This is a genomic window from Microbacterium awajiense, assembly GCF_039536545.1.
Classification (GTDB): domain Bacteria; phylum Actinomycetota; class Actinomycetes; order Actinomycetales; family Microbacteriaceae; genus Microbacterium; species Microbacterium awajiense.
On sequence record NZ_BAAAYU010000001.1, the window covers coordinates 1,056,338 to 1,104,186 of the forward strand.

General features: G+C 70.4%; 51 protein-coding genes, 2 tRNA genes and 1 pseudogene (1 of these 54 cut by a window edge). 29 read left to right on the forward strand and 25 right to left on the reverse strand.

Annotated features, from left to right (window positions below):
• Nucleotides 1-412 carry the start of a urocanate hydratase gene (hutU, locus tag ABD663_RS05275; protein WP_344736832.1) on the reverse strand. The gene continues 1,244 nt to the left of window position 1, outside the view, so the window shows 412 of its 1,656 coding nt (coding positions 1-412); its start codon is at nucleotides 410-412; the stop codon falls past the left edge of the window.
• A gap of 60 nt (nucleotides 413-472) precedes the next feature.
• Nucleotides 473-2,071: a histidine ammonia-lyase gene (hutH, locus tag ABD663_RS05280; RefSeq protein ID WP_344736833.1), complete on the reverse strand. Its 1,599-nt coding sequence runs from the start codon at nucleotides 2,069-2,071 to the stop codon at nucleotides 473-475.
• A 61-nt stretch (nucleotides 2,072-2,132) separates the two neighbouring features.
• Here hutH and ABD663_RS05285 point away from each other — a divergent pair, with 61 nt between their 5' ends.
• On the forward strand, nucleotides 2,133-2,918 hold the full coding sequence (locus ABD663_RS05285; protein WP_344736834.1) for an IclR family transcriptional regulator: 786 nt from the start codon (nucleotides 2,133-2,135) through the stop codon (nucleotides 2,916-2,918).
• Between the two features lies 1 nt (nucleotide 2,919).
• Here the strand turns inward: ABD663_RS05285 and ABD663_RS05290 are convergent, their stop codons facing one another.
• Nucleotides 2,920-3,396 carry a YbaK/EbsC family protein gene (locus ABD663_RS05290; protein ID WP_344736836.1) on the reverse strand — a complete coding sequence of 159 codons (477 nt, stop codon included), beginning with the start codon at nucleotides 3,394-3,396 and terminating at the stop codon, nucleotides 2,920-2,922.
• A gap of 197 nt (nucleotides 3,397-3,593) precedes the next feature.
• On the opposite strand from ABD663_RS05290, the pseudogene ABD663_RS05295 reads away from it, so the two are divergent.
• A pseudogene (locus ABD663_RS05295) lies at nucleotides 3,594-4,118 on the forward strand (DUF222 domain-containing protein); the annotation flags it as partial.
• A gap of 317 nt (nucleotides 4,119-4,435) precedes the next feature.
• Here ABD663_RS05295 and ABD663_RS05300 read toward each other — a convergent pair.
• Nucleotides 4,436-5,239 carry a methyltransferase domain-containing protein gene (locus ABD663_RS05300; protein WP_344736838.1) on the reverse strand — a complete coding sequence of 268 codons (804 nt, stop codon included), beginning with the start codon at nucleotides 5,237-5,239 and terminating at the stop codon, nucleotides 4,436-4,438.
• A gap of 54 nt (nucleotides 5,240-5,293) precedes the next feature.
• Here ABD663_RS05300 and ABD663_RS05305 point away from each other — a divergent pair, with 54 nt between their 5' ends.
• Both ABD663_RS05305 and ABD663_RS05310 read left to right on the forward strand, forming a co-directional pair.
• On the forward strand, nucleotides 5,294-7,198 hold the full coding sequence (locus ABD663_RS05305) for a heavy metal translocating P-type ATPase (protein WP_344736839.1): 1,905 nt from the start codon (nucleotides 5,294-5,296) through the stop codon (nucleotides 7,196-7,198).
• A gap of 126 nt (nucleotides 7,199-7,324) precedes the next feature.
• Nucleotides 7,325-8,401: a Glu/Leu/Phe/Val dehydrogenase family protein gene (locus ABD663_RS05310; protein ID WP_344736840.1), complete on the forward strand. Its 1,077-nt coding sequence runs from the start codon at nucleotides 7,325-7,327 to the stop codon at nucleotides 8,399-8,401.
• Between the two features lie 83 nt (nucleotides 8,402-8,484).
• Here the strand turns inward: ABD663_RS05310 and hemL are convergent, their stop codons facing one another.
• The 8 genes from hemL to hemE are packed head-to-tail and all read right to left on the reverse strand — an operon-like array spanning nucleotide 8,485 to nucleotide 16,600.
• Entirely contained in the window at nucleotides 8,485-9,810 is a 1,326-nt protein-coding gene (hemL, locus tag ABD663_RS05315; RefSeq protein WP_344736841.1) for a glutamate-1-semialdehyde 2,1-aminomutase, read from the reverse strand.
• Entirely contained in the window at nucleotides 9,807-10,802 is a 996-nt protein-coding gene (hemB, locus tag ABD663_RS05320) for a porphobilinogen synthase (protein ID WP_344736842.1), read from the reverse strand. The genes hemL and hemB overlap by 4 nt, the downstream gene beginning before the upstream one ends.
• Complete coding sequence (locus ABD663_RS05325) at nucleotides 10,799-11,542, reverse strand: uroporphyrinogen-III synthase (protein ID WP_344736843.1); 744 nt, start codon at nucleotides 11,540-11,542, stop codon at nucleotides 10,799-10,801. The genes hemB and ABD663_RS05325 overlap by 4 nt, the downstream gene beginning before the upstream one ends.
• Complete coding sequence (hemC, locus tag ABD663_RS05330; protein WP_344736845.1) at nucleotides 11,539-12,447, reverse strand: hydroxymethylbilane synthase; 909 nt, start codon at nucleotides 12,445-12,447, stop codon at nucleotides 11,539-11,541. Before hemC ends, ABD663_RS05325 begins: the two co-directional genes overlap by 4 nt.
• Nucleotides 12,444-13,517 (reverse strand): ferrochelatase, encoded by a 1,074-nt coding sequence (locus tag ABD663_RS05335; protein ID WP_344736846.1) that lies wholly within the window; start codon nucleotides 13,515-13,517, stop codon nucleotides 12,444-12,446. The genes hemC and ABD663_RS05335 overlap by 4 nt, the downstream gene beginning before the upstream one ends.
• A complete protein-coding gene (gene hemQ / locus ABD663_RS05340) occupies nucleotides 13,514-14,182 on the reverse strand; it encodes a hydrogen peroxide-dependent heme synthase (RefSeq protein ID WP_344736847.1) in 669 nt (222 codons plus the stop codon). The genes ABD663_RS05335 and hemQ overlap by 4 nt, the downstream gene beginning before the upstream one ends.
• Before the next feature lie 32 nt (nucleotides 14,183-14,214).
• Nucleotides 14,215-15,459 (reverse strand): protoporphyrinogen/coproporphyrinogen oxidase, encoded by a 1,245-nt coding sequence (locus ABD663_RS05345; RefSeq protein WP_344736848.1) that lies wholly within the window; start codon nucleotides 15,457-15,459, stop codon nucleotides 14,215-14,217.
• Complete coding sequence (gene hemE, locus ABD663_RS05350) at nucleotides 15,446-16,600, reverse strand: uroporphyrinogen decarboxylase (protein ID WP_425561757.1); 1,155 nt, start codon at nucleotides 16,598-16,600, stop codon at nucleotides 15,446-15,448. Before hemE ends, ABD663_RS05345 begins: the two co-directional genes overlap by 14 nt.
• Here hemE and ABD663_RS05355 point away from each other — a divergent pair.
• Nucleotides 16,542-17,783 (forward strand): glutamyl-tRNA reductase, encoded by a 1,242-nt coding sequence (locus ABD663_RS05355; protein WP_344736851.1) that lies wholly within the window; start codon nucleotides 16,542-16,544, stop codon nucleotides 17,781-17,783. The two genes, hemE and ABD663_RS05355, sit on opposite strands and share 59 nt — an antisense overlap.
• Nucleotides 17,784-17,839: 56 nt before the next feature.
• Here ABD663_RS05355 and ABD663_RS05360 read toward each other — a convergent pair.
• From ABD663_RS05360 to galU, 4 genes are all read right to left on the reverse strand, one after another.
• Nucleotides 17,840-17,912: transfer RNA gene (locus ABD663_RS05360), tRNA-Ala, on the reverse strand.
• A gap of 64 nt (nucleotides 17,913-17,976) precedes the next feature.
• A complete protein-coding gene (locus ABD663_RS05365) occupies nucleotides 17,977-18,855 on the reverse strand; it encodes a large exoprotein (RefSeq protein ID WP_344736852.1) in 879 nt (292 codons plus the stop codon).
• A gap of 88 nt (nucleotides 18,856-18,943) precedes the next feature.
• The gene (locus ABD663_RS05370) at nucleotides 18,944-19,570 is read right to left on the reverse strand and encodes a GNAT family N-acetyltransferase (RefSeq protein WP_344736853.1); all 627 of its coding nucleotides are present in this window, start codon (nucleotides 19,568-19,570) and stop codon (nucleotides 18,944-18,946) included.
• A 23-nt stretch (nucleotides 19,571-19,593) separates the two neighbouring features.
• The gene (gene galU / locus ABD663_RS05375; protein WP_344736854.1) at nucleotides 19,594-20,481 is read right to left on the reverse strand and encodes a UTP--glucose-1-phosphate uridylyltransferase GalU; all 888 of its coding nucleotides are present in this window, start codon (nucleotides 20,479-20,481) and stop codon (nucleotides 19,594-19,596) included.
• A gap of 71 nt (nucleotides 20,482-20,552) precedes the next feature.
• Between galU and ABD663_RS05380 the strand changes: the two genes are divergently transcribed.
• From ABD663_RS05380 to mscL, 3 genes are read left to right on the forward strand one after another with little or no spacing between them, the layout of a single operon-like run.
• Nucleotides 20,553-21,149: a 5-formyltetrahydrofolate cyclo-ligase gene (locus ABD663_RS05380; protein ID WP_344736856.1), complete on the forward strand. Its 597-nt coding sequence runs from the start codon at nucleotides 20,553-20,555 to the stop codon at nucleotides 21,147-21,149.
• Between the two features lie 21 nt (nucleotides 21,150-21,170).
• Entirely contained in the window at nucleotides 21,171-21,500 is a 330-nt protein-coding gene (locus ABD663_RS05385) for an FmdB family zinc ribbon protein (protein ID WP_344736857.1), read from the forward strand.
• 37 nt (nucleotides 21,501-21,537) lie between these two features.
• Entirely contained in the window at nucleotides 21,538-21,957 is a 420-nt protein-coding gene (gene mscL, locus ABD663_RS05390) for a large conductance mechanosensitive channel protein MscL (protein ID WP_344736859.1), read from the forward strand.
• Between the two features lie 15 nt (nucleotides 21,958-21,972).
• Here the strand turns inward: mscL and ABD663_RS05395 are convergent, their stop codons facing one another.
• Both ABD663_RS05395 and ABD663_RS05400 read right to left on the reverse strand, forming a co-directional pair.
• Nucleotides 21,973-22,143, reverse strand: coding sequence for a hypothetical protein (locus tag ABD663_RS05395; RefSeq protein ID WP_344736860.1), 171 nt, complete (start codon nucleotides 22,141-22,143; stop codon nucleotides 21,973-21,975).
• On the reverse strand, nucleotides 22,130-25,837 hold the full coding sequence (locus tag ABD663_RS05400; protein WP_344736945.1) for an AAA family ATPase: 3,708 nt from the start codon (nucleotides 25,835-25,837) through the stop codon (nucleotides 22,130-22,132). The genes ABD663_RS05395 and ABD663_RS05400 overlap by 14 nt, the downstream gene beginning before the upstream one ends.
• A 211-nt stretch (nucleotides 25,838-26,048) precedes the next feature.
• On the opposite strand from ABD663_RS05400, the gene ABD663_RS05405 reads away from it, so the two are divergent.
• The 12 genes from ABD663_RS05405 (at nucleotide 26,049) to ABD663_RS05460 (ending at nucleotide 34,889) form a co-directional block, all read left to right on the forward strand.
• On the forward strand, nucleotides 26,049-26,576 hold the full coding sequence (locus ABD663_RS05405) for a methylated-DNA--[protein]-cysteine S-methyltransferase (RefSeq protein ID WP_344736861.1): 528 nt from the start codon (nucleotides 26,049-26,051) through the stop codon (nucleotides 26,574-26,576).
• 113 nt (nucleotides 26,577-26,689) lie between these two features.
• Nucleotides 26,690-27,532: a helix-turn-helix transcriptional regulator gene (locus ABD663_RS05410; RefSeq protein WP_344736862.1), complete on the forward strand. Its 843-nt coding sequence runs from the start codon at nucleotides 26,690-26,692 to the stop codon at nucleotides 27,530-27,532.
• 71 nt (nucleotides 27,533-27,603) lie between these two features.
• Nucleotides 27,604-28,539, forward strand: coding sequence for a phosphodiester glycosidase family protein (locus ABD663_RS05415; RefSeq protein ID WP_344736863.1), 936 nt, complete (start codon nucleotides 27,604-27,606; stop codon nucleotides 28,537-28,539).
• Between the two features lie 4 nt (nucleotides 28,540-28,543).
• Nucleotides 28,544-29,665 (forward strand): GtrA family protein, encoded by a 1,122-nt coding sequence (locus ABD663_RS05420; protein ID WP_344736864.1) that lies wholly within the window; start codon nucleotides 28,544-28,546, stop codon nucleotides 29,663-29,665.
• Nucleotides 29,662-30,306 (forward strand): DUF4956 domain-containing protein, encoded by a 645-nt coding sequence (locus ABD663_RS05425; RefSeq protein ID WP_344736866.1) that lies wholly within the window; start codon nucleotides 29,662-29,664, stop codon nucleotides 30,304-30,306. The genes ABD663_RS05420 and ABD663_RS05425 overlap by 4 nt, the downstream gene beginning before the upstream one ends.
• Nucleotides 30,303-31,112: a polyphosphate polymerase domain-containing protein gene (locus ABD663_RS05430; protein ID WP_344736868.1), complete on the forward strand. Its 810-nt coding sequence runs from the start codon at nucleotides 30,303-30,305 to the stop codon at nucleotides 31,110-31,112. Before ABD663_RS05425 ends, ABD663_RS05430 begins: the two co-directional genes overlap by 4 nt.
• Nucleotides 31,094-32,797 (forward strand): carbohydrate-binding domain-containing protein, encoded by a 1,704-nt coding sequence (locus ABD663_RS05435; RefSeq protein WP_344736869.1) that lies wholly within the window; start codon nucleotides 31,094-31,096, stop codon nucleotides 32,795-32,797. Before ABD663_RS05430 ends, ABD663_RS05435 begins: the two co-directional genes overlap by 19 nt.
• Before the next feature lie 86 nt (nucleotides 32,798-32,883).
• Nucleotides 32,884-33,234, forward strand: a complete 351-nt coding sequence (locus tag ABD663_RS05440) for a histone-like nucleoid-structuring protein Lsr2 (protein WP_344736870.1) — start codon at nucleotides 32,884-32,886, stop codon at nucleotides 33,232-33,234.
• Nucleotides 33,235-33,370: 136 nt separating this feature from the next.
• Nucleotides 33,371-33,655, forward strand: a complete 285-nt coding sequence (locus tag ABD663_RS05445; protein WP_344736872.1) for a Fe-S cluster assembly protein HesB — start codon at nucleotides 33,371-33,373, stop codon at nucleotides 33,653-33,655.
• Between the two features lie 90 nt (nucleotides 33,656-33,745).
• Nucleotides 33,746-33,817, forward strand: a tRNA-Arg gene (locus ABD663_RS05450).
• Nucleotides 33,818-33,888: 71 nt separating this feature from the next.
• The gene (locus ABD663_RS05455) at nucleotides 33,889-34,206 is read left to right on the forward strand and encodes an ArsR/SmtB family transcription factor (RefSeq protein WP_344736873.1); all 318 of its coding nucleotides are present in this window, start codon (nucleotides 33,889-33,891) and stop codon (nucleotides 34,204-34,206) included.
• A complete protein-coding gene (locus tag ABD663_RS05460) occupies nucleotides 34,203-34,889 on the forward strand; it encodes a cation diffusion facilitator family transporter (RefSeq protein ID WP_344736874.1) in 687 nt (228 codons plus the stop codon). Before ABD663_RS05455 ends, ABD663_RS05460 begins: the two co-directional genes overlap by 4 nt.
• 16 nt (nucleotides 34,890-34,905) lie before the next feature.
• Here ABD663_RS05460 and ABD663_RS05465 read toward each other — a convergent pair whose 3' ends face one another.
• Both ABD663_RS05465 and ABD663_RS05470 read right to left on the reverse strand, forming a co-directional pair.
• Nucleotides 34,906-35,985, reverse strand: a complete 1,080-nt coding sequence (locus tag ABD663_RS05465) for a fatty acid desaturase family protein (protein ID WP_344736875.1) — start codon at nucleotides 35,983-35,985, stop codon at nucleotides 34,906-34,908.
• Nucleotides 35,986-36,184: 199 nt separating this feature from the next.
• On the reverse strand, nucleotides 36,185-36,388 hold the full coding sequence (locus ABD663_RS05470) for a cold-shock protein (RefSeq protein ID WP_344736946.1): 204 nt from the start codon (nucleotides 36,386-36,388) through the stop codon (nucleotides 36,185-36,187).
• A 754-nt stretch (nucleotides 36,389-37,142) separates the two neighbouring features.
• On the opposite strand from ABD663_RS05470, the gene ABD663_RS05475 reads away from it, so the two are divergent.
• Both ABD663_RS05475 and ABD663_RS05480 read left to right on the forward strand, forming a co-directional pair.
• Nucleotides 37,143-40,634, forward strand: a complete 3,492-nt coding sequence (locus ABD663_RS05475) for an Ig-like domain-containing protein (protein ID WP_344736876.1) — start codon at nucleotides 37,143-37,145, stop codon at nucleotides 40,632-40,634.
• 160 nt (nucleotides 40,635-40,794) lie between these two features.
• Nucleotides 40,795-41,706 (forward strand): hypothetical protein, encoded by a 912-nt coding sequence (locus ABD663_RS05480; RefSeq protein ID WP_344736877.1) that lies wholly within the window; start codon nucleotides 40,795-40,797, stop codon nucleotides 41,704-41,706.
• A gap of 56 nt (nucleotides 41,707-41,762) precedes the next feature.
• Here ABD663_RS05480 and ABD663_RS05485 read toward each other — a convergent pair whose 3' ends face one another.
• On the reverse strand, nucleotides 41,763-42,167 hold the full coding sequence (locus tag ABD663_RS05485) for a nuclear transport factor 2 family protein (protein WP_344736878.1): 405 nt from the start codon (nucleotides 42,165-42,167) through the stop codon (nucleotides 41,763-41,765).
• Nucleotides 42,168-42,189: 22 nt separating this feature from the next.
• Here ABD663_RS05485 and ABD663_RS05490 point away from each other — a divergent pair, with 22 nt between their 5' ends.
• The 5 genes from ABD663_RS05490 to ABD663_RS05510 all read left to right on the forward strand — a co-directional run bounded on the left by ABD663_RS05490 (nucleotide 42,190) and on the right by ABD663_RS05510 (nucleotide 44,296).
• Nucleotides 42,190-42,678, forward strand: a complete 489-nt coding sequence (locus ABD663_RS05490) for a MarR family winged helix-turn-helix transcriptional regulator (RefSeq protein WP_344736879.1) — start codon at nucleotides 42,190-42,192, stop codon at nucleotides 42,676-42,678.
• 128 nt (nucleotides 42,679-42,806) lie between these two features.
• On the forward strand, nucleotides 42,807-43,367 hold the full coding sequence (locus ABD663_RS05495) for a GNAT family N-acetyltransferase (protein ID WP_344736880.1): 561 nt from the start codon (nucleotides 42,807-42,809) through the stop codon (nucleotides 43,365-43,367).
• Nucleotides 43,368-43,419: 52 nt separating this feature from the next.
• Entirely contained in the window at nucleotides 43,420-43,722 is a 303-nt protein-coding gene (locus ABD663_RS05500; RefSeq protein WP_344736881.1) for a putative quinol monooxygenase, read from the forward strand.
• Nucleotides 43,723-43,966: 244 nt separating this feature from the next.
• Nucleotides 43,967-44,149, forward strand: a complete 183-nt coding sequence (locus tag ABD663_RS05505; protein ID WP_344736882.1) for a hypothetical protein — start codon at nucleotides 43,967-43,969, stop codon at nucleotides 44,147-44,149.
• A 9-nt stretch (nucleotides 44,150-44,158) separates the two neighbouring features.
• On the forward strand, nucleotides 44,159-44,296 hold the full coding sequence (locus ABD663_RS05510) for a hypothetical protein (RefSeq protein ID WP_344736883.1): 138 nt from the start codon (nucleotides 44,159-44,161) through the stop codon (nucleotides 44,294-44,296).
• A gap of 17 nt (nucleotides 44,297-44,313) precedes the next feature.
• Here the strand turns inward: ABD663_RS05510 and ABD663_RS05515 are convergent, their stop codons facing one another.
• From ABD663_RS05515 to ABD663_RS05525, 3 genes are all read right to left on the reverse strand, one after another.
• On the reverse strand, nucleotides 44,314-44,583 hold the full coding sequence (locus ABD663_RS05515; RefSeq protein ID WP_344736884.1) for a hypothetical protein: 270 nt from the start codon (nucleotides 44,581-44,583) through the stop codon (nucleotides 44,314-44,316).
• A complete protein-coding gene (locus ABD663_RS05520) occupies nucleotides 44,580-44,987 on the reverse strand; it encodes a DUF2255 family protein (RefSeq protein WP_344736885.1) in 408 nt (135 codons plus the stop codon). Before ABD663_RS05520 ends, ABD663_RS05515 begins: the two co-directional genes overlap by 4 nt.
• Nucleotides 44,988-45,052: 65 nt before the next feature.
• Nucleotides 45,053-45,223 (reverse strand): single stranded DNA-binding domain-containing protein, encoded by a 171-nt coding sequence (locus ABD663_RS05525; RefSeq protein WP_344736886.1) that lies wholly within the window; start codon nucleotides 45,221-45,223, stop codon nucleotides 45,053-45,055.
• 989 nt (nucleotides 45,224-46,212) lie between these two features.
• Between ABD663_RS05525 and ABD663_RS05530 the strand changes: the two genes are divergently transcribed.
• Nucleotides 46,213-46,569: a hypothetical protein gene (locus ABD663_RS05530; protein WP_344736887.1), complete on the forward strand. Its 357-nt coding sequence runs from the start codon at nucleotides 46,213-46,215 to the stop codon at nucleotides 46,567-46,569.
• A 132-nt stretch (nucleotides 46,570-46,701) separates the two neighbouring features.
• Here ABD663_RS05530 and ABD663_RS05535 read toward each other — a convergent pair whose 3' ends face one another.
• Nucleotides 46,702-46,929 (reverse strand): DUF2283 domain-containing protein, encoded by a 228-nt coding sequence (locus tag ABD663_RS05535; RefSeq protein ID WP_344736888.1) that lies wholly within the window; start codon nucleotides 46,927-46,929, stop codon nucleotides 46,702-46,704.
• Between the two features lie 192 nt (nucleotides 46,930-47,121).
• On the opposite strand from ABD663_RS05535, the gene ABD663_RS05540 reads away from it, so the two are divergent.
• Nucleotides 47,122-47,754 (forward strand): DNA alkylation repair protein, encoded by a 633-nt coding sequence (locus tag ABD663_RS05540; RefSeq protein WP_344736889.1) that lies wholly within the window; start codon nucleotides 47,122-47,124, stop codon nucleotides 47,752-47,754.
• Nucleotides 47,755-47,849: the final 95 nt, after the last annotated feature.

Genomic DNA, 47,849 nt, shown 5'->3' on the forward strand with positions numbered 1-47,849 from the left:
CGATGTAGATCCACGAGCCCGCGGTCATCTGCCCGTACATGGTGAGACCGAGGTCTTCGAGCCGGCGGAACTCGGGCCACGTCGCCCAGTCTCCGACCAGGTGCGAGTTCGCGATGAGCACCCGCGGCGCCCACTCATGGGTGCGGAAGACGCCGACCGGCTTGCCGGACTGCACCAGCAGGGTCTCGTCGGGCTCCAGTTCGTCGAGGGTGCGCACGATGGCGTCGTACGCCTCCCAGCTGCGCGCGGCCTTGCCGGTGCCGCCGTAGACGACGAGGTCTTCCGGGTGCTCCGCCACCTCGGGGTCGAGGTTGTTCATCAGCATCCGCTTGGCCGCTTCGGCGCCCCAGCTCTTCGCGGTGCGCTCGGCACCGCGCGCGGCGCGGACCGTGCGGGTCTCGGTCGTGGTCATGGTGTGCTCCTTTGCCGCTGCGCCGGCGCCTGCGGTCAGGGTGATCCGGCGGTGACGGGATCAATCGGGGGTGTTGTGTCCTGCCGCGACAGGATCTGCCGATCCGGACGAGCGGGGTGGAAGGGATGCCGCGGCCACGACCGCGCCCGAGAGCACGAGCGCGGTGACCGCCTCGATCTCGGGGCTGAGGTAGCGGTCGGGGCCGGGGCCGTCGACGGCGGCGCGCACGACGTCGCGGACGGCGGAGGTGCGCGGGCCCGGCTGCAGCGGCGCGCGCAGGTCGAGGGCGCGCGCGGCGGTGAGCACCTCGATGGCGAGCACGCGGGCCAGCCCGTCGATGCCGCGGCGCAGCTTGCGGGCGGCCGCCCAGCCCATCGAGACGTGGTCCTCCTGCATGGCCGACGACGGGATCGAGTCGACGGATGCCGGTACCGCGAGGCGCTTGAGCTCGGAGACGATGCCGGCGGCTGCGTACTGGGCGATCATGTGGCCCGAGTCCACCCCCGCCTCGTGCGCGAGGAACGGCGGCAGCCCGTGACTGCGGGCGACGTCGAGCGCACGATCGGTGCGCCGCTCCGAGATCGAGGCGACGTCGGCGACCGCGATGGCGAGGAAGTCGAGCACGTAGGCGACCGGCGCCCCGTGGAAGTTGCCGTTCGACTCGACGCGGCCGTCCGGGGTGATCACGGGGTTGTCGACGGCCGAGGCGAGCTCGCGCGACGCGATGAGGGCGGCGTGGTCGGCGGTGTCGCGCGCTGCCCCGTGCACCTGGGGGCTGCAGCGCAGCGAGTAGGCATCCTGCACGCGGGTGCACTCCGGGCCCTTGTGCGAGGCGACGATCGGCGAGTCCGCGAGCAGGGTGCGCAGGTGCGCGGCCGACGCGGCCTGGCCCAGCTGCGGGCGCAGCGCCATGAGGTCGGCGGCGAACACGGCATCGGTGCCGAGCTGACTCTCGACCGACATGGCGGCGGCGACATCGGCGACGTCGAGCAGGTTCGACAGGTCGTGCAGGGCGAGCAGCAGCATCCCGAGCATGCCGTCGGTGCCGTTGATCAGGGCCAGCCCCTCCTTCTCGCGCAGTTCGAGGGGGGTGATGCCCGCCTCGGCGAGGGCGACGGATGCCGCGGCGGCGCGGCCGTCGGCGAGATGCACGCGGCCTTCGCCCATCGCCGCGAGCGCGACGTGCGACAGCGGGGCGAGGTCGCCCGAGCAGCCGAGCGAGCCGTACTCGCGCACGACCGGAGTGATGCCGGCGTTGAGCATCGCGGCATAGGTCTCGACGACCACCGGTCGCACGCCGGTGCGCCCCGTCGCCAGCGTCTGCAGACGCAGGAGCTGCAGCGCGCGCACCACTTCACGCTCGACCTCGGGCCCGGTGCCGGCTGCGTGCGAGCGGATGAGGCTCGCCTGCAGCTGGGCGCGGCGTTCGGACGCGATGAAGGTGGTCGCGAGCGCACCGAAGCCGGTCGAGATGCCGTAGTGCGGCTCGGGGTCGTCGGCGAGTCCCTCGATGAAGGCACGGGATGCTGCGACGCGGTCCATCGCGGCGGGATCGAGTTCGACCCGCGCCCCGTGGCGCGCGACGGCGACGACCTGCGCGGGGGTGAGGGGCGCCGCGCCGAGGGTGACGGCGGCGACGGAGGTGGTGACGGTGGTCATGCTCCGATTCCACACCCCTCCCCTCGCCCGCGACAGGGGTTCGTGACATCCTGTGTCTGGTATGCCAGACGAAGCCGCTCCCCGCCCGCAGGTGCCCGCCGCCGACCAGACGCTGCGGATGCTGGCGTTCCTCGCGCGCCAACGGGGGCCCGTCGCCGCCCGCACCCTCGCCGATCAACTCGACATTCCGCGCTCGAGCGTCTACCACCTGCTCGCGGCCCTCGAGCAGCACGGGTTCGTCGTGCACCTGCCGGGCGACCGACGCTGGGGACTGGGCGCGGCCGCGTTCGAACTGGCGGGCGGCTATGCCCGCCAGCAGCCGCTGGCACGGCTGGGTCGCGCCCGTGTCGCCGCCCTGGCCGACGACGCCGGCGAGAGCGCGCACCTCGCCGTGATGACCGGTCGCGACGTGCTGTACATCGTCGAGGAGCGCGCGCCGCGCCGCCCGGCGCTGGTGACCGACGTCGGCGTGCGCCTGCCCGCGCACTTGACCGCGACGGGGCGCGCGATGCTCGCGGCCCTCCCCCGCGAGCAGGTGCGGGCGCTGTACCCGGATGCCTCGGCCTTCGCCGATCGCACCGGCCGCGGTCCGCGGCGCCCCGGTGAACTGCGCGCGGTGCTGCGCGACACTCGCACACGGGGATACGCGACCGAAGACGGCGAGGTGACGCTGGGCTTGCGCTCGGTCGGCGTGGCGGTGCGCGACCACGCCGGCTGGCCGGCTGCGGCGATCGCGCTCACGTGGCCGACCGATCAGCCCCGCGACGATGACGAGCTCGCAGCGCGTGCGGCCGACGCGGCAGCCGAGCTCGAACGGCGGCTCTACGGCAGCCGGCGCCCGTCGTAGGTCAGTCGACCTTGGCGACGGTTCCGGCCGTGAGCGCGACGAGCTGGTCGTACGTCAGGGGGAACACCGTGTGCGGGGTGCCCCCTGCGGCCCAGATCTCGTCGTACTGCGCGAGTTCCTCGTCCACGATGGTGGTCAGCGGCGACGGGTGGCCGGTCGGCGCCACGCCTCCGATCGCCTGGCCCGTCGCCTCGCGCACCTGCTCGGGCGTCGCGCGGGCGATCTTCGTGCGTCCGAGTCGCGAGGCCAGCGCGGCGGTGTCGACGCGGTGGGAGCCGCTGGTCATCACCAGGAGCGGCTCGTCGTCGGACCAGAAGACGAGGCTGTTCGCGATCGCGCCCACGTCGACTCCCAGGGCCGCGGCGGCCAGGGGTGCCGTGGAGGCGGCGTCCGGCAGCACGATGATGTCGCCGGTGATCCCGGCGGCGCGCAATGCGTCGTGGACGAGGCGGCTGCGCGCAGGAAGGTGGTCGGTCACGGCACCAGCCTATGGTCGGCGGTCAGGATCCCGGGAATGTCGTAGATATGTTCTAAAGTCGAGGTATGGGGAGCTTCTCGGGCATGGCGTTCGAGGAGGCGTATGCGCCCGAGACGTTGAGCGGGTTGACGATGCTGCTGGATGCGGATGCGGCGGTGGCGACGATGGCTGCGGAGCGGATCGAAGCGGTCGGGGTGATGCGCCGGTTCGCGGTCACCGGTGTGACGTATGGGGCGTCGATGGAGATCGCGCTGCGGTCTTTGCGGCTCGAGATCGCCGCCGCGTTGCGGATCACCGAGTACGCCGCGGACCGGCTGCTGGACCTCGCCGACGCGCTCACCTCGCGGTACCCGGCGGTGCTCGAAGCGTTGGGTCGGGCGAACATCACCCAGACCCACGCCGAAGCGTTCGTCGACCTGATGCGCGAGGTCGAACCCGACCTGCAGGACCAGCTCGCCGCGGAGGGGCTCGCGTTGGCGGAGGAACTGCCGGTCGGGTCCTTCCGGCGGGCGTTCGGTGACCGGATCGCGGCCGTGCGGTCGGTGACGCTCGCGGAACGTCACGCGTCCGCGGTCGCCCGGCGACGGGTGGTGTACCAGGACGATGTGGACGGGATGGGGTGGCTGTCCATCCACGGCCCCGCCGTCGAGCTGAAGGCGGCGCACGGTCGGGTGTCGGCGATCGCGAACCCCATCGCCGCGTGCGGGGACGACGACCGCACCCTCGACCAGGCCCGTGCCGACGTGGCCCTGGACCTGCTCATCGACGGCACCACCGCCCACCTGCCCGATCGCATGGGAGCACGGCGGCACCACCACCGAGGCCAACCTCGCCCCCTTGTGCAAAGGGAACCACACGGTCAAACACCACGGCAACTGGACGGTACGACAACAACCGGGCGGGATCCTGGAATGGACCTCACCCACCGGACGCATCTACACCGTCCACCCCGAACGGCGCACACCCACCTTCACACCCGTCACCAACGGCACCGACCCACCCTTCTGACCGAAGCGCCGGTTCGTCTCGCTCTGCTCGCTCAGCGTGAGAGCCGCGCGAGCACCTCGCCGTGCGGCATGAGCAGCCAGCCGTCGTCGGCCTCGGCCCACTCCCGCCAGGACCGTGAGATGTGCTCCAGATCGGCACGGTCGGCGAGCCCGGACGAGACCGCGTGGTCGGCGAACGTCGACTGCAGCACGCGGTCGGCCCACATCCCGCCCCACCACGCGCGGTCCTCCGGCGACTCGAACAGCCACACGCTCGCCGTCGCCTCGATCCGACGGAATCCGGCCTGCATCGCCCACGACTTCAGCATGCGTCCGGCCGCCGGCTCCCCCGCGATGTGGCGGTGCACCGCGAGATAGAGCGCGAGCCAGTCGTCGAGCGCGGGGATGCGCGGATGCCAGATCACACCTTCATAGTCCACATCGCGCACCGCGACCAGCCCGTCGGGGCCGACGACGCGGCCGAACTCGCGCAGCATGTCCACGGGACGCGTGACGTGCTGCAGCACCTGATGCGCGTGCACGACGTCGACCGCCCCGTCCGCGGCATCCAGCGCGTACCCGTCGCCCACCGCGAACGCGACGTCGACACCGTGAGCGGATGCCGCCGCGCGAGCACGCTCGACGACGTCGGCGGACGCATCCACCCCGACGACCCGGCCGGGAGCCACCCGCCGCGCCAGGTCGACGGTGATCGTGCCGGGGCCGCTGCCGACGTCCAGCAGCGACATCCCCGCGTGCAGGTGGGGCAGGAGGTAGGCGGCCGAGTTCTCGGCCGTGCGCCAGTCGTGTGAGCGCAGCACACTCTCGTGATGGCCGTGCGTGTAGCGATCGGGCATGCCGTCAGCCTAAAGTCCCTGGCACCCGCCCCCGGTACCGGCCAGGCTGGAGGAATGAGGTTCCTGCGCGGCGTGCTCCGCTACCCGGTGATCGTCGCGACGCTCGTCGTGGGCGCCGTCGTGGCGGTACTGCTGTTCACGGGCGACGACGACGCGGCGCGGTGGCTCGCGGTCGTGTACGTCTCGGCGGTCATCGTGTGGACGCTCATCGGGATGATCCGCGACGTCGTGCGCGGGCACATCGGCCTGGACATCCTCGCCGTGGTGGCGATGGTGGCCACGCTCGCGGTCGACGAGTACATCGCGTCGCTGATCATCGTGCTCATGCTCTCAGGAGGCGAGGCGCTCGAGGACTACGCCGGCCGCCGCGCGACGCGCGAACTCACCGCGCTCCTCGATCGCTCTCCCCGGATCGCGCACGTGCTGGCTCATCCCGGCGACCTCGACTCCGACGAGGTGCAGGATGTCGCCGCCGACGACGTCGAGGTCGGCGACGTGCTCCTCATCCGACCCGCGGAGGTCGTGCCGGTGGACGGCGTGCTGATCGCCGGCGCGGGTTCGTTCGACGAGTCCTCGCTGACCGGTGAGAGCCTGCCCGTCACCCGAGTGGTCGGCGACGAGGTGCTCTCGGGCTCGGTGAACGGCTCGACCGCGGTGCATGTGCGCGCGATGCGCCGCAGCGCCGACAGCCAGTACCAGCAGATCGTCGCGCTCGTGCGCGAAGCGCAGGCGTCGAGGGCGCCGACGGTGCGGCTCGCCGACCGGTTCGCCATACCGTTCACGGCCGTCTCGCTCGTCATCGCGGGCGCCGCGTGGGCCGTCTCAGGCGATCCGACGCGCTTCGCCGAGGTGCTCGTCCTCGCGACGCCGTGCCCGCTGCTGATCGCCGCGCCCGTCGCCTTCCTCGGCGGCATGTCACGCGCCGCGCGTGCCGGCGTGATCGTCAAGGGGGGCGCCGTGATCGAGCAGCTCGCGCGCGTGCGCTCGGCGGCGTTCGACAAGACCGGCACCCTCACCGAGGGGCGACCCGACCTCATCGAGGTGCGTCCCGCCCCCGGCATCGACCCCGACGAGCTGCTCGCCCTGGTTGCGAGCGCCGAGCAGTACTCGACACACGTGATCGCCGACGGGGTGCGCCGCGCGGCCCAGGCGCGCGGCCTGCGACTCGAGCGCGCCGATGAGGCATCCGAGGTCGCCACGAACGGCGTCACCGCGACGATCGGCGGGCGCACCATCGCGGTCGGCAAGCCGGGTTTCACCGCCGGGCTCGCCCCCGACACGGTGCACACCGAGTTCGCTCCCGGCCAGGTCGCCGCCTACGCGGCGGTCGACGGCCGGTTCGCCGGGACGCTGATCCTCGGCGACGACGCGCGCCCCGAAGCCCGGGCGGTCATCGCCTGGTTGCGCGAGCACGGCGTCGAACGCGTGGCGATGCTCACCGGCGACGCACGGGCGACCGGCGAGGCGATCGCCCATGCGGTGGGCGTCACCGAGGTGCACGCCGAACTGCTGCCGCCTGAGAAGGTCCATCTGGCGGCGCAGCTGCGCCCGCGGCCGGTGCTCATGGTGGGCGACGGCGTGAACGATGCCCCGGTTCTCGCGGCATCCGACATCGGCATCGCGATGGGTGCGAAGGGCTCGACGGCGGCCGGGGATGCCGCGGGCGCGGTCATCCTGCAGGACTCGATCGCGGGCGTCGCCGATGCGGTGTCGATCGGCCGTCACACGCTGCGCGTCGCGTACACCGCGATCGGCATCGGGATCGGCCTCAGCATCGGGCTCATGCTGATCGCGACCGCCGGAGTCATCCCCGCCGTCGCGGGTGCGCTCATCCAGGAGCTCGTCGATCTCGCGACGATCCTCTATGCGCTGCGTGCGCTGACGGGTCCCCGCGTCGATCTGAGCGCGGTCACCACGCAATCTGACGCGCCACACCCGGTTGCGGCTGGCCGCGACTGAGCGTTCTGCTGTATCTGCACGGTGCTGGTTGATCAGACCGCGATGCGGTGGTGTCATAGAAGGGGATGCCGCAAAGCCGCGGCATCCGCAGCGCAGCGCCCACAAGGCCGGCCGAAAGAGGTTCCGATGATCCCGTCTCCGTCTCTTCCCGATTTCACCCACGAACGCGTCGAGGTGATCACCGGCCGCCGGAGCGGCCTGTTCATCGCCGTGGCGCTGCACTCGTCGGTGCTCGGCTCCGCGCTCGGCGGCGCCCGACTGTGGAACTATCCGCACTGGAACGACGCACTCGCAGACGTGCTGCGCCTCTCGGCCGCGATGACGCTCAAGAACGCGGCGGCCGGCCTCGACGCGGGCGGCGGCAAAGCGGTCATCGCTCTCACGCCCGGCACCGACCTCGACGCCGAGCGGCGCCGCGCCGCCTTCCTCGACCTCGGCGACGCCGTCGAGTCGCTGCACGGCCTGTACCGCACGGCGGAAGACGTCGGCTCCACCACAGAGGACATGCTCGTGGTGAGCGAGCGCACCGAGCATGTCGTGGGCCTGCCCGACTCGGTCGGCGGTTCGGGAGAGCCCGCCGGACCGACGAGCCTCGGCGTGTACGAGTCGCTGCGCGCGACGCTCGAGCGGGTCACGGGCAGCTCCGAGGTCGCCGGCCGCCGCATCACCATCTCGGGACTCGGCCAGGTCGGCAGCCGCCTCGCTGTGCGCCTCGCCGCCGAAGGCGCGACGCTGGCGGTGACCGACGTCAACCCCGTCAAGCGCGATCTCGCCGTCGAACTCGGAGCGTCGTGGTGCCCGCCGGGAGAAGAGCACCTCGTTCCCGCCGACGTGTTCGTACCGGCCGGCATCGGCGGACTGCTCACCGACGACGTCATCGACAGTCTCGACGCGCGCGCCGTCTGCGGTCCTGCCAACAATCCGCTCGCCCACCGCAGCGGCGCCGAGCGGCTGGCCGCACGCGGCATCCTCTACGCCCCCGACTTCGTGGTGAACGCGGGCGGCGTCATCTACCTCGACCTCGTCGCCAAGGAGCAGGGCACCCGCGCGCAGGTGATGGAACGCGTCGCCGGCATCGGCGCGACCGTGCGCCGCATCTTCGACGATGCCGACGCCCGCGGCGTCACGCCGCTCGCCGCCGCAGAGGGCATCGCTGCCGAGCGCCTCGAGGCCGGCGGCCGCCAGCCCGCGCTGGCCGGCTGACTCCCCCCGCCCCCCCCCGATATCGAGCGGACGAGTATGCCCGCTACGCACGGCGTGTCGCGTGCATACTCGTCCGCTCGAGCCTAGGGGCGGGGGGCCTGCGCGGCGGCCGCGGCGGCGGCGGGAAGGGCGGCGCGGATGCGCTCGAGTGCCGCATCGCCGTGGGCCGCGGTGAGGAACCACGCCTCGAAGACGCTCGGCGGCAGTGACACCCCCGCCTCGCGCATCGCGTGGAAGAACGGCGGGTAGCGCCAGGCCTGCTGATCGCGCGCGTCATCGTAATTTCGCACCTCGCCCTCGCGGAACGCGACCGAGAACAGGCTGCCGGCACGTGAGACGACATGGGCGACACCGGCGGCCTCGAGCGCGTCGTGCAGAGCGGATGCCACCGCCTCGGCAGCCGCGTCCACCCGCGCGTACACGTCGGCGTCGGCGAGCCGCAGCGTCGCGATGCCCGCCGCGACCGCGACGGGGTTCCCGCTCAGCGTGCCCGCCTGGTAGACGGGGCCGAGCGGCGCGAGCAGGTCGAGCACCTCGGCGCGACCACCCAGCGCGGCCAGCGGCATCCCCCCGCCGATGACCTTGCCGAACGTGACGATGTCGGGCACCCAGGCCGGCTCGGCGCCGGCGGCCTCGAGCCCCCACCAGCCGGCGGGACCGACACGGAAGCCGGTGAGCACCTCGTCGAGGATGAGCAGCGCACCGCGGTCGCGCACGAGTCGCGCCAAGGCCGCGTTGAACCCGGGCTGCGGCGCGAGCACGCCGGCATTGGCGCCGGCGGCCTCGGTGATGACTGCCGCGATGCGTCCCGGATGCGCCGCGAACGCCGCTTCGACCGCGTCGAGGTCGTTGTACGGCAGAACGAGCGTCTGGGCCGCGATCACGGTGGGAACCCCGGCCGACCCCGGAAGCGCGAAGGTCGCCAGGCCCGACCCGGCGTCGGCGAGCAGCCCGTCGGAGTGACCGTGATAGTGCCCGGCGAACTTGACGACGAGGTCGCGGCCGGTGGCGGCGCGCGCGAGGCGGATCGCGGTCATCGTGGCCTCGGTGCCCGTCGACACGAGGCGCAGCCGCTCGATCCCGGCGACTCCCCCGACCTGCATCCGGTCGACGACGGCCTCGGCGAGTTCGGTCTCACCCGGTGTGCTCGCGCCGAACGAGAGCCCGCGCGCGGCCGCCTCCTGCACCGCCGCCACGACGTCGGGGTGTGCATGGCCGAGCAGCGCCGGTCCCCACGATGCGACGAGGTCGACGTACTCCCTCCCCTCGACATCGGTCACCATGGCACCCTGCGCCGACACGATCGACAGCGGCGTGCCACCCACAGATCCGAAGGCACGCACCGGCGAGTTCACCCCACCTGGGATCACGCGCCGCGCGCGGGCGGCCGACTCGTCGTTGCGCGTCATCGTCGCATCCCCTCCGCAAGCTCGAGCGCCCAGTAGGTGAGCACCGCGTCGGCGCCGGCACGCACGATCGAGGTGACCGACTCGGCGACGGCGCGTTCGCGGTCGATCCAGCCGTGCGCGGCGGCGGCCTCGATCATCGCGTACTCGCCGCTGACCTGGTACGCCCAGACCGGCACCGGCGAGGCGGCGGCGGCATCCGCCAGCACGTCGAGGTAGCTCATGGCGGGTTTCACCATCACGATGTCGGCTCCTTCGGCGAGATCGAGCGCGACCTCGCGCGCCCCCTCGCGCCGATTCGCGGGGTCGAGCTGGTAGGTGCGCCGGTCGCCGACGAGCGACGACTGCACGGCCTCGCGGAACGGACCGTAGAACGCCGACGCGTACTTCGCCGCGTAGCCGAGCAGCGCGACGTCTGGGTGGCCGGCGGCATCGAGCGTCTCGCGCACCGCGGCGACCTGGCCGTCCATCATCCCCGACAGCCCCAGCAGGTGCGCACCCGCGTCGGCCTGTGCGAGCGCCATCGCGCGGTAGCGCTCGAGGCTCGCATCGTTGTCGACCCGGCCGCCTGCGCCGAGGACACCACAGTGGCCGTGGTCGGTGAATTCGTCGAGACACAGGTCGGTCTGCACGACGAGCGCGTCGCCCGCTTCGGCGACGGCGAGGCGCGTCGCGACGTTCAGGATGCCGTCGGGATCGGTCGCTCCCGATCCCACGGCGTCCTTCGTCTCGGGGACGCCGAACAGCATCACGCCGCCGAGACCGGCGGCCGCGGCGCGCGAGATCTCGGCCCGCAGCGAGTCGAGGCTGTGCTGCACGACGCCCGGCATCGACGTGATCGGAACCGGTCGGTCAGCGCCTTCGCGCACGAAGAGCGGAAGCACGAGCATGGCAGGGTCGAGCCGGGTCTCGGCGGTCAGTCGCCGCCACGCGGGGCTCGATCGCAGGCGCCGGGGGCGCACGGCGGGGAAGCCGGAAGAGGCGGGTTCGGTCATGGGCGGACCTCCTCGGAGGGTGACAGATGTGCCGCGAGTGCGCTGACCAGCGACTCGACGGTGCGTTCGGGGGCGATGACGTCGACGTCCAGTCCGGCCGCGCGTGCGTCGGCGGCGGTGAGCGGGCCGAGGCACGCGACCAGCGGTGTGCTTCCCGTGTCGAGTTGGGAGGCCAGCGACCGGGCGACACTGCCCGACGTGACGAGCGCGGCGGTGATCTCGCCCGTGGCGAGCGCGTCGCGGGTGCCCGCCGCCAGCTCTCGCGCGACGGTGCGATACGCGGCGACGTCGTCGACCTCGTGTCCGCGGTCGCGCAGGCCCGCGACGAGCTGCGGCCCGCCGATCTCGGAGCGCAGCACCAGCACGCGCCGCACAGCTGCGGGCCAGACCGCGGCGAGAGCCTCGCCGGACGCCTCGGCCGCAGGCTGGAACGCGACGTCGATGGCCGCAGCCTCGAGGGCGGCCGCGGTCGCCGCCCCGACCGCGCCCACGCGGACCCCGTGCGACACGGTGACACCGCGCTCGACGAGCACGTCGACGGTCGCGGCGCTCGTGACGGCGAGCCCGTCATAGCGGGCGCCGACGGCGAGATCGGCGAGCGCGCGCGTGAGACGCGCAGGATCGGACGGCGGTTCGCGGCCGATGAGCGGTGCGATCACGGCGTCGAGCCCCGCGGCCGCGAGCAGCGCCGCCACCCGGTCACCCCACGCACCGCCGCGCGGCACCAGCACCGTCGTCACGCGCCGCCGCCCAGTGGCGCGAGGTCGGCCGCTCCCTGCGCGAGAAGGTCGGCGACGACCGCCGCGGCGACGCGCTCAGCGGCATCCGCACCGACAACCGGAACCGTCGCGGTCGCCGACACGACGGCCGAGCCGTCGAGGGCGTACACCCGCGCCGACAGCACGAGGTCGTCACCGGCGACGATCGCGTGCGCGCCCACCGGGGCGGCGCAGCCGGCCTCGAGCAGGGCGAGCAGGCGCCGCTCGGCGTCGGCCGTCACGCGCGCGACCGGGTCATCGAGCGCGTGCGCCGCCGCCGTCTCGCCGGCACGGGTCTCGACGGCGAGCGCCCCCTGTGCGGGTGCCGGCGGCCAGTGGTCGGCGCCGAAGAGCTCGGATGCCTCGCCGAGGCGGCCGAGGCGATGCAGTCCCGCGGCGGCGAGCACGACGCCGTCGAGCCGGCGCTCGGGGTCGTCCGTCGACACCCGCGAGAGCCGCGTATCGACGTTGCCGCGCAGATCGACGACGTCGAGGTCGGGCCGTCGGGCGAGCAGCTGCGCGCGGCGCCGCGGCGATCCCGTGCCGACGCGGGCACGTGGGGCGAGCTCGGCGAGCGAGGCTCCGTCCCGTCCGACGAAGGCGTCGCGCACATCGGCGCGCTCGGGCACCGCCGCGATCGCGAGTCCGGGCTCGGCTGCGGTCGGCAGGTCCTTGAACGAGTGCACGACCACGTCGACCTCGCCGGCACGCAGAGCCGTGCGCAGCGCGGTGGCGAACACGCCGGTGCCGCCCAGCGACGCCAGCGACCCCGGCATCCGATCGCCGTCCGATTCGATGACGACGACGTCGGCGCCGAGCCGCTGCGCGATCGCGCGCGATTGGGCGAGGGCGAGCGCGCTGCCGCGGGTTCCGAGCCGAAGGGTCATGCCGGAAGCGATGCGGGCGCGCGGCCCTGCGGGGCGTGGTCGGGCCAGGGGCCCAGCGCAGTGCGGTGCGGCCGCTCGACGTCGGGAGTGCCCTCGAGGCGCTCGACGAGCAGGTCGACGAGACCGGTGACGAAGCGGGGGTCGACACCGGGGGTGGGGATGCGCACGGCATGCATGCCGTGCCCCTCGGCGGTCTCGATGGCCTCCTCATCGAGGTCCCACATGACCTCCATGTGGTCGGAGACGAAGCCGAACGGCACGATGACCACGCCCGGCACGCCGTCGGCGGCGAGCTCGTCGATGTGGTCGCAGATGTCGGGCTCGAGCCACGGCACGTGGGGCGCTCCCGAGCGCGACTGGTACACGAGCGACCACGGGGCATCCGTCGAATCCGCCGCCTCGAGGATCGCCTCGGCCGCCGCCAGATGCTGCGCGACGTACGCGCCGCCCTCGCCGAACGCGACACCGGTCGCGGCGGTGTGCTCGTCGCCCGAGACGTTCGCGTCGCGCGTCGGGATCGAGTGCGTGACGAACTCGACGTGCGTGCCCGCGGGAGCCGCGGCGAGCGCGTCGCGCAATGAGGTGGCGAACGGCTCGACGAAGCCGGGGTGGTCGAAGAACTCGCGCACGCGGTGCAGTTCGAGCGTGTCGGCGAGACCGGTCGCAGCGAGCGCACGGTCGAAATCCTCGCGGTACTGACCCACGCCCGAGTACGAGGTGTAGGCGCTCGTGACCAGCACGAGCACGCGGCGGTGACCGTGGTCGGCGATCTCGCGCAGCGCGTCGGCGAAGAACGGCCCCCAGTTGCGGTTGCCCCAGTACACGGGCAGGTCGATGCCTCGCGCCGCGAGCTCGGCTTCGAGCGCCGCCTTCAACTGCCGGTTCTGTTCGTTGATCGGGCTCACACCATCGAAGTGGCGGTAGTGCTCGGCGACCTCTTCGAGCCGCTCGTCGGGGATGCCGCGCCCCCGCGTCACGTTGCGCAGGAACGGGATGACGTCGTCCTGCCCCTCGGGGCCTCCGAACGAGGCCAGCAGCACGGCGTCGGCGTCCACTCGCGGGTCGGTCACGACAGCACCTCCTGGATCTCGGACGGCTCGATGCGCCGCCCGGTGAAGAACGGGATCTCTTCGCGCACGTGGCGACGCGCGCCGGTCGCGCGCAGGTGCCGCATGAGGTCGACGAGGTCGATGGGGTCGTCGGCCTCGAGCGCGAGGATCCACTCGTAGTCGCCCAGCGCGAACGAGGCGACGGTGTTGGCCTGCACCTGCGGATACTCGGCGCCCTTGCGTCCGTGGTCGGCGAGCAGACCCCGCCGCTCGTCCTCGGGCAGCAGGTACCACTCGTACGAGCGGACGAACGGGTAGACCGTGAGCCATTCCTTCGGCGGCAGGTCGCGCGCGAAGGCGGGCATGTGCGAGCGGGTGAACTCGGCGTCGCGGTGCACGCCCAGCGCATTCCACGTCGGATCGAGCGCACTGAGCTCGGCGGTGCGACGCAGCGTGCGCAGCGCGGCCTGAAGGTCGGCGGCATCCGATCCGATGAGCCACAGCATGACATCGGCGTCGGCCCGCAGACCCGAGACGTCGTAGATCCCCCGGAGGACGACGCTCGGCGGCAGGGCGTCGACGGCCGCCGTGAAGGGTTGATCGGAGGTGGACTCGTGTCGCGTACGACGCAGGATCGCCCACAGCGTGAAGTGGGCCGCCGGCGCCTGGGTGGAGCTGTCGGTCACCCGTCCATCCTCTCCCGCGATCGACGCCTCCCCTAATCGGCCAGCAGGGAGGATGCTGTGCTTTCGGCGTGCGCGACGACCGCCGCCAGTCCTGTTCCGGCGACCGCCTCGCCCACCCGCGGCATCCCGAGATCCCGCGCATCATGAGCCGCCCGCGACCATGTCCGCACGGCGACCTCGCGGGGGGCGGGAAGCGCGACACCGAGCATCGCCTCGGCATCGGATCGAGCCGTCGTCGCGGCATCCTTCGGCGCGGCGTCGTACGACAGCCGCAGCACGTGCCGACCCGGCAGCGCCTCGGCGACCCATGTCCACTTCGCGGTGACATGCGTCAGCGCACGAGCGGCGACGCCGGCTCCGGGGGCGACCAGCACCCCGGTGCCGCGCGGCGCGGCGTCGAGTGCGGGCGCGTCGACGACGAGCGTCACGAGGGTGACCGGCCGCGCGGGCGGGGCATCGGGGGCGGATGCCGCGAGCACGACCCGTCCCGTGAGCTCCCGGTCGCCGGCGATCGCCCGGGCCGGCTCGATCCCGGTCACCGCCGTGCCCGTTCGGACGTCGACACCGAGGCGGGCGATGTCGTCGGCGAGCGCTGCGGACAGGCGCAGCATCCCGCCGCGCAGTCCCCCGACGAGCGAACCGGCGGGCGCATCGGCGCGAAGCGCCGCGACCGCCGCCGCCAGCGATCCACGTGCCCGCAGCAAGCCCGGCAGCCGGGGCGCGGCGACGGCGACCGGCATCGTGCGGGAGTCGCGCGAATACACGCCGCGCACCACGGGGGCGACCAGCGTGTCGGCGACTCCTGCCCCCATACGGGTGCGCACGAGCGCGTCGACGGATGCCGCATCCGCCCCGACCCGCGCCGGCAGCACACGGTCGATGCGCGCACGCCACGCACCGACCCGGCCGACGGCGCGACGCACGTCGGCGGCACCGGGGTCTGCGGGAATGCCCAGGACACCCGCTGCCGGCAGCGGCACCGACCGGCCGTCGGCCCGGTGCACCCACGCGGAACCCGCGGCGGGCGCGACGACGTCGCCGTGCAGCCCGAGCTCGTGCAGCAGCGTCGGCACCGCGTCGCTGCGCGTCGCGAACGACTCGGCGCCGGCGTCGAGCTCGACCCCCGCCACGGTCAACGGTGCGACCGCTCCCCCGAGGCGTTCACCGGCGTCGATGAGGGTGACCGTGCGCCCGGCGAGTGCGAGGCGCCGCGCGACCACCAGTCCTGCGATGCCGCCGCCGACGACGACGAACCGGTCGCCGTCACTCGGCGGCATGCACGACCTCGACGAGGTCGGTGAGCACGCCCGGATCGGTGTCGGGCGGAACGCCGTGCCCGAGGTTCACGATGTGCGCGGGCGCCGCATCGCCGCGCCGCAGCACGTCGGCGACGTGGGCGTGCAGCACCTCGCGCGGTGCCGCGAGCAGCGCGGTGTCGATGTTCCCCTGCAGCGGATGCCCGGGCACGAGCCGCGCCGCCTCGTCGAGCGGCAGTCGCCAGTCGACGCCGATCACCTCGGCTCCGGCGTCCGCCACGAGGTCGAGGAACCCCGCAGTGCCCAGGCCGAAGTGGATGCGCGGCGCGCCGAGCGGCTCGACGGCGGTGAGGATCCGCTGCGAGAACGGCAGCACCGAGCGCTCATAATCGGCGCGCGAGAGCGACCCCGCCCACGAGTCGAACAGCTGCACGACGCTCGCTCCGCCGGCGATCTGGGACTGGAGGAACGCGGTCGTCACGTCGGCGCACCAGGTCATCAGGGCGCTCCACGCCTCGGGGTCGGCATGCATCATCGCCCGGGCGCGCTGCTGGTCCTTCGACGGACCGCCTTCGACGAGGTAGGACGCGAGCGTGAAGGGGGCGCCGCCGAACCCGATGACCGGCACGTCGCCGAGCTCGGCCGCGACGATGCCGACCGTCTCGCGGATCGGCTGCAGTGCGTCGGCGTGCAGCGGCGGCAGTGCCCGCACGTCGTCGCGCGTGCGCACCGGGCGATCGAAGACGGGTCCGCGCCCCTCGACGATCCGCACGCCCACGCCGGCCAGCAGCGGTGGCACGACGATGTCGCTGAAGAACACCGCGGCGTCGACGCCGTGGCGGCGCACCGGCTGCAGGGTGATCTCGGCGGCGAGCGCGGGGTCGAGGCACGCGTCCAGCATCGCCACGTTCCGCCGCAGCTCGCGGTACTCGGGCAGCGAGCGTCCGGCCTGACGCATGAACCACACCGGGCGATGGGCGGGCCTGTCACCGCGGGCGGCGCGCAGCAGCGGAGCATCGACGGTGCGGCCGTCGCGGAGCGGATGATCGGGAGCGAGTGTCACCACCCCAGCGTACGAACCTTCCGCGGGTACGATCGAACCCGTGCTGTTCTGCGTCACCGCCTCCCATCGAACGACCGACTTCGACGTGCTCGACCGCATCTCGCGCGTCGGCGCGACCGAGGTGGCGGGTGTGCTGGCGGGCCATGGGTTCGTGCGCGGCGCGGTCGTGCTCTCGACCTGCAACCGGTTCGAGGCCTATCTGGACATCGACGAGCCGGTCACCGCAGCCGCCGAGCTCGCGACCGAGGCCGTGTTCGAGGTGCTGGCCGAGCGCGTCGGCGAAGACGCCGAGTCACTTCGCGCTTCGGCCACCGTGCTGTGCACTCAGCGCGTCGTTCACCACCTGTTCTCGGTGAGCGCGGGACTGGACTCGATGGTGATGGGCGAAGAGGAGATCGTCGGTCAGGTGCAGCGGGCCCTGCGCGAGGCCCGCGAGGCGGGCACGTCTTCGAGCGCACTCGAGGCCTTGTTCCAGCGTGCCGCCCACACGTCCCGCGAAGCGCGGGCGCACGGCGACCTCGCCGCCGCCAGTCGCTCGGTCGCGCGCGTCGCGCTCGAGATGGCCGACTCGCGCATCCCCGACTGGTCGGCCGTGCGCGTGCTGATGGTCGGCACCGGCAGCTACGCGGCCACGACGCTCACTGCGCTGCGCTCGCGCGGCGCAGACGACGTCCGCGTCTTCTCGGCGACCGGCCGCGCCGCCAAGTTCGCCGCGCGCTACGGCGTACGCGCCGAGGACGACCTGCGCGATGCGATCGCCGACGCCGATGTCGTGATCACCTGCACGGCGCGCTACACCGTCACCACCACCGACATCCCGGACGCGTCCCCGCGCCTCGTCATCGACCTCGGTCTGCCGCGCAACGTCGAGCCCGACGTGCGCCGGATGCCGGGCATCGAACTGCTCGACCTCGAGATCATCGGCCGACACGTCAGCCTTCCCGACTTCGCGCCGCAGGTGCACGAGGTGGTCCGATCGGCCGCCGAGTCGTTCGAGGCCGAGCGCGCCGCCGCTCCCGCCGTGGTGGCGCTCCGCCGCCACATCGACGCCGTGCTGCAGGACGAGATCGACCGCAGTCGCCGGCGCGGTGGTGAGGACCAGCGCACCGAAGCCGCCCTGCGCCACCTCGCCGGCATCCTGCTGCACGGCCCGTCGCTGCGTGCTCGCGAGCTGGCCGCCGAGGGCCGCATCGACGAGTTCGAGCGCGCGCTCGCGCTCGTGTACGGGCTCGAGGTCGAGGCCGCCGGCGACGCGGCGATCGCACCGAGACTGGTGGGCTGACGCTCGAGAAACGTCGAAACCCCGGTCGGATATCTATCCTGACCGGGGTTTTCTCGTGGACCTGAGGGGATTCGAACCCCTGACCTCTTCATTGCGAACGAAGCGCGCTACCAACTGCGCCACAGGCCCGTGAACCTCGGATACATTACCACGCACGCACCCGTCGGCCCGAACCGACGATCGACGCCGGATGCTACGCGCCGACCGCCCGGCGGGCGAGCAGGTCACGGACATGGGCTTCGATGGCGTCATCGTCGACCGCGGCCGAGCGCGGCATCTCGGCCGTCCGCGCCGTGCGCGCAACGGCGATCGAGGGCGGGCGCGCCTGTTCGGCATGACGCCGCATCTCGTCGTCGACGTTCGCGCGGCGCACAGCGGCGCGCGCATCTTCGGCGTCGAGCATCGCCACGGCCTGCGAGCCCGCCGATGTGGTGAGCGGCTTGGGCAGCTCGCGCGGCGTCCAGGTGCGCGGATCCGCGTCGACGAGCGGCTCCAACACCGCGGGCGCGGTCCTCGTCGCGACCGGCATCTCGACGTGACGTGCCGCCTCGCGGGCGGCGACCGCCGACATCCGGCGCAGGCACAGGCCGCCCATGGCCGCGAGCGCGATTCCGCCCCACATCAGCAGCTGCGACCCGGTCGATACGACCTCCCACACGCCGTACCCGGCCACGCCCAGCCCAGCGAGGACGGCGAGGGTGGCGACCATGCGCGTGCGACGGCGAGCCCGCGCCCGACGGACCGGTGCGGAGGATCGGGCTGCAGCGCGCGCAGCGCGGGCATCCTCGAGTTCGACCCGCGCCTGCTCCAATGCCGCTTGCTCTCGTTCGGCGAGCGCGCGCCGCGCGAGCTTCTGCTGCGCCAGCGCGGTGCGGGCGTTCAACTCGAGCCGTACTTCCTGGGGCGTCTCACTCGTCTCGGCCAGCACTCGCAGCGCCTGGTTCAGCCGGACCGCGTTGCGTTCGGCGGCATCGTACTGACGCCGGTTGTACCAGCTCGGCAGCAGGTATACCAGCCACAGCAGCACGGCGACGAGCACGATGACTCCGCCGCCCAGCACCTGCCCGCCCATGGCGTCAACGGTAGGCGACCCGATGCCTCGCACCCGGTCAGCTGCGGGCGTGTCCTTCAAGCTCGACTCGAAGGTGAGCCGCAGAAGGTCACGCGTGCAGACGATCCGAGGGCGGCACGATCGCAGCGTCCTGCGGCGCCCGACCGGCGACCCAGCGCTGCAGCACACCCTCGGGCACCTCTTCGCGCACGAGCGCGAAGCAATAGTGATCGCGCCAATCGCCGTCGATGTGGATGTAGCGGCGTCGCAGGCCCTCGTACCGGAATCCGAGCTTCTCGACGACCCGAAGGCTCGCCCGGTTCTCGGGTCGGATGCAGATCTCCATGCGGTGCAGCCGCAGCTCGGTGAAACAGGCATCCGTCGCCATGGCGACCGCAGTGGGCGTGATGCCGCGCCCGGCGTAGCGTTGGCTGACCCAGTATCCGATCGTCGCCGACGCCAGCGACCCGCGTGCGATCCCCCACACGTTGAGCTGGCCGGCGATGTCGCCGTCCCACTCCATGACGTAGGGCACACCGAAGCCCTCGCGGTACTGCTGCAGCAGCCGGCGCACACCCAGCCGCATGTCGAACGAGACCGGGCCGTCGGGACTGGTCGCCTCCCACGGCTGCAGCCACCGCCGATTGGTGACCAGCTCCTGCTGGAGCACGCGTGCGTCGCGCTGCCGGATGAGTCTGATCGAGACGGGCCCGTGCCGCTGCGGGGTGACGTCCAACGCTCCCCCTCGCACCCGGCGGCTCAGATGTTCGCCGCGAATTCCTTCAACCAGGGACGCAACTCAGGACCGAGATCCTCACGATCGGTCGCCAGCTGCACGATGGCCTTGATGTAATCCACCCTATCGCCGGTGTCGTATCGGCGACCACGGAAGATGACGCCGGACACGCCGGGGCCGTCGGGGTCGGTGGCGAGCTCCTGCAGAGCATCGGTGAGCTGGATCTCCCCGCCCTTGCCGGGACCCGTGCGCTCGAGGATGTCGAACACCTCGGGCGTGAGCACGTAGCGGCCGATGATCGCGAGGTTCGACGGGGCCTCCTCGGCCTTGGGCTTCTCGACGAGCCCGGTCACCCGCACGATGCCCTCGCGGTCGGTGTCTTCGACGGCCGCGGCGCCGTAGAGGTGGATGTGGTCGGGGTCGACCTCGAGCAGCGCGACCACGGCGCCGCCGGTGCGCTCGTGCTCGTCGAGCATGGCGGTCAGCAGCGGGTCGCGGTCGTCGATGAGATCGTCGCCCAGCAGCACGGCGAACGGCGACGAGCCGACGTGCGCGCGCGCCCGCAGCACCGCGTGGCCCAGACCCTTCGGCTCGCCCTGACGCACGAAGTGGATGTCGGCGAGATCGCTCGACTTCACCACGCGGCGAAGCCGCTCCTCGTCGCCCTTGTCCTTCAGCTTCACCTCGAGCTCGGGCACCGAGTCGAAGTGATTGGCCACCGCGTTCTTGTTGCGCCCGATGATGACGAGGATGTCTTCGATGCCCGCGTGCGCGGCCTCCTCGACGACGTACTGGATGGCCGGCTTGTCGACGACCGGCAGCATCTCCTTGGGCATCGCCTTGGTCGCGGGCAGGAACCTCGTTCCCAGTCCGGCGGCGGGGATGACGGCTTTGTATCGGCTGCGATGCATGACCTTGATCTTACGTGCCCGGGTTCGACAGCGCCGTCGGGCGCTCGGTGCGCGACGCCTAGAATCGACGCATGTCCGATGAGATCGCCACCGCGAAGCGCGCGCTGCGCGCCGATCTGCGCGAGCGGCGCAATCTCCTGTCCGAGCGCGAGCGGGACGCCGCCGCGGCGGGCATCGCCGATCAGCTGCGCGCTCTCGTCGCCCGGACCGGTGCCGAGTCGATCTCGTGCTACCTGTCGACGACGACCGAGCCGGGCACCCGCGAGTTCGTGACGGATGCCGTCGCCCGGGGCATCCGCGTGCTGCTGCCGATCACACGTACTGACGGTCTGCTTGACTGGGCGGTCGCCGATGACGACCTCGACATCGCCGAGGGCATGTTCGGACTCCCCGAGCCGGTCGGCGAAGTGCTCGGCCCCATCGCGGTGGGCGATGTCGACCTCATGGTCATCCCGGCCGCCGCCGTCGCCGCCGACGGGATGCGCCTGGGGTGGGGCCGCGGCTACTTCGACAAGACGATCGGATCGATGGAAGGCCGCCCTCCGATCTACGCCGTCGTGTACGACACGGAACTGCTCGACGACCTTCCCCGCGACCTGCACGACCAGCCCGTGACCGGAGCGGTCACCCCGACCCGCACCGTCACCCTCGCGGCATCCGCCCACTGACCGAAGAGAGCCACCGAGCCCATGCCCACCTACGCCTACGCCTGCAAGCAGTGCAGCCACCGCTTCGACGCGGTGCAGTCCTTCGCCGATCCCACGCTCACCGAGTGCCCCGAGTGCGGCGGTCCGCTGCGCAAGGAGTACGGCTCGATCGGCGTGACCTTCAACGGCTCGGGCTTCTACCGCACCGACTCGCGCGCGCAGAGCGGCGGAGGGTCATCGGGATCGGGCGAGAAGTCCTCGGGGTCTTCCGAGTCCTCGTCGGGGTCGTCGGGCGCAGGTGGCGACTCGAGCGCATCTTCGGCAGGATCGAAGTCCGAGTCGAAGGCGGCATCCGCCTCGACGTCGTCCTGACGGCCGCCGGGGCGGCCCTACTGAGGAGGAAACCCACGTGATCCAGGGCTTCAAGGAATTCATCCTGCGCGGCAATGTCATCGACCTCGCTGTCGCGGTGGTCATCGGCGCAGCGTTCACCGCCATCGTCAACGTCATCGTCTCGGCCTTCATCAACCCCCTGATCAGCCTCTTCTTCGCCGCCGACAGCCTCGACGAGGCCCTCGAGGTGACCGTGCCGACCCTCGGCGGCGGTGAGGCGACGTTCGCGTTCGGCGCGATCATCGGCGCCATCATCAACTTCCTCGCCGTCGCCGTCGTCGTCTACTTCGCGTTCGTCATGCCGATGAACCGCGCGAAGGAGCGCGCCGAGGCCAAGAAGGGCATCGCCGCCGACGAAGAGCCCGCCCTGCCGACCGAGCAGGAGCTGCTCGTCCAGATCCGCGACGCGCTGCAGGCCCAGAAGCCCACGACCTGATCGGTCCCGCCCCGGTCACCAGTGCGGTGGCTTCTCGCGACGCATCCGCTCATCGTTGGGACCCGAGTCGGATGCCTCCGTCTCGTCTGCAGGCTCGGGCTCGCTCGTCGTGCCCGGCGCCGGGGTCAGCTTGGCGCGCCGCGACCCGGGGACCCGCTCGATCCGCTGTCGGTCACGGTGCGACATCGAGCGGCTGCGTGTCGTTCTCGGCCGGCGGTGTCTCGGGTGGCACCCCGAGCATCGCCGCGATGCGCGCGGCGACGCCGGCCGGGTCGCTGTAGAGGTCGAAGGAGTGCACGCGCACGTAGTGCCAGCCGAGCCGCCGCAGGATCTGCGGACGCAGCCGCAGCGACTCGCGCAGCGATTCGCCGATCGTCTCGGGGTCGCTCTCGACCACGACCGCTTTGCCGTCGTACTGGGCGACCAGCGACAGCAGGCCGCGATAGTGCACGTCGACGGCCAGCCCGAGTCGGCGCAGTTCACGCGCGAGCGAGAGCGTGAGCGGGTCGGCGAGGTCCTCGAGCCGCGCCTCGCGGGCGCGCGCGGCGATCCCGCCGAGCACCTCCATCAGCGTCGCGGCGCCGTACTCGAGGCGCCCGTCGTCGAATGCCGACGGGCGGATGGACGAGACGATCACCATCGACCGGCGCGCGCGGGTCATCCCCACCGTCAGCAGCCGCTCACCGTCGGGGGTCGACAGGTCGCCGAAGTCGCTCAGTACGCGCCCGTGGCGGGTGAGCCCGAACCCGAGCGAGAAGATGACGCGGTCGCGGCTCTCGGCGACCGACTCTTCCAGGCTCAGCACCGCGAACGGCTCGGCCGTGTCGCGCGAGACGAAGTCGGCGACGTCGGAGCGGCCCGCGAAGGCGGCCTCGACGGCTGCGCGGATGCGCTCGGCATGCTTGCGGCTGGCCGTCACGACCATGAGCGACTCGCCCGCCCGATTGACGGCGTGCTCGATCACGAGGGTGACGACCCGCTTGACTTCGGCATCGGGACTCTCGACGGCGCCCGTGACGGGGTCGGGAGCGCCGGTGCCCCCGGCCACGTAGTCGACGCTCAGGCTGCCGCGGCCGAGATACGAACCGGCCCACGGCAGCGACACGATCTCGCCGCCGTAGAAGGCGTCGTTGACGAGTTCGGCGAGGTCCTCTCCTCCGGCGCGGTAGCTGCGGGTGAGGGTGACGATCGGCACGAGCTCGGCGAGCCGCTCGAACACGCTTGTGCCGTCGAACGGCACAGCGTCGCCGTCGTCACCGGGCGCGTCCGACCCTTCGGATGCGACACCGGCCGCGACACGGAACGGCGTCGGCTTCTGCGTGACCGGATCGCCGAACACGACGACCTGACGGCCGCGGCGAAGTGCGGGGGCCGCCTCGGCGAGACACAGGGCGGCGGCATCCGCCACGATCAGCACGTCGAACTGCTGATCGGCGGGGATCTGCACCACGTCGTAGGGCGATGCCAGCCACATCGGCGCGAGGCGACGCATGAGCGTCGGCGCCGCGTCGAACAAGTCGGCAGGCGTGCTCGCCGCGTTCTTCAGCGCGCGCTTGAGCGCGGCGGCCTCTTCGGCCTCGTCCACGATGCCGATGCGCCACTGCGTCGCCAGCCGTGCGGCCAGGAGCGGGCCTGATGCCCCGGCATGCGCTTCGTCGACGAGACGGAAGTCGCGTTCGAGCCGGTCGACGACCGAGGTGTTCGCACCCAGCAGGGCCTTGTCGCGTCGCAGCAGGTGCTCGAGCGCCGACTGCCACCACGCGAATTCCAGTTCGGCTCCGACAGCCTCTTCGGGCACGTGCCGAACCGACAGTTCGGTGAGCAGGCCGGTCAGGCCCATGTCGGCGAGTTCGCTGCGCAGCGTCGCGCGCTCGCGCAGGTTGTCGAAGACCTCGGATTCCGCGGCGAGACCCGCAAGGGTGCGCAGCAGCTCGGGAATGGGCAGCGTCGCGAGGCGGTCGGCGTCGCCGCGGCCGAGGATCGTATCGAGCTCGGCGAGTCCCGAGTCTGCGCGCTGCCACGCGACATAGACGTCCGCGAGCCCCAACGGCACCTCGGGCGCGACCCCGGCGTCGACGTACCGCTGCCACTCGGTGCGCTGCTGCTGGACCCGCAGCAGCGCCTCGTACATGTCGGCGACGTGCACGCCGGGCCGTACGTACTCCTTCGACAGACGGCGCAGGCGTCGGCGGTTGACCCCGCTCATGTTCGGGGCGTCGCGACGCGGGCCGTGCGCCTGGATGAGCTCTGCGAGGGGGCGTTCGAAGACGGTGAGACTGAACCGGTCGAGCGAGTCGCGGATTCCCGTGAGCAAGCGCAGGTAGACACCGAGCTCGGCGACCGTCTGGAACGGACGCATCCGTGTCTGCGCCACGAGTTCGTAGCCGCGCTCGATGACCGCCGGCACATCGTGTCGATGCAGCTTCCCGGCACGAGCGTGCGCGGAGCGGGCCTCTTCCGTCGTCGCGAACGACACGCCGTACCAGGGCGAGTCGTCGGGACCGAAGCGGAACTCGCCGAGGCGTGCCGCAGCGGCGAGCTTCGCTGCCGCCTCGGCGCGGCGGTTCGCCAGGCCAGCGAGTGTGCCCGGGTCGAAGCGGGCGTCGGTCGATGGCGCTGGCGTGCGGGCGGCGAGGCCGGCGAGCTCTCCGAGCACGTCGAGCACCGACACACCGAGATCATCACGGTGGGCCGTGACGGCGGTGCGGTAGTCCCGCAGCACGTCGCGCAGGCGCACGAGCGCGTCGTCGATCTCGGCGATCTTCGGCGGTTCGGCGCGTTCGTTCCGCCCGATCGCGCGGATCAGGTCGTGCTGCATCCGTCGCGGCGAGACGGCCAGGCCCGGCAGTCCTATCGCGGCGAGACGGTGACGGATGCCTTCGACCGTCGAGCGTCGAGCCCCGACGACGAGCACGCGCTTGCCGTCGCGGATCAGCGCGCCGGCGGCGTTGATGATGGTCTGCGTGCCGCCCGTGCCGGGCAGCGTGTGCACGGCGAGCGACTCCCCGGCGACGATCCGTGCCAGCACGCCCTCCTGCTCGGCGTCCGCATCGAGCAGCAGGTCGTCGGCCGCCGGCGCGCGCTCATCGGGTGAGACCGGAGGCGGTGCGACGGCGCGGCGTGTCAGCAGTTCACGGTCGTCGGGGTGGCCGGCGAGTGCATTGAGCACGAAGTGGTCGAGGTCGGCGGTGTCGGCTTCCATGCCGTCGCCGACATCGGCGAACGTCGAGACGAGCAGACGGGGCTGCACGCTGAAGGTCGTGGCCGATGCCGCACGGGAGCGCAGCCGGTCGATGACGGGCTGCGGCTGGAAGACACCGTCGTCGTAGGCGAGCGCGGCGAGCTCTGCGCTGTCGATCTCGATGCCGAGATGGGTGCGCAGGGCGCGCTCGAGCTGCGGGTTGACAGCGAACGAGCCATGCAGCTTCAGCTCGAAATCGGACTGGTGGCGACGGATGAGCAGGGGACGAAGCAGGGCGGGCGCCGAGCACCGCAGACCCCCGACGTGCCATGACGCCAGCCCCACGGCCAGGTGCACCGCCTCGATGCCGCGGGTCGTGCGCAGCTCGACGTTCTTCGCCGTGATGCGCTCGGCGGCCAGCCGTGCGTTGCGCAACGCGACCTCATCGCGGAACAGGTTCGACAGCAGGGTCGATCGGCCCGAGAAGAACTGGGGAAGGCTGCCGGGGTGCGCTTTGGTGATCTCGATCGCATCGTCGTCGCGTTCTGAGAAATGCAGCAGGGTCGACCTGCCGCCGAGCTGCGCAGCCTGCCGACGCAGCCGCTCGCGTTCAGGGTCGGCGATATGCGCGACCACGACCCCAGGTTCCGAGAGCCCGAGGTCGCCGGGGGTCACGTCGACCGCAGCTCCGGCGTCCATTGCGCCGACCGCGGCGCTGCCTTCTGCTCGCCACACGGTGTCAGACTAGGTCGGGTCCCGCTGCGGATCCGGCATCCCGCGCCGGTTTCTGCAGACCTGCGACACTCCGCAGTGATCGGCCTTTCCTCCCCAGCCGGGTTCCGCGGCGATCCCCGTCCACAATCGCCGCCCGTCGTCCCGCCCCGTTCGGTCCGATATCAGGATGGAGCCCATGACCTCGCCCCCGCTCCTCTGGCGTCTGCATCCCTCACCGATCGGCGACATCCTCATCGCCACCGTCGCCGGCCGTCTCGTGACCCTGCAACCGGTGCGGGACTCGCCCCACGACGACCTGCGGCGACTGTCCATCGCGCTGCGGATGCCACCCGAGCCCGATGAGTCGGACGCCGTAGCGAACCTCGCCGCGCGTCAGCTCGATGCGTACTTCTCGCGCTCGCTGCGCACGTTCGACGTGCCGTTGGACTGGCGACTGGTGCGCGGGTTCACGCGGGCTGCGCTCCAGGCGGTGTGCGCGATCCCCTACGCCGAGACCGCCGGGTACGGCGAGGTCGCTGCGAACGCAGGCAGTCCGCGGGCGGCCCGCGCCGTGGGCACGGCATGCGCCACGACGCCGTTCTCGATCGTGGTGCCCGTGCACCGCGTGATCCGCTCCGACGGCTCGCTCGGCGAGTACGGCGGGCGCCCCGAGGTCAAGCGCTTCCTGCTCGACCTCGAGGCGGGCACGAACGCGGGCGAGTAGGCCGCCCGTCCGGTCCGGCCCGGGGCGCGATCTCCGGGCCGGACGCCCTGGATGTGCGTGGTAGGTTCGTCGCCACGGCGCAAGGGTGCGGACCCCGCGCGCGGAGGTGCACGGTGGCGACGACGCGACAGGACGGGCGGGATACCCGCCTGTTGAGCGCCGCGCTGCGCGATCTCGCCGAGCGCACCCGGTTCCCGCTGGTGTTCGGCGGCTTCGTCGACGACGGCGCCGTGCGCGTCTCCGTCATCCACGGCAGTCGCACGCGCAGTCTCCAGGGGCTCGTCGTCCAGTCGGGTCGAGGACTCGGCGGACAGGCGATGACGCAGCTCGGCCCGCGCATGACGCCCGACTACGGCTCGAGCCGTGCGATCACCCATGACTACGACAGTCACGTGCTCGGCGAGGGCATCGGCGCGCTGCTCGCCGTGCCCGTCGTCGTCGCCGGCCGGTCGCGGGGCATGCTGTACGCCGGAACCTGGGCGCGCTCCGGGATCGGCGATGTCAGCGCCGCCCCCGCGATGCGCGTCGCCCGCGACTTCGCCTCTGAACTGCGCATCCGCGATGAGGTCGAGCGGCGCGTGGCCGCGCTCGCACCACCGACGCCGCCCGCCGAGCACGCGGCGCAACGCGAACGGCTGCGCGAGAGCGTCGCCGAGCTTCGCAGCATCGCCGCCCAGATCGAGGACCCCGTCCTTCGCGAGCGCCTCGCCGCCCTCGGTCGACGCCTCGCGGGTCCTGCGCCCGCGGCCTCCGGTCACGGCGCGCGCCTCGCGCCCCGCGAGCTCGATGTGCTGGCCTGGGCCGCGCTCGGCTCGACCAATGCCGAGATCGCGCAGGCACTGGCGCTCAAAGAAGGCACGGTGAAGTCGTACCTGCAGTCGGCGATGAGCAAGCTCGACGCTTCCACGCGGCACGCCGCTGTGGCGAAGGCCCGTTCCCTCGGCATCCTGCCCTGACGCGCCATCCACAGCGCCCGCATAGCGGATCGAGGCGGCCGCGATAGGTCTCGTCCGTACATGTGGAGGGCATGACCCGCACACGATCCCGTTCTCGCCGGCGCAGCGTCGCCATCGCCGCCTCGACCGCGACCGCGGTCGCCCTCACCGTCGGTGGGGGCGCCGCGTGGGCTGTCGACCGCTATCTCGTCGAACACGTCCAGATCGCCGACGTATCGGCCTACGAAGCGACACGGTCGACGGCCGCCGACGAGTCGGATGCCGCGATCGCCGCCGATGCAGCATCCGACACCCAGGTGGCCGTCAGCACCGTGACCGAGGGCACCGGTTCGGCGACGGTGACGTACTACGTGGCCGACGTCGTCCTCGGCAGTGCCACCGACCTGCGCAGCGCATTCGCGAAGGACCAGTTCGGCGAGAACATCACCGAGCTCACCAGCGAGATCGCCGCTGACAACGATGCGGTGTTCGCCGTCAACGGCGACTACTACGGCTTCCGCGACACCGGCATCGTGATCCGCAACGGCGTCGTCTACCGCGACGAACCCGCGCGCGAAGGACTCGTCTTCTACGCCGACGGGCGCGTCGAGGTCTACGACGAGACCGACACGTCCGCCGCCGAACTGCTCGCCGACGGGGCGTGGAACACGCTCAGCTTCGGGCCCGCGATCGTCGAGGACGGCGTCGTGGTCGACGGCATCGACGACGTCGAGGTCGACACCAACTTCGGCAACCACTCGATCCAGGGCGACCAGCCCCGCACGGCGGTCGGCGTCATCGACGAGAACCATCTCGTGTTCGTCGTCGTCGACGGCCGCCAGCAGGGCTACAGCGTCGGGGTGACGCTCACCGAGCTGGCCGACATCCTCGTCGATCTCGGCGCGACGACCGCGTACAACCTCGACGGAGGCGGCTCGTCGACGATGTACTACGACGGCGAGGTCGTGAACAGCCCGTCCAACGGCGGCGAGCGCGGCACGAGCGACATCCTCTACGTGGCGGGGTGATCACATGATCGTGCTGATCCCCGCCCTCGAACCCGACCATGGGCTGCAGGCCCTCATCACCGCACTCATCGCGGCGGATCCCGACGTCGATGTCGTCGTGGTCGACGACGGGTCGAGTGCGGCTTCCGCTGCGGTGTTCTCGGCCTGCGCCGACGCGGGTGCCGTGGTGCTCGCGCACGACCGGAACCTGGGCAAGGGGGCGGCGCTGAAGACCGGCCTCGGGTGGATCGCTCTGCACCGACCGGGCGAAGACGTCGTCACCGCCGACGCGGACGGGCAGCACACGGTGCCGGACATCCTGCGCATCGCCGACGGCCTGCGGGCGGACGCCGCCGACCGTGAGCCCGCCCTGATCCTCGGATGCCGCGCGCTGCCGGCATCCGCTCCCGTGCGCTCGCGCGTGGGCAACGCCACAGCGCGCGGACTGTTCCGGGTCGCGGCGGGCTGGCGACTGAGCGACACCCAGACCGGGTTGCGGGGCATCCCGTCGTCGATCGTCGAGTGGATGCTCGAGGTTCCCGGCACGCGCTACGAGTACGAGCAGAACGTTCTGCTGCGGGTGCGCAGCGCGGGAATCCCCGCGCGCGAAGTGGCGATCGAGGCCGTCTATCTCGACGGCAACGCCGCGAGCCACTTCCGTCCGCTCGTCGACTCCGCGCGGGTCGTGTGGCCGCTCGTGCTGTTTACGGGATCGTCGCTGCTCGCGTTCGCGATCGACACGATCGCGCTCCTCTTCTTCACCGCGGTCACGGGCTCGCTCGTGCTCTCGATCGTCGCGGCGCGCGTGCTGAGCGCGTCGGTCAACTTCGCGGTGAACCGTCGGATCGTATTCCGTCGGCGCGGGCGCGGGGCAGCAGGCCAACTGCTGCGCTACGGACTGCTCGCGCTGGCTCTGCTCGCCTCGAACGTGGTGTGGATGCAGGCGCTCACCTCTCTCGGCGTGCCGCTGCTGGCCGCGAAGGTCGCGACCGAAGCAGTGCTGTTCGTCACGAGCTACGGGGTGCAGAAGGCGTTCGTCTTCCGCGCGACCGAACTCGTACCTGCGGCCGAGGCGGCCCATAGGAACCGCATAGCGTCGCCGACTCGGATGGAGTCAGACATCGTCACCGACGGGAGAACCCCATGACCTTCAGCGCCTACCTGCTCATCGCGATCGACCTGATCGCCGCCGCCGTGCTCGCCTTCGGCCTCTTCTACCGCCGCCACCGTCGCCGCGACCTCGTCGTCGCCTTCCTCGGGGTGAACGTCGGCGTGCTCGCCGTCGCAGCGGTGCTCGGCACGGCCGAGGTCGCACTCGGGCTGGGGCTCGGGCTGTTCGGCGTGCTGTCGATCATCCGGTTGCGCTCGAGCGAGATCTCGCAGCGCGAGGTCGCCTACTACTTCGCATCGCTCGCGATCGGGCTCATCGCAGGTCTCCCCCAGTCAGAGCCGCTGCCGGCGATCGGGTTGATCGGCCTCATCGTGGCGGTCATGTGGGCGGCGGACCACCCGGCCATCATGGCGCGCAGTCGGCACCAGATCGTGCGCCTCGATCGGGCGGTCGCCGATGAGACCGAGCTGCGCGCCGAGCTGGAAGACCGCCTCGGAGCCACCGTGACGGCGTTCGCCGTGCAGCAGCTCGACCTCGTCAACGACACGACGCTCGTCGACGTCCGCTACCGCGTCGGATCCCGCACGCGAAGGATTCCGGAGCGCGCGAGTGCGGCCTCGGCGCCGGCCGAGCGAACCGCCACGACCACCGTCGCCACCGCGGGAGGCATCCGATGAACACCATCGCCACCCTGGCCCCGGTCACACTCGACGAACTCGTCGCCGAAGCCGCGCTGCTGGCGCGGGTCGACCGGAAGTACGTCCTGCCGCGCGATGCCGTCGCACCGTGGATCGCGCGCCTCGACCCGGCGACCCGCGTGCTCGAGATCGACGGCGCCCGCACCTTCGCCTACGAATCGGTGTACTTCGACACCCCCGACCTGCTGAGCTTCCACCTGGCGGCCCAGCCCCGTCGTCGCCGGTTCAAGCTGCGCACGCGCGCCTACCTCGACAGCGGAGACGCGTTCCTCGAGATCAAGACCCGCGGCGCTCGTGGACTCACCGTCAAGGAGCGTGAGGAGTACGACCCGGCGCACCTCGACGAGCTGACCGATGACGCCTACGACCGCGTGGCTGACGCCCTCGACGGAATCGGCGTGGCGCCGCACGTGGTCGACGAGCTGCAGCCGATGCTGCGCACACGGTATCGGCGCCTCACTCTGCTCTCGGCCGACGGCGTCGGCCGGGTGACGATCGACACCGACCTGACGTGGATCAGTCCCGACGGCGCCGGCTTCGCGCTCCCCGACGTGGCGATCGTCGAGACCAAGTCGGGGTCGGTCGCCGGCGACGCCGACCGCGCCCTCTGGCGCGACGGCCATCGCCCCGAGACCGTCAGCAAGTACGCGACCGGGCTCGCGGCTCTGCATCCCGCCCTGCCGCGCAACCGCTGGGCCCGCTTGTTGCGCGGACCCTTCTCACCCCACCACCGCACCTCACCCACCCCTCGAACGAAGGAGACCCCATGCTTCGCCGCCGCCTGATCCTCGCAGCCGCCCCCCTCGCCCTCACCGGCCTCGTGCTCGCGGGCTGCGCTGTCACCGCCGAGCCGGCCACCACCGTCGTCGACACCGCCGACCAGACCACCGCGGCCGCGACCGTCGTCGTCGATTCCGCGCTCAGCGCCGCCGCCGTTCTCGACGCGAACGCCGATACCACCGTCGTGCGCGACGACGAGTGGTCGGCCGACGACGCGATCGACATCGAGCTGGACACGAGCGGATCGTCGCTCGAGATCACGGACGCCGGCGTCTACCGCCTGACCGGATCGTTCGACGGCACCGTGGTCGTGGACGCACCCGACGACGCCCAGGTCGTGCTGATCCTCGACGGCGTCGACATCTCGTCGACCGATGGACCCGCCATCAACGCCGTGTCGGCCGACGATGTCGCGATCGTGCTCGCCGCCGGCAGCGACAACTCGGTATCGGACGCGGACTCGTACGCAGACGATGCGGATGCGAACGCCGCGATCTACAGCGATGTCGACCTGACGATCTCGGGTACCGGTTCGCTGGCCGTGTCGGGCAACGGCAACGACGGCATCGCGACAACCGACGACCTGGTCGTGCTCTCGGGCGAGATCTCGGTCTCGGCCGTCGACGACGGACTGCGCGGCAAGGACTCGCTGGTCGTCGAGGGCGGCATGATCACCGTCGACGCCGGCGGCGACGGTCTGAAGAGCGATCAGGACGACGACGAGACCCGCGGCTTCATCGCGATCGAAGGCGGCTCGCTGGTGATCGACAGCGGCGACGACGCGCTCACCGCGACGACCGACGTGGTCGTCACCGGCGGCGACCTGGCGCTCTCGTCGGGCGCGGGCACGACCGCGGATGCCGGCGCGAAGGGAATCACCGCCGGAGCCGTGGTCGCCCTCGACGGCGGCATCCTCGACATCGACGCCGCCGACGACGCCGTGCACTCGGACGGGTCGATCGGCGTGGGCGGCGCGGCGGTCACGGCGTCGACCGGCGACGACGCGTTCCACGCCGAGCAGACGCTCGAGATCCGCGACGGCACGGTCGTCGTGAACGACTCCTACGAGGGCCTCGAGGCGAACGACGTGCTGATCTCGAGTGGAACGGTCGACGTGACCGCGAGCGACGATGCGGTCAACGGCGCCGGCACCACCTCGGGTGGCGGACAGGGCGGCGGCGTGCAGGCCGACTCGGGCGAGAGCGTCGTCATCAGCGGCGGCACCGTCACCATCGTCGGCGGCGGAGACGGCATCGACTCCAACGGCTCGATCACGATCACCGACGGCGACGTCTCGGTGTGGGGGCTGACCGGCGGCGGAGACGGTGCGCTCGACGCCAACGCGACCATCACCGTCGACGGGGGCTCGGTCGTCATCGGCGGCAGCGTGCTGCAGGTGCCCGATGGCGCGCAGAGCTTCGTCGCGGCATCCGTCACCGGCTCGGCAGGCTCGACGGTCGAGATCGTCGACGGGTCGGGCACGGTGGTCGCGACGCTGGCGGCGGTCGACGACTTCGGCACGGTCTTCGTCAGCGACGCCGCGATCACCGCGGGCTCCTCGTACTCGGTGGTGATCGACGGCACGACGGCTGCGACGGCCGAGGCCGGGGTCGCCGTCGAGGTCGAGGGCCCCGGCGCCGGGGGCCCCGGCGGCGGACAGGCCGGAGGCCCGGGCGGACAGCGCCCCTGACGACGCGAAAGAGCACACATCGCCCGAATTGTCGCATCCGGATACGTGCAATATCCGGATGCGACAATTCGGCGTACTGTGGCGATATGGCTCGCAGAATCGTGCATCAACTCGTCGACGATCTCGACGGAACAATTCTCGAGATCGGCGCGGGCGAAACCGTCCTGTTCTCGCTCGACGGCACCGCGTACGAAATCGATCTCACGGATGCCAACGCCGCCGCCTTGCGCGACGCTCTTGCGCCGTACGTGTCGGCGGGTCGCACGATCTCATCATCCCGGTCGTCGGGTGGGTCGTCGGCACCGCGCAAGCGCCGTCGATCAGGACAGCAGGACTACAGCGGAGTCCGCGAATGGGCCAACGAGAACGGCTACAAGGTGTCGGAACGAGGGCGTATTCCGGCATCCGTTCTCGAAGCCTATGAGGCAGCGCACTGACGCCGCTGCCCTGGCGCCGGCGCTGAACCTCCGTATCCCGTGTGAATGGCGCCCTCTGGACGCGACACGGTTGCATGCCCGCCGGATTCTCGGAATCGTGGCCGATCCGATGACCGCTACGGGAAGGAACGCACCTATGCTCACCATGACCGAGACCGCGGCAGAGGCCGTCAAGACGATCGTGTCGAAGGTCCCGCAGGCCTCCGACGGCGGCGTGCGCATCCGCGACGCGGGTGCCGAGACCGGGTACGAGCTGAGCGTCGCTCCCGCCCCCGAGCCGCAGGACACCGTCGTCGTCACCGACGGCGCCAAGGTGTTCCTCGACGAGTCGGCGGCGACGGCACTCGATGACCGCGTCCTCGACGCCGAGATGTCCCAGGACGGCTCGGTGCGTTTCGCGCTGGGTACCCAGGCGGCTTGATTCCGCAGGACTCCGCACGGCCCGGCGCTTCGGCGTCGGGCCGTGCGCCTGCGTGACGCCCCGGTGCGCCTGGATAGACTGGGCTGGCCAGCCTCTGTAGCTCAATGGAAGAGCAGTTCCGTCCTAAGGAAACGGTTGGGGGTTCGAGTCCCTCCAGGGGCGCAGAGACCCGGGTGAGTACACGCTTTCGTTGATTCAGCGGATCCTGTATCGTCGCGGGGGTGACTGCGACGATGACACACTCCCGCGCGTTGGCCCGGTTCGGACACGCACTGTCGGATGCGACGAGGGTCGGCATCCTGCTGGCGCTTCGCGATGCGCAGGCGTATCCCTCCGACCTCGCCGACAGCCTGGGGGTCTCACGTCAGGTGATGTCGAACCAGCTCGCGTGCCTGCGGGGCTGCGGGCTCGTCGAGGCGATACCCGACGGACGCCGGTCGTCGTACCGACTGGCCGACCCGCATCTGGCGCCGGCATTGAACGAGTTGCTGCAGGTCGTGCTGCTCGTCGATCCCTCCTGCTGCGACGAAGACGGCTGCCGGTGCGCATGACCACGGAATCGGTGAACCTCGAGCGAGTCGCCACGCTCCACCGTCGCATCCGGTGGATCGTGGCCGCGACCATCGGCTACAACGTCGTCGAGGCGATCGTCGCGATCACGGCCGGCACGATCGCGTCCTCGGGCGCCCTCATCGCGTTCGGCCTCGATTCCACGATCGAGGTGCTCTCGGCGGCCGCGGTCGCATGGCAGTTCACCCGCCGCGATCCGCATCGCTGGGAGCGCCCCACCCTGCGGGTGATCGCGGTCGCGTTCTTCGCCCTCGCCGCGTATGTCATCACCACGTCGGCGGTCTCGTTGCTGGCACGGGTTGAGGTCGAGCACAGCCCGCTCGGGATCGCCATCACCGCGCTGAGCGTGATCATCATGCCGTTCCTGTCGTACGCCGAACGGCGTGCCGGCCGCGAACTCGGCTCGGCGACGGCCGTCGCCGACTCGAAGCAGACGTTGATCTGCACCTATCTGTCGGCGGCCGTCCTCATCGGGCTCGTGCTCAACAGCCTGTTCGGCTGGTGGTGGGCCGACGCACTCGCCGGACTCGTGATCGCCGTCTTCGCCATCCGCGAGGGCATCGAGGCATGGCGCGGCGACGCGTGCGCCACCTCAGTCGGAATGCTCATCGAAGACGGCGACGCCCACGAGCACGACCACGACCACGACCACGACCACGACTGATGCCGCTCGATCGATCTCAGGCTCGGCGGTAGGTCGCCTCGACGGGGCAGTCGAACGGATCGCGCGCGGCGAGACCCACGCGGTTGAGATAGTCGATGACGATCGCGTACGACTTCCACAGCGACGTCTCGGTGTACGGAACACCGAGGGTGCGGCACTGCTCCATCACGATCTCGCGGGTGCGGGCGAGGTGAGGGCGCGCCATGCTCGGAAACAGGTGGTGCTCGACCTGGTAGTTGAGCCCGCCCATGAGCCACGTCGCCCACCAGCCGCCGCCGACGTTGCGCGACGTGCGAACCTGCTTGCTGAAGAAGTCGAGTTTCGCATCCGGCGCGATGACCGGCATCCCCTTGTGGTTCGGGGCGAACGACGCACCCATGTACACGCCGAAGACCGCGAGCTGCACACCGATGAAGGCGAATGCCATGCCCAGGGGCAGAAAGAGGAAGACCGGCGTCCAGATGAGTGCGAAGCGGGCCGCGAGCAGCCCCAGCTCGATGTAGCGACCCTTGACCGGCTCGCGCGAGAACAGGTGTCGGAAGGCGAGCACGTGCAGATTCAACCCTTCGAGCGTCAGCAGGGGGAAGAACAGCCACCCCTGCCGCAGGGTGATGAACCGCCGCAGGCCACGGGCGGTCGCGGCATCCTCTTCGACGAACGAGATCGTGTCGATGGCGATGTCGGGATCCTTGCCGACCCGGTTGGGGTTGGCGTGGTGACGGGTGTGCTTGTTCGCCCACCACGAGAAGCTCATGCCGACGACGCCGTTGCCCAGCAGTCGGGCGAGGCGATCGTTGGCCGGACCGGAACTGAGGATCTGTCGGTGTCCGGCCTCATGCGCGAGGAAGGCGACCTGGGTGAAGAGGATGCCGAGCGCAGCCGCGATCAGCAGCTGATACCAGCTCTGGCCGAAGAGGATGAACCCGGTGATCGCCCCGCCGAAGCCGAGCGCGATGAGAACGCCGACGAAAGCATAGAACCATGGCGCACGGCGCATGAGCCCTGTCTCGCGGACGACCTGTGACAGCTCGGTGTACGCGCGGGCGACGGGCGGGAAGTCTTTGGGGCCGGCATATGTCTGACGGATGGGTCCCATCCGAGACTGCAGTGCGGTGGAAGAGATGAAGTAACCCGCTTTTCGATGGTGACCGCTGTGGCCGTGAAAGCCAGAGGCGGTTGCCTATCGCTGATGCCCACACTACGGGAGCACGTATGACGGGGCGGGAATGTCGTCAGACTCCCAGCGGGTCGCCAGCCGGGCGACGGCGAATGCCGCCACCCGGCCGGCGGGAAGCTCAGAGCGGACGGATGTTCGCTGCCTGCATGCCCTTGGGGCCGCGCTCGGCGTCGAATTCCACCTTCTGCGTCTCGCGCAGGTCCTTGAAGCCGTCGCCGGTGATCGCGCTGAAGTGCGCGAACAGGTCGGCGCCGCCGTCATCGGGAGCGATGAAGCCGTAGCCCTTCTCGGAGTTGAACCATTTCACGGTGCCAGTGGCCATCGTGTCTTTCCTTCTTGTGCTGGGGCCGCGTGAGCGGCCGGGTGCGCCGCCCCGAAAGGTACGGGACGGACGGAGGGAACGCGCAGGCCGGGAGGCCTTGGCGAAGTGGGATGCCACGTCGACGGCGTCGAACGCGAGTTCGCGCGTCGGGTGGACGCCGAGGTCGGCGCCGATGGCGCTGTGGGCTTCGAAGCCCGAGGCGGTCACGCCGACGAAGCCGGCGTACTCGCCGGCGGTCGTGGCGACGTACACGTCGTCGTCGGCCTGCCGCCAGTCGAGCGCGGAGCCCGGGACGGGAGTAGTGCTGATCATGTGGTCTTTCGCGGATGCGCGCGCGGACCGCCGCGTCGCGGGTGACGCGGACGATGCGCTGAGCGCGATGTAAGTGATGGGAGGTGAACCGTTCGTGTGACGGTCGGGCGTCTGGCGTTCTGCGACTCCACGATGAGGCAGAGGAAATTCGACGCGAGTGAACCCGAGTGGGCGCACCGAGTCTAGCACGCGAATCTGATCGCGCGTCTCCGGTGCGCCAGGCGCGCGACGGCGGAGGAGCAGCGCGCAAACGAAGCCCTCCGAGCTTCAGAAGATCTCAAATGAAACCTCCCCGAAACCCCGTGGTGCACACCGGTGAAACGTGCCATCCCTACGTTCGCCTGTGGGAGCCCTCTGGGTCTCCTATGGGAGCAGTGGGGAGTCCCTGTAGAAGAAGCCCATTGGGGTCCTGACCCGATCACACATGAGAAACGAGGACCCCGTGAGACGATCCGTCTCTGCGCGCTTGCGTGCGCTCGCACCGATTCCCATAGTCATCGCCCTGTTGCTTCCGGTCGCGCCGGCAGCTGCAGCCCCCGCGCCGGTCGCCGCTGCGCCGACCGTCGACGTCGACAAACTCCCCGACCCCATGGATCGCGGCCCGCTCACACCGGCGACGATCCAGGAGACCAAGCTCGGCCTGGTCGACATCCAGGAGCCGAACTCGTCGGGCAACGCGCCCGATGCGGGCGGGAGCGCCGCTCCCGAGTCGATCGAGATCCGCGGCGCCCTGTACTACCCCGCCGACCGGAGCGTCCCCTCGCCGGTGATCGTGCTGGTGCACGGCAACCACGGCTCGTGCGACTCGGGCACCAACCGCACGGACCTCACCTGTGACGAGTTCAAGCGCAACGAGGCGGGCTACGCCTACCTCGGTGAGAACCTCGCCACGTGGGGCTACACCGTCTTCTCGGTCTCGCAGGACCAGATGATGATGCGCCAGGACGGCACCAGCGGCAAGGGCATGCACCAGCGCCGGATGCTGATCGCCGGCACACTGGACGCCCTCACCGCGGCCAACGAGCCGGGTGGGCTCGCCCTCGACGACCACACCACGATCGGCGACACCCTCGCCGGCAAGCTCGACATGTCACGCATCGGTCTCATGGGCCACTCGCGCGGCGGCGACGCGGTGTCGAGCTTCATCGACTACAACCGCATCCGCACCGACGGGCCCCGCTACCCCCTGCGCGGCGTGATCTCGCTCGCGCCCGTCGACTACGAGCGCAAGGCCCCGTACGGCGTGCCGTACATGACGATCCTCCCGTGGTGCGATGGCGACGTCTCGAACCTGCAGGGTGCGCGCTTCTTCGAGCGCAGCCAGTACATCAACGGCGACAACCCGTTCCCGTCGATCCAGGTCTCGCACCTGGGTGCGAACCACAACTGGTACAACTCGGTCTGGTTCGCCGACGGTCAGGACGGCACCAACTCGAACGACGCCGCGTGCGGTGACTCGCGTCCGAGCAACGACAGCAACGTGCAGCCGACGAACCACCGGCTGAGCGGCGCCGCGAGCTACGACCCCGCGTCGTACGTCATCGACAACAGCGACACGTACAACCCCCTCGTGAACACCAAGATCTCGGCCGACCCCGAGCTCATGGGCTCGCAGGAGAAGCTGGGTCTGGCCACCATGGCCTCGTTCTTCCGCCGCTACGTCGGTGGCGAGGGCGCGTTCGAGCCATACATGACGGGCGAGCTGTCGACCACCGCGAACCACTACCAGGTTCCCGAGAGCGCGTGCCCCGACATCACCGAGGGCGACACCGCGATCGACTGCGCCGACCGCGTCTCGACGACGTACTTCGCACCGTCGTCCGAGCGCATCGACGTGATCCGGCCCGAGGTCGAGAACCCGCTCACGCTCAACGCTCTGGGCGGCGCCCTGGTCGGTGAAGGGTTCGCGAACCCCTACCCCGACAACGGCGGCGTGACCCCGCGTCCTGAGCCTGCGACCGGGTTCGACTGGTGCAACCCCGAACCCGATCAGTTCAGCCCGGGCGTGCTCGGCATCTCGGGTCTGCCGACGGCGGCCAAGCAGTGCCCGCTGCCCAACCCCGATGAGGTCGGCGGTCAGAACGGCACGCGTGAGAACGCGCCGATCAACCACTCGTACGGTCGCCAGCTCGCGCTGGCCTGGGAGGACGGCGCCGAAGCGACGCTGACCGCCCAGATTCCGGATGCGTCGAAGGACGTCAGCGACCTCAAGGCCCTGGCCCTGAGCGCCGACGTGAACTTCTTCGACCCGCGCAACCCCGGATACGTCTCGCGCGAGTCGGACCAGCCGATCAGCCCCGTGATGTTCGACCCGGCGGCGTCGACGCAGGACTTCAAGATCGTCCTGACCGACACCAAGGGCAAGGAGGCGTCGGTCAACGCCGGCGACCCGCGCTGGGGCAATGCGCTGCACATGTCGACGGGTGACAAGACCCGCCACACGCACATCGTGCTCGAGCAGATCCGCGTGCCGCTGAAGGAGTTCCAGACGCAGGGCATCGACGTCTCGTCGCTGGCGAAGCTCGAACTGCGCTTCGGCGTCGAGGGAACCCCCGCGTCGGGATCGATCCAGGTCGCCGACGTGCGGTTCCAGGAGGCGGCCACCAAGGCGCCGCTCATCCTGTCGGACGGCACCGCCGTCGATCAGGGAGCGGGCTACGGCGCGCCGTCATCGGGTCCCGACCCGCTGGCGTTCCTCATGCAGACCGACATCACGCCCGGACAGCTCACGCTGCCCGACACGGTGGGAGACACGGCCGCGAACACCACGTGGGTCGTCGACGACGACCTCGCGCAGTGCTCGAACGCGAACTTCACCAGCATCCAGGATGCTGTGGACCACGCGTCGCCGTGGGACACCATCGTGGTCTGCGAAGGCGTCTACGAGGAGCAGTCCACCCCGGTGAACAGCTCGCGAGTCCCCGTCGCCGACGGCGCGCTCAACGGCCTGACGATCAGCAAAGCGCTGAAGATCAAGGGCGCCGGGGCCGACAAGGTGACGATCATGCCGTCGCAGGAACTTGAAACCCTCGCCGGCAGCACGCCCTACCTGCGTGACGGCGGCGGAAACGTCATCACCGTCTCGCGGCAGTCGCTCGGGTCGACCGACACGAACGAGCTGTTCGTCGAGATCTCGGGCGTGACCGTCACCTCGGGCAGCGTGGCAGCCGAAGCGGGCATCGCCTTCTTCAACGCGGCCGGTCGCATCTCCGAGACCGTCGTCGGACCGCTCGTCGCCTCCGAGGCGAACCCGCACGGGTGGGGCGTCGTGAAGGCGGGCCATCTGCAGGGCACGGGACCGGCCACGGTCGAGACCGAGCTGACGATCGCGAACAGCGTGGTGACCGGCTACCAGGCCGGCGGCATCCTGTTCGACGGCGGTCGCGGAACCGACGGCGCTCCCGAGAACGACGAGCGCTCCGGGCTGCGCCAGCACGGGTACGTGACCGGAACCGTCGTGACCGGAAGCGGCTCCGAGGTGGGCGTGCGCTACACCAACGGGTTCGACGGCTTCGTCGAGAACAGCCGCATCACCGGCAACACGACCGCTGTCGACCTCGTCGACGCGGATGGTGTCGTCGTGACCGAGTCGGCGGACGCCCCCACGGGTGTCGGCGAGGTCGCGGATGCGGCACCGACGGCCGCGGTGGTCAACCCGGGCGTGGGCGCGAAGGTCAAGAACGGCGACGTGCTCGACCTGGTCGTGCGCGCGACGGACGACTTCGCGATCTCGTCGGTGTCGTTCCTGGTCGACGGCGAAGTGGTGAGCACGAGCACGAGCTCGCCGTACACCTTCTCGTGGACGGCCGACACTGTTCGCAAGGCGACTACGGTGCAGCTGACCGCGGTGGTGACCGACTCGTCGGGTCAGACGACCACGTCGGATGCGGTCGCCGTCAAGGTGCTGCCGGGCTCGGGCTCGGTACGCCCGTAGCGGACCGCACGTGAGGGGGCCGGTGAGCGCATGCTCGCCGGCCCCCCTTTCGGCGTGGTCGGGCATTCGGTGTTCGGGCGGGTCGCGGCATCCGGCTAGCTGACGATCGCTCGCGTGGCAAGAGCCGACATGCGCGCTGACGCCGACCTAGCCTTCGATCATGGCCACGCTCATCTCGTCGTCGCTCCTGCGCCGCTTCATCGGCGAGACCGAGCGTCGCGTCACCCCCAAGGCCGTCGCGGCGCTCTACTCGCGGGCCGAGATGCTGGCGCGCATGCCGCTGCGCGTGCAGCGCTGGATCGTCGCACACGCGCGCGGCGAGGAGTACATGGGCTTCGTCGTCGAGCCGTACGCGCTGTTCCTCGCCTACGAGATCACAGACACGGATGCCGCGAATCGGCTGCTTCCGCCCGGCTACCGCCTCGTGCCCACCGCGATGTTCGCCGACGAAGAACCCCGATTCTGCGCGATCGTGGGTGCCTTCTCGGTGCACGCCTCGGTGTTCTGGGGCACCCGCGTCGAGCTGTACGTCATCGCCGAGAACGTGCGCACCGGCATGCTCACCTGGGTGATCTGCGACTACGAGTCGAACACGATCAACTACGACCCCGGCCAGGGGTTCTCGGCCGCGACGACGAGCCGCGCGATGATCACGACCGCGCACACGGGTGACGTGCTCGTCGACGTGCGCAGCGCCGAGCGCGAGAACCGGCTCGAGGTCACCGCGTCCGTGCCGGCAGGCATCCCGACCTCCCTCGACCAGCGCCTGTGGATCGAGGGGAACCTCAGCGTCGACTACGGTGGGCGCCTCGGCTACGACGAGTCCGAGCCGTTCGGGCTCGTCTTCGATCCCGGCGAGATGGCGCAGGCGCTGCGGATCCCGGTCGACGCGGTCGAGGTCGTCCACAACACGTTCGGCGCGGGATTCATCGCCGACGAGCCCTTCGAGGTCGCGTGCTTCCCGTACGCGCAGCACTTCCTCACAACCAGCTACCCGAAGTCGACGCCGATCCGCGACGCGGCCGACCTCGAGGGATCCGTCCGCGACCACGTCGAGCGTTCGGAGCCGTAGTCGACGGTCATCGCGTTGTTCGAGAGAAGCACTGACGCGCCGAGCGACGAACGCGGTCAGTCGGGGAGCGTGAACGGCTCGTAGCAGTCGTAGGTGTCGTGGGCGACGACGCGCCCGTCACGCACCGTGACGAATCCCGCCATGTGCGCGACGATCTCGGTCTCCCCGATGACTCCGCGCCAGGTGGATCGCACCGCGATGCGCTCCCCCGACACGAGAAGCTCATGGATGTCGATCCGCTGGTCGGTCAGTCTGGACTTTCCAGCGAGGAACCCGGAGACGGTCTGCTCGAGGTCGCGCGTGTGCCCGGCCGGCGCGATCGGGTTGGGGAGCTCCCGGAAGACCGCACGCGGATCGAGGATCGCCCGCAGCTGTTCTTCGGTGGACCCGAGGTCGCCGACGACGGCGAAGTAACGGCGAACGACAGCTGCGACGTCGGTTGCGGAGGATTCAGTCGTCATATGCACAACTATAGTTGTGCATATGATCCACGTCGATCTCTTGTCGTACCTCTCGCTCGCGGGCGGCGCTTTGGACGGCCATGTGCGCGAGCAGCTTCGGTCGCGCGGATTCGAGGGACTGCGCGTGCGGCACGGCTATGTGTTCCAGCGGCTGCTCGTCGGTCCTCAGTCGATCACCGAGCTCGGTCGATCGCTGAGCGTCTCGCAGCAGGCGATGTCCAAGACGGTGCGTGAACTCGCGAACCTCGGCTACGTCGACACGGGAACCGACCCCGGCGATGCACGTCGCAGGGTCGTCCGACTGACCGACCGCGGTCGCGCCTCCATCACAACCGCGCGCGAGATCCGCTCGCAGTTGGAAGCACGGTTGGCCCGAAGCGTCGACGGGCGCGAGGTCGACGGAGCGCGCGCGGTGATCACAGCACTGCTCGCCGAACTCGGACTGGGCGACCGCATTGCTGAGCGTTCTGCACCCGACCCGGACCCCGAACGCACCGATCCTTCCGCGTGAGCACGGCGACGGCAACGGTCCAGCGGCCTGTCGACGTGCCGCGTTCGGCCATGGGTCGAGGGTATCGGTGCCGTTCGCAAGCCGGTCGGTCATCGCGCGTCTGCGGTGGCGCCGATTAGGGTGTGTCCATGTCCGTTCAGGTGCTGCCCGCGACGGGTCGCTGGGACGACTTCGCGACCTTCATGGTGCCGCGCAAACCGGGCGCCGGCGGGTGCGTGTGCATGTCGTACCGCGACGCGCGGCTGGCGACGCCGGAGCGCATCGATCACATGCGCGCCGAGTGCGCGACGAAGCCTGGCCCAGGGGTGCTCGTCTATGTCGACGACCAGATCGCGGGCTGGTGCTCGGTGGCTCCGAAGTCCACCTACCGACGGCTCATGAACTCCCGTACGATCCCGCATCTCGACGAGGACCGCGACCCGTGGTCCATCGTCTGTTTCGTCGTCCGGGCCGGTTTCCGCAAGCGCGGGCTGATGCACGACCTGCTGGATGGGGCGGTCGATCATGCGCGCTCAGGCGGCGCGACGATCGTCGAGGGGTATCCGGTCGATATCGACGGACGAGTGGATCTGATTTCCGGCTATGTGGGGACGGTTCGCCTGTTCGAGGCCCACGGCTTCGTCCGGGTTCAGGCGACCGATGCCCATTCGGGCGGCGCCGAGCGCTGGCTGATGCGACGCGAGCTGTGACCGAGCCGCCGCGACCCGGGCGCCTGTCGGACGCCGACTGTAGGTTCGTCGCATGGTCTTCGCGAACGTCGGAACCCTTGGCGCGGTCACGGGCAAGCGCGACGAGCTCGTCGCTCGCTTGACACGAAGGAGCAGTGTTCTTTCCGAGGTCGGCTGCATCGCGTACGAGGTGGGCACGAACGATGCTGAACCCGACACCGTGTTCGTCGTCGAGCTCTGGAAGGACGCCGCTGCCCATGAGGCATCGCTTGCGCTCCCGGAGGTCGCAGAAGCCATCGCCGAAGCACGCCCGCTCCTGTCTGGCGCCTTCGGGGGATTCCACTTCGAGGTGGCAGGCTCGCCGCTCCGGGACTGAATCCGCACGGCGTGCAACCGGTCGTGTTGCAGACCGAGGCAGGGAGCTGACCGATCCCGCCTCGCATTCTCGACGATGCCCGACTGCGACGCTCAGCCGTGCCCCGCGACCAGACCGACGAACTGCGGCGTCGCCCTCAGACCAGCTCTCTGTCTCACGGCGAGAGGCGACGCTGCACGGTGGTGGAGCGATCGCCGTCGGGGATGAGGCTGCGGTGCGCGAGGCGGCGCGTCGACGCTGCCGGATGCTGGATGCCGGCGAGGGCTGGGTCGTCACGCTGAACGATCGCGAGCGCGAGAGCAACGCGACGCCCACCGTCGAGCGGCTGACCGGCGGGCGCGCGACATCGCGCTCGATGACGACCGTGCGGAGGCTGCTCGACCGCCATCTCGACGACGGGGGCCCGGGTACCTCAGGCGTTGTCTAGCCTGGGACCGTGGAACGAGCGGTCGACCCCTGGGCGTGTCCGACCTGCGGCGATCGACTGCGGTTCGAGATCCTCGACGACGACCGATTCCTCGTCGCGTGGTCGTGCGTGAACTGCGGGCTCGTGCGCACGACCGAGCCGATGTAGCGGCAGCGACGCTCGACTCAGTCGTGTTGTCTGCGTGAGGATCGCCGGCCGGCGAGGAAGGCCGCCGCGAGCAGCCCGATCGTCAGCAGCACCCATCCGATGATCGCGATGCGCGAGAGGTACACGCCGCTGCCGCCCGGGACGAAGGTGGCCTCCGCGAGCGGCTGATACGCGAACCAGCCGAACGTCACCGGGGTGAGCAGGCCGATGACGAGAACGACGAGGCCGGAGACGACCACGACTCCCGTCGTCACCCAGGCGGTGGTCGAGCTGCGGCGTTCGTTCACGGGTCGAGCGTAACGGTGCCAGAGGTGTCGGGATCGCTCGCGGGGGTGAGGAGGAGCGTGGATGCCGCCGCCTCGTCCGTGACCATCGAGGATGCCGCCGCGGCGCCGTACTTCGACCGGTAGGCCGCGTCGACGGCATCCGAGTCTCGCGAGCCGATGACGGTCACCTGCGCGCGGACCGGGTCGCCGGCGACGCGGATCCATGCCTGGCCCGAGGCGACAGCCCGGCCGTACCAGCCGGTGTCGCGTCGATACCAGGTGCGGACGAACACGCGGTCGTCGACCACGACCACCCAGATCGGCACCCACGTGCGTGGCATCCTGCCTGCGCGTGGCGCGGAGATGTGCAGCTCGCGCGCGTCGGCGAGGTGGCGAAGCTGGTCGGACGTCCATTCATGGAGCACACATCCATCTTCGCGCGGGCACGGCGGGCGGTGGCGGATCCTCCGTACACTGCGAGTGAGGGCGATCAGTTCTGCGCGTGTCTCAGCGCGCGCTCGGTGTAGTAAGTCACCCCGCCGTTTGTGTCCTCGACTCCGAACACCCACTTCCCCGAGGGAGTGGTGCGGACGTCGATGACTGTGCCGCGTGCGTCAGGAGTGAAGACATCGTCTCCGGGCTTGAATCCAGTCCCGCTCATGATCAGAGGGTACGCAAGAAGGCGGCAGCCCGATCGCACAGCGATCACTTCCGGCAAGGCAGACTCGGATCGGATCGGATCGGATCCCCTATCGGTCTGGAGTCGGAAACGGTGCCGGCGCATCTACCTGCAGTTGGGATCGCCACGACGCCGCCTAGTAGCTGACTCTGCCCGTCCCGCCACACGATGGGCACACGTGTTGAACAGCTGTCGAGGGATAGTCGCCCGGTGACGTAACCAAGCCGTAGGAGGGCGGTAGCCCGGCTGCTGAACGAACGCGATCCATGAAGGAGTCCGACTTCGCTACAGGATGTTGGAGTTGGCGCAGCCCGGCGGCCACTGCCGCCATTCCTCCCGCCCCCGCCGCGACGCCGCCGCTGACTGCGTTCGCGATGTGCTCGTTCCTGTTCGTTGAGTCCAGTTGCGCCTGGGTGAGCGCGATGAGAGCTTGATTGATCGCACCGTTGCCGAGCGGGTCGGGGACGGCCGGAGGCAGGGCGCTCCGTCCTAGCGCGTCAAGCGAGTTGGCGATTCCTGCCGCACCAGCGAGCCCGCCTGCAAGCGATGTGTTGACAGCGTTGGAGACTGCGCGTTGGTTTTCTCGGGCGGCCTGCTGCGTAGCCAACAGATTCGCAAGGACATTGTTTAGATCGCTGGACATGGGCGTCTCCCCTGCAGGCGGACTCAAGCCCGGAGAGCGTCCCGGGCTTCTTCCAGCGCATTATGTTCTCGGATCCACCCAGTTGTCTACAACCCGATCCCACCATGTGATTCCGAATGGTTGTCCCTTACGAGTCATCCGTGGCGCCCTCCCGCGGCGAATGATCCCCCGCTAACTACGCGTGCGGTGGACACTATTCGTTTCGCTGCTGACCGCGTACGCGCAAATGGCCGCGGGCCGCCGCGGCAGCAAGTCAGAAAGGCGAAGCACTTGCCATATCGCCGAAGCGAGGAGGATTCTTGACCCATCGCGGTCGAGAGGAGCATTGATGCGGAACGTGCCCTTCTATATCGCGCTGGCGGCGACCATCGGACCGCTATTCCTGGCGGGGACGTTATTTGTTCCACCAGCGCTCCTATTGCTTGGTGTTCAACAGCAAGTAGTTCACAAAGAGCGCGGTGTGGCGCCTGGGATGTGGATCGCGGGACTCGCGGCGGTGATAACTGCGATCTTCATCTACGGTGGCCACGCCGACGCTGTTGCGAAGTGCGACTCGATCGCCGCGAGACCCACCTTCGAGTATCTCGATGAACTTTTTGGAACCGACTCAAGGGCCGACCAGCGCATGGACATGATCGAGGCCGGGTGCAATTCGTTGCCATTTTATGAGATGCCTGACTACTAGCACCTCCACGGGTAGCCGAGTGCCCTTGGGTGTTGTGTCCAATGCCATCGCGGCGGCGCGATCGGAACACGTTGCGGTGCGCCCGGCCAGCGGTCGATCGCGTCCAGTATCCTCGCGGATCGACCAGGATCGCTACGCGAGCACCTCGGCGTCCCGGATAGTCTCCGCCGTCAGAAGTGCCTTTGCTCCGAGTACCTCGACTCCGAGCAAGCGACCGCCGCCGTCGAAGTCCAACACAAGCGTCCCCTGCGGGCGTTCGACGATCAGGTTCTCGACGGACTCACCTTCGCCGATCGACGTTGCGATCGGAAAGTAGGCGGCGTCCGCCGCGTGGTCGATGGTGAATCTGCGCTCGGACATAAGACAAAGCTACCGACTTGCCGCGTCGCAATAGCCGGTCCGCCTGCGAGCGGCGCTCGTGGGTGCGGCGAAGACGTGCGAGAGGCGATCATGCCGGCTCGCAAGCGCGGTGATGCGGCCGGACGAGATCTTCAGGCATGGTGGATGTGAGTTTCAGGTTGGAGGGGCGTCGTGGGGGCGAGTCGGGATCGTGTGGTCGCGGCGTTGGAGGCTGCTTCGTCGGCCGTTGAATCGGAGAAGATTCGCGCCCGGATGACCGACGAGGTGACCGACGTCATCGGCGTGCGGATGGGCACGGTCTTTGACATCGCGAAACAGAACGCGAGCATGCCGTTGGCTGAGGTCGAAGAGTTGCTTCGTTCCGATGTCTACGAGGTGAAGATGGTCGGGGTGAGCATTCTCGACTTCAAGGCGCGTGCAAAGGGCGCCGATCGGTCGGCGTTGTTCGAGGCGTGGATGCGGAACCTTGACTACATCGACACGTGGGACTACATCGATCGGGCCGCTCCTCGCGTCATCGGGTGGTATCTGTTGGATCGGCCCCGCGACGTTCTGTTCACACTCGCCCGTTCCGAGAACCGTTGGCATCGTAGGACCGCGATCACCGCGGCGTTCTGGATTATCCGCTCGGGCGATCTCTCTGACCCACTCGAGTTGTGCCACCTGCTGGCTGACGACCCGGAGCACCTCGTACAGACCAACGTCGGCGTCGCGCTCCGTGAGATCGGTCGAAGAGATCGGGACGTGCTGTCTGACTTCCTGGGTACCCGCGGCGATGACCTCAGCGCGCACGCCCGTCGGACAGCGATGACCGCGCTCGGGTAAGTCTGGGGCAACACGACCCGTTCGCATCGGTCCTTTTGCGGGCGTCGATGGCGACGTCAGTCGAGGAGGTGCCGGAGGTATCGCTCTGGTGCTGC

Excerpts from the sequence above, each read along its gene's own strand:
- galU (WP_344736854.1), bottom strand. The coding sequence starts at position 20,481 with ATGCATCGCAGCCGATACAAAGCCGTCATCCCCGCCGCCGGACTGGGA.
- ABD663_RS05425 (WP_344736866.1), top strand. The coding sequence starts at position 29,662 with ATGACCTTCAGCGCCTACCTGCTCATCGCGATCGACCTGATCGCCGCC.
- ABD663_RS05345 (WP_344736848.1), bottom strand. The coding sequence starts at position 15,459 with ATGCCGCCGAGTGACGGCGACCGGTTCGTCGTCGTCGGCGGCGGCATC.
- ABD663_RS05485 (WP_344736878.1), bottom strand. The coding sequence starts at position 42,167 with ATGACGACTGAATCCTCCGCAACCGACGTCGCAGCTGTCGTTCGCCGT.
- ABD663_RS05310 (WP_344736840.1), top strand. The coding sequence starts at position 7,325 with ATGATCCCGTCTCCGTCTCTTCCCGATTTCACCCACGAACGCGTCGAG.
- ABD663_RS05535 (WP_344736888.1), bottom strand. The coding sequence starts at position 46,929 with ATGTCCGAGCGCAGATTCACCATCGACCACGCGGCGGACGCCGCCTAC.
- ABD663_RS05465 (WP_344736875.1), bottom strand. The coding sequence starts at position 35,985 with ATGGGACCCATCCGTCAGACATATGCCGGCCCCAAAGACTTCCCGCCC.
- ABD663_RS05500 (WP_344736881.1), top strand. The coding sequence starts at position 43,420 with ATGGTCTTCGCGAACGTCGGAACCCTTGGCGCGGTCACGGGCAAGCGC.
- ABD663_RS05430 (WP_344736868.1), top strand. The coding sequence starts at position 30,303 with ATGAACACCATCGCCACCCTGGCCCCGGTCACACTCGACGAACTCGTC.
- hemB (WP_344736842.1), bottom strand. The coding sequence starts at position 10,802 with ATGACCGAACCCGCCTCTTCCGGCTTCCCCGCCGTGCGCCCCCGGCGC.
- ABD663_RS05300 (WP_344736838.1), bottom strand. The coding sequence starts at position 5,239 with ATGCCCGATCGCTACACGCACGGCCATCACGAGAGTGTGCTGCGCTCA.
- ABD663_RS05385 (WP_344736857.1), top strand. The coding sequence starts at position 21,171 with ATGCCCACCTACGCCTACGCCTGCAAGCAGTGCAGCCACCGCTTCGAC.
- ABD663_RS05285 (WP_344736834.1), top strand. The coding sequence starts at position 2,133 with ATGCCAGACGAAGCCGCTCCCCGCCCGCAGGTGCCCGCCGCCGACCAG.
- ABD663_RS05420 (WP_344736864.1), top strand. The coding sequence starts at position 28,544 with ATGATCGTGCTGATCCCCGCCCTCGAACCCGACCATGGGCTGCAGGCC.
- ABD663_RS05445 (WP_344736872.1), top strand. The coding sequence starts at position 33,371 with ATGCTCACCATGACCGAGACCGCGGCAGAGGCCGTCAAGACGATCGTG.
- ABD663_RS05530 (WP_344736887.1), top strand. The coding sequence starts at position 46,213 with ATGCGGAACGTGCCCTTCTATATCGCGCTGGCGGCGACCATCGGACCG.
- ABD663_RS05305 (WP_344736839.1), top strand. The coding sequence starts at position 5,294 with ATGAGGTTCCTGCGCGGCGTGCTCCGCTACCCGGTGATCGTCGCGACG.
- ABD663_RS05365 (WP_344736852.1), bottom strand. The coding sequence starts at position 18,855 with ATGGGCGGGCAGGTGCTGGGCGGCGGAGTCATCGTGCTCGTCGCCGTG.
- ABD663_RS05415 (WP_344736863.1), top strand. The coding sequence starts at position 27,604 with ATGACCCGCACACGATCCCGTTCTCGCCGGCGCAGCGTCGCCATCGCC.
- ABD663_RS05440 (WP_344736870.1), top strand. The coding sequence starts at position 32,884 with ATGGCTCGCAGAATCGTGCATCAACTCGTCGACGATCTCGACGGAACA.
- ABD663_RS05495 (WP_344736880.1), top strand. The coding sequence starts at position 42,807 with ATGTCCGTTCAGGTGCTGCCCGCGACGGGTCGCTGGGACGACTTCGCG.
- ABD663_RS05505 (WP_344736882.1), top strand. The coding sequence starts at position 43,967 with ATGCTGGATGCCGGCGAGGGCTGGGTCGTCACGCTGAACGATCGCGAG.
- hutH (WP_344736833.1), bottom strand. The coding sequence starts at position 2,071 with ATGACCACCGTCACCACCTCCGTCGCCGCCGTCACCCTCGGCGCGGCG.
- hemE (WP_425561757.1), bottom strand. The coding sequence starts at position 16,600 with ATGCGGTCGAGCACGTCGAAGTCGGTCGTTCGATGGGAGGCGGTGACG.
- ABD663_RS05400 (WP_344736945.1), bottom strand. The coding sequence starts at position 25,837 with ATGGACGCCGGAGCTGCGGTCGACGTGACCCCCGGCGACCTCGGGCTC.
- ABD663_RS05395 (WP_344736860.1), bottom strand. The coding sequence starts at position 22,143 with ATGTCGCACCGTGACCGACAGCGGATCGAGCGGGTCCCCGGGTCGCGG.
- ABD663_RS05435 (WP_344736869.1), top strand. The coding sequence starts at position 31,094 with ATGCTTCGCCGCCGCCTGATCCTCGCAGCCGCCCCCCTCGCCCTCACC.
- ABD663_RS05460 (WP_344736874.1), top strand. The coding sequence starts at position 34,203 with ATGACCACGGAATCGGTGAACCTCGAGCGAGTCGCCACGCTCCACCGT.
- ABD663_RS05480 (WP_344736877.1), top strand. The coding sequence starts at position 40,795 with ATGGCCACGCTCATCTCGTCGTCGCTCCTGCGCCGCTTCATCGGCGAG.
- hemL (WP_344736841.1), bottom strand. The coding sequence starts at position 9,810 with ATGACGCGCAACGACGAGTCGGCCGCCCGCGCGCGGCGCGTGATCCCA.
- ABD663_RS05525 (WP_344736886.1), bottom strand. The coding sequence starts at position 45,223 with ATGAGCGGGACTGGATTCAAGCCCGGAGACGATGTCTTCACTCCTGAC.
- ABD663_RS05490 (WP_344736879.1), top strand. The coding sequence starts at position 42,190 with ATGATCCACGTCGATCTCTTGTCGTACCTCTCGCTCGCGGGCGGCGCT.
- hemC (WP_344736845.1), bottom strand. The coding sequence starts at position 12,447 with ATGACCCTTCGGCTCGGAACCCGCGGCAGCGCGCTCGCCCTCGCCCAA.
- ABD663_RS05455 (WP_344736873.1), top strand. The coding sequence starts at position 33,889 with ATGACACACTCCCGCGCGTTGGCCCGGTTCGGACACGCACTGTCGGAT.
- ABD663_RS05470 (WP_344736946.1), bottom strand. The coding sequence starts at position 36,388 with ATGGCCACTGGCACCGTGAAATGGTTCAACTCCGAGAAGGGCTACGGC.
- ABD663_RS05405 (WP_344736861.1), top strand. The coding sequence starts at position 26,049 with ATGACCTCGCCCCCGCTCCTCTGGCGTCTGCATCCCTCACCGATCGGC.
- ABD663_RS05380 (WP_344736856.1), top strand. The coding sequence starts at position 20,553 with ATGTCCGATGAGATCGCCACCGCGAAGCGCGCGCTGCGCGCCGATCTG.